Here is a 57,671-nt window from a genome sequence, read left to right as displayed (position 1 = left end):
CCCCGGTCTGCGACCCACTCGGCGTGTTCCTCACGGACCTCTCGACGGAACAGCTCCGGCAGCGGGCGTGGCAGCGGGAGCAGAGGCCGGCCGGCTAGCTCGAGCCCGTGGTGCTTCACCCAGCGCCCGTAGTCCTTCGAACCCGTGGGCAGGTTCGCTGGGAACCGCAGCACGTCTCGCAGGTCGGCGGCCCGAGACCAGTCTGGAAGTCGAGGCGGACCGCCGAACAGCTCATCGGCCAACTCGCCCCCGACCATCACGCGGATGGACGCTTGTTCCTGCAGACGCGCGACCTGAGCCCACCCGACGTGCGCAAAGTAGAACGGGACGGCGGGCGCGTTCGCCAGCAAGGCCGAGAAGACCTCCTGCGTCGCGTCGAAGAGCCAGGATTGCTCGATCCCGAGCTCGCGGACGAGCGGTGAGATGAACCCGAGCTCCCGCCGTCTTGCCGGGTGGTCCGCGGGTGGGACGAAGCTCAAGGTCATGAGCGGGCGCTGAACCCGACGGCGGATCACCGCTGCGAGCGCCGAAGAGTCGACCCCTCCGCTCAAGGTAAGCAGGTTACCTCCGCTGGGATCGATCTCCTCCGCGAGGTGCCTCTCGAGAAGCGCGGCGAACCGTTCCTGGTGTTGGCGCGCGGCCCGCTCGGAGGGTCGCGGGAGCGCTGAGCGACACGGGCTCCAGTAGCTCCTCACACGGCGCCGCCCCGGTCGGAGCTCCGCGACGCAACCATTCGGGATCACGTAGGTGTCGCGCAGAAACGCGCGGTCATGGGGAAGCGCTGGCTCGATCCAAGAGTAAGCGGCGTTCGCGAGGGGGTCGAGGCGGATCTCGGGCATGAGGCGCGCGAGCTCCACGAAGCGGGTCGAGACGATGACGCGGTCACGCTCCGCGAAGTAGTAGAGGGGAACCCGCCCCGAGACTCCCCGCACGGCAGTCACCCTCCCACCCGACTGCAGCCGAAAGAAGGTGAAGTCTCCCGGCAGCGTATCCAGGCGCTCGGGCGCGGCGAGCCGCGCGAGCAGTCCTGCAACCGCACCGGAGCTCTCCAGCGGAAGCAAGCGGCGGCGACCCTCGGCGAACGCGAGGCCGTTCTTGGTGAGCAGCTCGGAGTCCAACGACGAAGCGTAGTGCGCACGTTGAGCGAGCACCCACTGGTCCGAACTGAGGATGCGATGCCAGAAGCCGCTTCCACTCAGCCTGCGCTCGGCGTGCCGACGCAGCTCCGGATCCGGAGCATGGAAAGCCAGCAGGTCGGCGAGGGGTGCGAGCGGCATCTCAGCGGGACCCCGCGCGAGCGACGGCGCAGAGCTCCGCCGATAGCTGCTCGGCAAAAGGAGGCCCCCAGGGAAGCGCCACATCTAGGACCGGCACGCGGCGCACTAACGCCCCGAGCGCGTGAAACTGTCTGCGCAGCGCCGGGATGTCGCACAGCCCACGCAGCCGTGGGGAGAACGCTAGCGCGAGGAGTGCGTCTGGGGCGGACACGACACGCGACTCGAGCTGTGTAAGAGCGGTGTCAGGCCGGGGTAGGATGATCGCGTCCAGCTTTCCGCGCGTGGGCGCGCAGCGGGACGCAAGGTCCAGCCGAAGCCTCCCGTCACTCGTGGGGCTGCTTGGGTAGGGCAGGTTCGACGCGAGCGGCCAGGCCTGGCGGCGCAGCCTGAGCTCGTTGGTTCCACTGTACCAGTGGACATCGTTGCCTTTGACCTCGAAGCGCAGGACGTCGTCGGTCACGAGCTCAGCGCCGTCTGCGCAGAGCAGGGTCGCAAGCGTGCTTTTTCCCCTTCCTTCGTCTCCGACGAATGCTAGCGTCATGCCCTGGTGTCGAACCGCGCTCGCGTGCAGCACAGTCTCGTGACGTAGCGCAAGCACCAGCGACAACACCGTCCCGGCGAGCAGCAGCGACGCGAGCTCGCGGTCGCACCCGGGTGAGATACCTACGCGCACCTCAGCGTTGGCGGTGTTGATGGCGAATTCCGCGAGGTCAGAGAACCAACAGCGCAGAATGTCGCCGTTTCGGACGGCCGCGTACCCGTAAGCGGGCATCTCTGCGACGATCTCGCCCTCGCCGGGTGCCTCAGGTCCAGGCGGCGGCCCCCCAAGAACGACGCGCAGCTGGGGCGGCGCCCTCTCATCGGGAGATCGGGCCGGCAATCGGAGCTCGGACTCGATTACCAGGCCGTGCAGCAGGTACTGGGCGGTCATCGACAGCCGGCGTGTCGCAGCGGCAGGAACACCCGAGGCGCGTCCGCAGCCGACGGGCCATCCAGGGACCTACCATCCACATCGACCCACGCGTGCGCAGCCACCTCTTGGCTTGCGCCTCGCGCCACGCCGATGCGCAACACGGCTCCGTGTGCTCTCAGCGCGTGCGTGAGCACGAGCGCTCGCGGGAGGCAGCTGCTCATTCCCGGCCAGTTCCGGGCCCAGATGCCCACGGCAAAGGAAGCGTTCCGGATCGCCTGTGCCTGGTCGGCGGCGTTCGGTCTAGCCTGAAACTCGGCCCGGAGCCCGAGGAGCCGGAGCAAACTAGTGACCGGGATCCGCCCAAGCCCGGCGCTCACCACCAGCGCGGCGGGCGCCATGCGCACCACCGCCCGGCGCTCGCGGGGCGAGAGTCGGGCGAGTGTGCTGAGTTTGGAGCAGACGCTCATCCGGCCGCGCCCCCTAGTACCAGACCCCGCTCCTGAAGCTCGGAGAGCACCTTGTCGACGTCTGCCCGGAGCGTCTCCTCGGAGGTGTCGTATTCCGCAAGTAGGGTCTGCGTGGCCGTTTCGACGTCACCATCTCGCTCCAGGAGCTCCCAAAGCCTCGTCCCCGAGGCGTTCAGCGTGTGGTAGCAGCCCGTTCGCAGGTTCAGCACCACGGCCTGGCCATCGAGGATCTCGCTCACGACGTCTTCAGGGATGGTGACTCTGTTCAGGGTCGGCCCCATGAGCCTAGAGTATGGTCAACTCGGCTAGTAGGGTCCAGACGAGCGGCGCGTCCGGTTTTGGGTGCGGCGCTCGGGCGTCGGTTCAACGCCTCTTCTGCCCGAATTCCGCGTTGAATCTCCGCCCCGTCCCGCGCACCTGGACACGCTGGGCACTCCCTCTATACTGCCCGAAATCCTTGGGAGAGGGTGATGATGCAGCGCTTTTGGTACGTCCTCGCAGCAGTGGGTCTGACTTCTACGTTGGCATTCTCCGGTTGCGGTGACGGGGAAGAAGGTGGAGGAGGTTCCGGGACCGGCGGGACCGGCGGGATCGGAGGGACCGGAGGAACGGGCGGCACGGGAGGGGACGCATCCATGTGTACGACCGTAACGTTCAGCAAGCCGACGAGCGGGCAGACGTTGACGGAGGCGGACGACAACGACAAGAACTGTTCCAACGGCTTCTCCACCGACGTCACGGTCTCGACCGACGCGCCATCCGGGAGCGCCGCCGTGCTTCGGGCAGACGGAACCCAAGTCGCGACCGGAAGTGTATCCGGCGGAAAGATCACGTTTACGGGTGTCGCTCTCGACCCAAATGCGGACACCACGCTGGAGGTCAGCGTTGGCACGGATCCATCCTGCAACGGGTCGATCTCAGTGACGGTCACGTGCGGAGGCCTTCCCACTTGCGAGGTTGCCGTCCCGGACATCACCGCAACTCACCCCAAGCTCAATGGGGTGCCCCTTGCAAACGGTGGCGACCGGGCCAGCGCGGATGGCGCGCCGTACCAGACTCCGTTCAAGGTTACGACGAACGCCAACCAAGTCGAGCTCTACGTCGATGGCGCGACCATCGGCTTGGTCGCTCCCGCCGCGGGCGGAGTGGCGGACTTCCCGGCTGTGACACTGACGCCGGACGGTGATCACAAAGCCTTCGCCAGGTGCAAGACGACGTCCGGGGTCGTGACCCAGTCGGCAGACAAGACGTACACCGTCGACACCACCCCACCCAACTTGACGGTCAACTTGTCGGACGGCGCCCATTTTGGGCCGAATGACGACGCCGACGCAGTCAAAGCAGGGCTGCAGATCAAGGTCTGCGGCGCGACGACCTCGGCGGACGCTCTGGATCTCCCGGCGAGCCTCGGCCCGGGTCAGGCGAACTTCCGAGCTGCGGTGGGCACTTCGTCGCCGACGTCCGCGCCTGCGACGAAGGGCGGAGGCGCGAGCGGCGGCGACGGCGCATGCGTCGTCTTCGACTGCCCCGGTGGTGCGCCCTTCGACCTCAACGTCACGCTTCTCGATGACGCGGGAAACCCGACCAAGCAGACGGTGCAAGGCGTCACGTGCACATCGACCACGCCGTCCGTTCAGATCGTTGATCCGGTTGACGGTACTGGTAACGACGTCGACACACACATCTTGGCCGCCTCAGCCACGTCGAAGCGCAAAGATCTCGACGCCGCGGCTCCAGGTGCGCAGTACACCGTGACCGCGTGCACCGATCAGTCGAGCGGAACCGCCGCCCTCTTCGTGGGCATGAAGGGCGGCGCACTCCAGCAGAAGGCGACCACGACGACCTTCACTGCAGCGACCACTAGCGACGGCTGTCCCAATGGGCTCGGATTCGTTGCGAAGTTCACCAACGCCACACTCGACGAGAGTGCTTTCGACGCCGCCACTTTCGCGCTGAAGACCGCGACCGAGCTGCGGGTCGACGTGACCGCCAGCGGCGAGACCGGACAGAGCCCTCTCGTGGACGTCTGGGTCGATTCGATTCTGCCCACCTTGAGCGTGAAGACTCCAGTGGACTTGTGCGGCAAGAGCTACATCGGGAGCTCCGCGGTCATCGAGGATGTGTTCTTGAACACGCAGCTCGTGCCCGTGACTCTCACGGTGACCCCGCAAGGACAATCCGGGGTCAACTACCAGGGGACGACCCTCATCGCTGGCAACCTCACTCAGGTCAGCGCCGTGCAGTTTCCGTTGGGAGTGAGCGCCGTCACCGCGAGCGTCAAAGAACCGTCCGGCAATACGGGGGTGCTCCCAGGTGCCTGTCAGGTGACCGTGGGGAGTCCTCCGGTCATTTCGTGGACCACGCCCACGGCGACCTCCAAGCTGAACTCCGTCGCGGGCAATCCCACGGCTGACGCTGACGCTTCGACCCCAGGGTGGCAGGGAACGCTGAAGGTGCAGACGGATCTGGCTGGAAACCCGGCCTGTCCGTGCCAAGTCACGTTCTCGGTCAACGGCACGCCGCTGCCGAGCGGCACGGTGACAATCGACGGAACGGGCGCTGCGACCCTCTCGAACGTGACCATCGCTGACGCGACCGCCCCCGTGCAGCTCAAGGCCGAGACCAACAATGTCGCTGGCAAAGGAGTGGGCACCGCCATCATCACCGTTCCAGTCGACACGGTAGTCCCGGGTGCTCCGGCAGCACTGGTCGCCAGCGTGAAAAGTCGCCGCCAAACGACCTTCCACCTGGCCTGGACCGCGCCGTCGGACGGCGGTCAAGCGGCAGGCGGCTACAAGGTTCGCGTCTCGAAGAACCCAATCACCACGCAGGCGCAGTTCGACGCCGCCGTCGACGTTCCGTACACCGGCGCGCCCGCGGCGCCGGGCGCCGCTGACGGCATAGACATTGCGGATCAGCTGATCGAGACCACCTACTACTTCGCCGTAGCCGCCACGGACGCCGCCGGGAACCAGGGCGCTTTCCTGGCAACGTCTGCGGCGACCAAAGCGACCTTCAACTCGCTGGTCTTGGATAACCCGAATGGCATGGCGAACCAACACGGATTCGGCTTCGCGCTGGACGGGTTCGCCAGCGTCAACGGCGACCAGCTTTCGGACCTGGTGGTGGGCACCGTCGCTGGCGCGTCGGCGTACATCTACTTCGGAGCGGCGTCCGGTTATGCGAACACTCCCAGTGTTCGTTTGGCTGGTGGCACCGCCGACTTCGGCTCCTCGGTGGCGTTCATCGGTGACATCGATCACGACGGCAAAGAGGACATCGCGGTCGGCGCCCCGTTCGACGGAACTGGAAAGGTCTACATCTACAAGGGACGCGACACGTGGCCCGCGGTGGTTCCGCTTGCCGACTATGTCGTGACGCCGGTGGTGGCATCTAACGCGAAGTGGGCCGGTTCGCAGTTCGGCTGGTCGGTGGCGCGCCTGGGCGACTTCGATAACGACGGGAACGACGACTTCGCCATCGGTGCCCCGCGCTACGACGGCGGCTATGGCATGGTCGTCATCGTTCGCGGTGTGGCCAGTGGGCAGACTTTCCCGGCCACCGTCAGTCTCGGTGGAACAGTGACCAAGGAGGACTTCGGGACCCGGGCCATCGGAATCGAGGGCCCGAATCCCCTGCCAACGAAGTTCGCCTGGTTCGGAGAATCGGTCCTGGGAGCGGGTCAGCTCTACACGGGAGCGGGGAAGTCGCTGGTAGTGGCTTCCGCCGGCCCTGAGGCCAACAAGCTGTTCGCATTCAAAGGGCAGGCGGCTCCGAGCGGGTTCATCGCGGCGTCCGCCGCGGACTCCAGCTACGGAACGCCCGGGCAAGGGCGTCTCGGTACGTCCCTCAAGCTCCTCGGAGTCACTGCGAGCGGGCCCGCGATCACGGCGGGGGAGCCCTCGTACACCGGCTCGGCGCCGCAGCGCGCCCACATTTTCTTGGGTGGCGCCAACAACCCGTTTGGCTTGCCGACCCCGCCCGGCGCCGGCCACGCGACCTACTCGAACTCGGCTGCGACAAACATCCTCGACGCCTTTGGGTACATGACGCTGGGCAGCGGGTTCTCCGGCACGGCGGTCGTCGGCAACTTCATCAACGGACCGATGGGCGACGTCGTTATTGGGTCGCTGACCGAGAACGGTGCGAAGCCGAAGATCTACTTCGTCAGCGGGGAGTCCGCCCAGGCAGCGGCGGGCGGCACCGTTGACGTGGTCAGCGTCGCCGATATCGCGCTTCCGACTCCGGCCGCGCTGACGGCGGGCGGAGCGTCACCGCTCAGCAACGCCATCAAGGACATGGACGGGGATGGTTTTGCCGATATTGCCATCGGTGAGACCAATAAGTTCGCCACCAACCCCGGCAGAATTTGGATCCTCTGGTGATCGGCGCCGCCTCGCGCACTCGACGAACCTGAGCACTCGCCTCCCGCCGATGCGTTCGCGGGTGCGGGCCACCCGCGAAATGGATCACGACCGTCGGCACTCGGTGAGCCCATACGCCCCCGCAGCGCTGGCAGCGGTCGTGATGGGGTCGGTGCTGGCGGTGGGCACGGTGCACACTTCGGTGCTGGTGGTCGTGGCGCTCGCCACGGTCGCCGCCACGGCCTGGGTGCTCTGGAGCCATCGACGAGAGGGCCCGGAGCTGCCGTCGCCGGCGCTTGTCTTGCTCGGGCTAGCCGCGTGGAGCGCCGCCCAGGCGATCCCACTGCCCACGAAGCTCCTGGGCGCTATTGCGCCGCACAACGCAGACATCTGGGTGCGTGCCCTCAAGCCGCTCGAGGTGGCGGCGCCCAGGCTGGCATCGATCTCCCTCGACCCGGGTGCCTCCGCGGTCGAAGCGCTGAAATGGGTGACCTACGCCGCGGTGTTCACTCTGGCCTACACCGTTGGGCGGCGCAACGGGCGCAACTGGGGCCCTCTGTTGGTCTTCGCCGCCGCGGTGGTCGTGTCTCTCGTGACCGTGATCCACGGTGTAATCGGCGCCAAGGCCTACTTCGGAGTCTACGTCCCCAGGGCTGCGGTGCCTCGCTGGGGCATTGCGCCGCTCCTGAACCCCAACAACCTGTCCGGGTACCTGAACCTAGGCGCGCTATGCGGCATGGGGTTTCTGCTGACGCACCGCTCCTCTCGCGCCGAGCGACCGCTTCCACCCGACGGCTGGGTGTTCGCCGGGATTGCCGTCGTCGTTGCTGTGTCGCTCCTCGCTGCTTCGCGCGGTGGGGTGCTCGGCCTCGGCTTGGGCGCGATTGCGCTGGCGGTGGCGGTGCGGGTCTTCCGGGGCAATCAGGCCAAGGCCGTCGGCGGTCGTCGCCGCGCTGCTGGCATCGCGCTGGCAGTCGCCGGTGGCGCGCTCCTGGCCATCCTCGGCGCCAGTGAGGCAACCTGGCAGGAGCTTGGCGATACGAGCGCCGAGAAACTGCGCTTGCTCGGTTGGTCGAAGCCGTTGCTTTCGGACCACCTGTGGCTAGGCGTCGGGCGCGGCGCGTTCGAGACCGTATTCCCGGCGTACAACTCCCGAGGAGGCCGGGTGCTCTACAGCCATCCGGAGAATTTCGTCGTGCAGTGGGTGGCCGAATGGGGTTTGCTCGTCGCCGCGCTCGCCTTGGCGCTATTCGTTTGGCACTTCCGTCCCGCCCGCCTCAGGCTGCGTACGAACAGGGCCGCGGTGGCGGCGATCGTGGGCGTCCTCGTCGTGCTGCTCCAGAACCTCGCGGACTTGGCGCTCGAGGTCCCAGCAGTGATGATTGCGCTCTCGGCCGCGCTCGGCTCGCTGTGGACGCCAGCGCGCGCGGCTGCGCCGTCGAACGCGACGGACCCGAGCTCGCGCCTTCGGCGCCGGCTGCCCGCGGTGGCGGTTGCTGGGACAGGCGCGGTTGCGGTGCTGGCGGTGCTGCTCGGGCCCACCCACTCTGCAGCGTCGGAGCGCACCGAGCTCGGCGCGGCCCTGAACGCGAAGCCCATTTCAGACCCAGACTCGCTGCATGCGTTTCACCGCCGCCTAGCGCAGGCCATGCGGCGGCATCCCGCGGACCCTCATTTCCCTTTGCTCGGCGCGATCGCCGCAAGACGCGTGCGCGGAGCGGACGCGCTTCCCTGGATCGCCCGAGCTCTGGAGAGGGACCCGACCAACGCCCGAGCACACTTCGTGCTGGCCGAGATCCTCGCGGCGCGAGGGGCGAAGCTGCAGGCGTTCATGGAGATGCGAATTGCGCTCGAGGCTGACAAGGATCTGGTCGGCTACGCTGCGCAGCTCGCAGTGCGCTGGAGCCGGGAGCCCGAAGAGCTCGACCGCGCTGCGCCGGAGGGCAACATTGGCGCGCAGTTCTTCTACTGGTGCGGGAAGTTCGTCCCCGCGTCAGATTTCGAGTTGCGCAGCCAGCTATTCGACGCGGCGCTCGACAGGCAGCGCGATTTTGCGCCCGCGGTAGTGGCCAAGGGCTTCGACCGCCTCGACCGCGCCGAAGTCGGTGCGGCGCCATGCACTGAGTCCCAGCGAGCCGACTGCTTGACCCTCGTCGAGGGGCTCGCGGAGACCGCTGCGCGGGTCGATCCGCGGTCGTGTGACGCGCCCATCCTGAAAGGCCGCGCGCTCGTGCTGCGGGGCCGTGCGCAAGACGCGGAGCGTGGCCTCGCGGTGGCGTGTGCTACCTGCCGGGGGCCTCTGCCCTGCCTGGCGGCGCGGCTCCGCGCCGCGGCTGCGGCGGTTCCGGCGACGGAGCTCGGGGCGGCGATCCGCGCCTACACTGGCACGGCTTGTTCGCAAGCGGAGACCTGCGCTGATGCCCATTCTCTCGTCGGCGACGTGCTCAGCGGGCGCCAGGAATGGGCCGCAGCGGCGGACCACTACGCAACGGCTGCCCAGCGGGTCAGTACCGTGGGCCTGTGGCTGAAGCTGGCCGACGCTGCCAGCAGGGCTGGCCAGGCCACGCGGGCCATGACCGCGATTGAGAAGGCGCAGCGCGCAGGCGTTGGAGATCCGGGCCTCGCGCGGCGGGTCGAGGAGCAGCGCAAGCAGCTCTTCCTGCGTGCAATGGAGCTGCCAACGCCATGAGTCTCGGCCGCGCGGAGATCGCCGAGTGAGCCCGGGTGAACGCGACGACACGAGGCCGGCGCCAACGGCGTCCCCGGAACCGTCCCTGACCCAGCGGGCGAGCCATGGGTTTGCGGCGATGGGCGTCCAGGCCGTCGTGTCGAAGGTGCTGGGCACTGCGACGCACTTCGCGCTCGCGTGGCTGCTCAGCCCCGACGCATTCGGCGTGATCGGCCTCGCCTACACGGTCACGGCGCTCGTGACCGTGCTGCAAGACGCAGGCTTGAACGAGGTGCTCGTACGGCATCGAGCCGACTTCGACCGCTGGGCGGGACCGGCGTTTCGCCTGGCCTTGCTCATGAGCGGAGTTGCATGCGTCATCATGCTCGCCGCGGCGCCAATAGCGGCGCGCGTGTATCGGCGCCCCGATCTGGTCTGGCTCATCGTGCTCTTGGCGTCTGCGCTGCCGATTCAGGCGTTTTCCATCGTGCCCCGCGCGAGGCTGCAGATGGACATGTCCTTCCGCTTTCTCGCCAGGCTCCGCTTCATCGTGGCGGTGGCGACGGCAGTGCTGACCGTCGGCCTCGCCGCGCTCGGGTTCGGAGCCTACAGCATGGTGATTCCGCGGCCGGCCATCGCTCTGCTCGAGCTAGTCGCGCTCTGGACGGCTTGCCGCCCACCCGTTCGCGCGCGCGGCACGTGGGAAGCGTACCGGAGCCTCCTCGGCGACAGCGCCCTGCTCGTGGCGACAGGGCTCGTTGTGACCGTCGCCAGCCGGGCGGACTACGCCGTGCTCGGCCTCTTCCACAGCGCGCAGGTCGTCGGCGTGTACTACTTCGCCTACAATCTGTCTACGCAGGCGCTGATGTTGGCGGTGTCGAACCTGTCGTACGTCTTGCTCCCGGCCTTCGTCCACATCGGCGATCAGGGCGAGCGGGTCCTGCATTCCTACCTGCGCGCGTCGCGCTTGATCAACGCGATCGGCATTCCAGCGTGTGCCATCCAGGCGGCCGTCGCCGGACCGTTCATCAGGGCATTCTTCCGTTCCGAGTGGGAGCCAGCGGTGCCGGTGCTGCAGATCCTCAGCGTGGGCTGGGCGCTTCGCATCGCAGCCATCGCAGCCGACGCATTCCTGAGGTCCAAGGGGCGGTTCCGCGAGCTCCTGTTGTTCTATTCGGGGTACACCGCGTGCGTCCTCTTGGCGGTGGTGGTCGGCGCGAAATACTGGGGCGCCGTCGGCGCGGCCTGGGGCGTCGCGTTCGCCCTAGCCGTGTCCGCGCCCATACAAAAGTTGCTCAGCATCCGCCGACACGGTGGCACGTTACGGCACGTCTGGCAGGTCTACTGGCCCCCGCTGACGGCCACCGGTCTGGCGATGCTTCCTCCCTGGTGGGTCCTGGATCGGCCGGGCGTCGCGAACATCCCAGCCCTCCTCGGCATCTCAGCCTTCTCCGTGCCGGTCTATGCGCTTCTGCTCCGCTGGCTGGCGCCGGCGACCTGGGCCGATGTCAAGGAACGCGCCCTGGAGGTTGGGGCACGTCTCCGGCCCCGACACGTTGTATAGACCGGACTGCCGGAGAGCGGAATGGGACGAACGATGGAACGAACGCCGGTGGATTCGAAGCGCGCGCGGCTCTGGCACGACTACTACCGTTGCCTGGAGCGGGTGGGGCAGCCGCGCGCCTCGCTCTTGCGAAGCGCGCCCGAGCGAGAGTCGGCCTATGTCCTTGGGCGGATCGCCGCGCGCCGGCCAGGTCTCGCCCTACCGATGCGTGCACGGGTGTTCTATGGTCCTCGGCTTCGCGTTACCGCGCCCGAGTCCGTCTCCATGGCGCTGGTGCGATACGGCATCTTCGAAGAGGGGCTCACCGGGGTTTTGCTGGCCTACTTGGCGGAGGGTGCTTGCTTCTACGACGTGGGAGCGCACTACGGCTATTTCACCCTCCTGGCCAGCTTGCTGGTCGGCTCGACGGGAGAGATCCACTCGTTCGAGCCGACGCCGTCCACCTACCGCATTCTTGGCCAGAACCTCGGGTCCGTTCGCGCGCGGAACGTTCGCACGAATCCGCTCGCGGTCTGGAACGCGTCGGACGTGAGGCTCGAGCTGCAGGACATGGGAGGTGCGCACAGCTCGTTGAATTCGCTGTTCCAGCCGCGATCCGAGGCGGCGCGGGCCGCACAACACTCGCTGGTGCCCGTCAGGACGACGACGCTCGACGACTACGTCGCGCGTGGGAACAGGCCCCCCGACCTCTTGAAGGTCGACGCCGAGAGCGCCGAGTACCAGGTCATCGAGGGTGCCAGGGGCATATTGACCCGCGCCCGCCCTCTCGTGACTCTCGAGATCGGCGACATGGACGTCGCAGGAGCGCGGAGCACCCTGGAGATCATCGACGAGATGGCGCGGCTCGGATACACCCCGTTCGAGTGGCGGGAAAACGCCCTCGCGCCGCACCAGCGACGCGAAAAGTACGAGTACGACAACTTGGTGTTCGTGCCCGGGGAACGCGGGTCGGTCGTGGGCGCGGACCGAGCATGACGCGCCCCCGCTTCACCGTGGTGACGCCCGTGATGAACGGGGCGACGTTCGTCGGGCAGACGATCGCGTCCGTGCGCGCGCAGAGCTTCGAAGACTGGGAGTACTTCGTGATGGACGGCGGGTCCAAGGACGACACCGTCGATGTGGCGCTTGACGCGGCTCGGGGTGACCCGCGCATCCGCGTCGTCTCCGAGAGAGACCGCGGCATGTACGACGGCGTGTTTCGCGGGTTCGAGCGGGGCACCGGGGAGGTCTGCTACTGGATCAATGCTGACGACATGTTGATGCCCTGGGCGTTCGACGTCGTGTCGAGCTACATGCAGAAGACGGGCGCCGAGTGGGTCACCGGGACGCCCGCGTTCTGGGACGAGCGCGGGCGCCTGAAGAGCGTGGGGATCCCGCGTTGGTATCCCCGGGCGCTGCTCCGCGCTGGGCTGTTTCACGGCAAGGCGCTTGGCTTCCTCCAGCAAGAGAGCACGTTCTTCGGTCGCGGCGTGCTCGAGCGCGTGCCGCCGAGGCGGGTCGAGCGGATCCGTGCGCAGCGGCTCGCGGGAGACTTCATGCTCTGGGTGGAGCTCGCGAAGCTCACCGAGCTCCACACCATCCCAACGGTGCTGGCCGGATTTCGGCTCCACGAGTCCAACGCTTCCCACGACCAGAGCGGATATTTCGCGGAGATTGCTCGGGCGGGGTTTCATTTCCCGCCCCGGGCCGTGGGCAAGCTAATGAACACGGCGTTTCGGCCGGTGGGGTTCGCCATGGCACGCGCGCTGGCGCGTCGCAGGTATTGATGCTCGAAAGCTGAGAGTCAGAGCGGAGGAGAGATGCAAGGTCAGCTGAAGGTCATGTTGCGCAGTGCGATTCGGAAGGCGGGTTTCGATCTGGTCCGGGCGGCGCCGACGCCCTCGCATTTCCACTCGCCCCATTACTTGAGGCACAACGCGCGTCGCCTCGAACACCTCGCGAGCCTGCGAATCCCCGTCGCCGGTAGTACCGTGTTGGAGGTCGGTGCCGGCATCGGGGACCACACGCACTACTTCACGGACCGCGGCTGCAAGGTGACGATCACCGAGGCGCGCTGGGACAACTTGGACTACCTGCGCGAACGGTACCCGGGGCAACAGATTCGATTCCTCGACATGGAAGACCCCAAGCCCGTGGGGGAAGGGCGCTTCGATGTCGTGCACTGCTACGGGTTGCTCTACCATCTGGGCCATCCAGAGCGGGCGCTGGAATTCATGGGCGAGTCCTGCTCGAAGATGCTCTTTCTGGAAACCTGCGTCTCGTTCGGCGACGAGCATGCGATCAACATCGTCGGCGAGGACATCGCCAACCGGACGCAGGCGTTCTCGGGACAGGGCTGCCGTCCCACGCGCCCCTGGTTGTTCGACAAGCTGAAGAGCCTGTTCGCGCACGTCTACGTGCCGAAGACGCAGCCGAACCACGACGAGTTCCCGCTCGACTGGTCGGCACCGGACAAGCACCAGAACGAGCTGTCTCGCGCGGTGTTCATCGCTTCTCGCGCTCCAATCGACAACGACATGTTGGTGCCGTCACTGGTGCAGCAGCAGGTGCGACACCCGTGACGCATCCGCGCGCTCGTTCGACCAGGACGGCTACAGGAGACCGCGAATGCGAATAAAGCAGGCGCGACAATGGCTCGCAAACATCGGAAAGATCCTGGGCGGGCGTCAGGCGTGGTCAGCTGAGAGCGAGTTCGCCTACTACTCGGTGAACGAGCGAGTCGTTCAAGAGCACCGCCAGCGCCAGCGTGGCTATGCTGCCGAGTTCTGGTTCTCGGGCATGCACATGATGCGGGGGCTGGGCATCCTGGACGCGCACATCGTCGAGGACGCGAGGGTCCTGGACATCGGCGCGGGCGAGTGCGTGCTCGCGGGCGCCATGGCCCAGAGCGGCGCCGCCGAAGTCTGGGCGGTCGATGCCGTGCCGAAGCAGATCTGGGCGGCAGCCGAGGAGCTGGCGAAGCGTCCGAACATGAAGTTCGCGATCGCCAGCGCCACGGACTTGCCATTCGCTGACCAGACTTTCGACTTGGTCACGGCGAACCTCGTGCTCCACCACATCGAGCCGCTGCTGCGCGTTCGCGGACACGGTCCTCCGGCAAGAGGAGGAGTTGATCTCGACCATCGCCGCGGTCGCTGCGCGCTGACCGCCGCCGCCTGCGGAGCTTGGGCTAGGATTATGTAGGGGTAAGAGAGATGCGCATTCAGAACAGGATTCGACGAATCGCCAATGTCTTCGGGATCGACGTTCTTCGGCTTCATGAGTCACCGCAGGGGACGGTTTTGGGCCTTCGCTCGAGGAATGTTGGCAGCATTATAGATTGTGGCGCCAACGAGGGGCAGTTTGCTCGCGACATGTCGAGTGTCTTCCCCCAGGCGCAGATGTACTGCTTCGAGCCGCTGAAAGGGCCATTCCATGCGCTTTCTGCCTGGGCAGAGACCCAGCATGGGCGGGTGCACTGCATCAATGTTGCACTGGGTGACGAGGAAGGCGAGGTGGAGATCCATCGCCACGACGCACACACACCATCGTCATCCTTGCTTCCGTCCACCGCACGAACCCATGAGCTCTATCCTCAGACGGTCGCACAGAGCCTCGCCAAGGTGCGTTTGACCACCCTAGATCGTGCCCTGGAGAAACACATGGTGAACATGCCGCGAGACATCTTGCTCAAGCTCGATGTGCAAGGTTTCGAGGACCGTGTCCTGCGCGGAGCTGCTGCCGTGCTGAGAGAGTGCTCGGCGTGCATATTGGAAGTGAATCTCGAGCCACTGTACGAAGGGCAAGCGGATTTCTTCGAGTTGGCGCACCTGATGAGGGACGCCGGCTTTGGGTACTCTGGTAATCTTCACCAAACCTATTCGAAGGAGGGGCGAGTGGTCTTTGTGGACGCCGTCTTCTCGAGACCGCAATAGCGCACGATTCTTGTCCCGCGCATCGGCGGCTGCCGCTAGTATCCGGGCGCGATGCCCACCTGGCTTGGACGTTTGCTGCCGACAGGGCTGCGCTCCCTGCTGCGGGGCGCTGCTCGCACTGAGATCCCATCGATGCGGCATCTCGAGCCAGACCTGCGGCTCGGGAACCTCGCCCGCCTTGGGTTCGCCCCGGCGTTCATCCTCGATGTGGGCGCCGCATCGGGTGCATGGGCGCGCATGGCAGCAGGCGTATGGCCGCGAAGCCGTATCTTTGGTGTCGAGCCCAACGCCACCAACAGATTGTCGCTCGACGCGACGCGGGCCGACTTGCCCGCGTTCAATTACTGGATTGGCCTGCTCGGGCCAGGTGTCCGCGAGCAAGTCGCCTTCCGCGCTGAAGATGTCGGAACGAGCGTATTGTCCGACTCGACAACTGCCGAGATCGCGAGTGCCGACATGCTGACGGTAGACGAACTCGTCTTACGACACGCACTCGCTTCACCGGATTTCCTCAAGCTCGACGTCCAGGGCTACGAGCTAGAAGTCCTGCGGGGGGCGCCCAAGGTTCTTGCAAGGTGCGAGGGCATCCTCATCGAAGTCAGCTTCAGACGGTTCTGGAAGGGGGCGCCCGTCGCGCACGAGGTAATCATGTACCTGCTGGAGCGAGGATTCGTTTGGTACGACGTCGCTGGCATCCTGCGCCTGGAGCCCGACGACGAACTCGCCCAAATGGATCTGCTGTTCGTCCGGGCAGGGAATCCCGTGCTGCACCGTAGCCCATGGCCGTGGCCAGAACATGGCCTTGAGGAACCCAAGGGCTAATCCTAGCTGGTTCAGTGCCGCGTGACCGATCAGCGACGCCGGGATGCGCGGCGGGTGGAATCGTGCGTGGGGCTCAGCCGAGGGTCTTCTTGAACGCGGCGGGGGTCAGGGCCTCGAGCGGCAGCGCGAAGACATCGCGGTGGGTCCCGAGGCGCTCGAAGGCCCAGGTGAGATAGGCCTGCGCAGGGACACCTAGAGCTCGACAGGTGGCGATGATGCCGAGGAGCACGCAAGCACGGTGGGCGCCTTCCGTGCTGCCGGCGAAGAGCATGTTGAGGCGCAGCTTGGCGACGTTCTGAAACTCGCGCTCGGTGGGAGAGTTGTCGATGGGGACCAGCGGGTCGTCGACGAAACGGAAGAGCGCGTCCCGATGGTTCTTGTAGTACCGAATCGCCGCCGCCAGCGGCTCGGAGGGCAAGAGCGTCGGCTCGACGGCGTCGCGCCAGCGCTCGAAGTCCTGGACGATGGGGCGAATGCACCGCTGGCGATGTTCTCTGAGCGCCTCTCCGACCAGGCCGAGCTTCTGCGCCTCTCCCTCTTCGCCGTAGATCGCGCCCAGGAAGGCGCCGCCTTCGAGAGCGAGCACCGGCTGGGTGTCTTCTGCGTCACGGAACTTGCGACGGCCGTGGGCGTTGCACCCGGCCTCGAGCACGCGGCCTGAAGCGAAGACGTCGTTGAAGCGATGCTCGGCATCGGCGGTGAGGGTACCTCGGAAGGGTCTGAGCTTCGCGGCGACGACCTCGCCGCTCTTGTCGGGCTCGTACTGAAAGACCGCGACGTCGTGGTTGCGGTAGAGCTCCACGTAACCGTTGTGCGCAGCGGGAAGCTTCTTGATGATGACCTTCAACCCGGTGCCGTCGGTAGCCATCCAGGAGCCGGCGAGCAGCTGCTTCCAGTGCAAACCGTCGATGCCCGACAGCAGGTCGGCAGCGCGCTCGATGAAGGTCACCAGCGTGCTCATCGCGATCGGGACTCCGCGCTCGGCGAGGTCGCGCCGGATGCGGTCGAGCGGCGTGAGCAGCCAGAACTTCTGGTACACGAGCCACGCGAGCCACTCGCAGGTGACCTTGGAGCGCTCGTAAGGGGCAGGCAGAGAGCGCAGCGTCGTGCGCTCGCCACACTCGCGACAGCGACACGTGTAGCGACGAACGACGCGCCGGCGCTGGTGTTCCTTGACGACGTGGAGCTTCTCCTCGACGAGCTCGTCGACGACGTCCAGGGCAGCTCCGCCGCACTCGCCGCACGCATCGGGGCGGAGCTCGTGCTCTTCGGCTTCGAGGTGGCTGGGGATCGGCTTGCGCCCCGTTGGCCTCGCCTTCTTCTTCGGCGGAGGCTCGGCGGCAGGCTTGTCCGGGGCCTTGGGCCGCTCCTCGAAAGCACGCTGGGCTTCTCCCTCGACGACGGGCGGGGCAGCGGCTGGCGCTGCAGCGCCGGGAGCAGGAGCCTTTCGCTGCTTGCGCTGCGCTACCGCGAGCAGCTCCGAGACGCGATCGTTGAGCCGTGCCAGCTCGGTGAGGAGCTGCGCGACTTGCGCACGGAGCTCGGCGTTCTCCTTGCGCAGCGCTTCCAGCCCGTCCACAGACGAGTAGAGATCATACTTGGAGATCCGTGTCGATCCCCTTGCGTGCTTTTTCGAATCGAGGCCGCCGGTACCAGCCGCGCCGCGCCGCTGTGAAGTCGATCCCAGCCAGCAGCGAGGCGAACGCCGAGCCGTCGATCACCACCTGCGGCTTGTCGCCGTCCAGCAGCGGAAGCTGAAAGCTCCCAGCCTCGAGGCGCTTGGCGAGAACACACCAGCCCGACCCGTCGAACCACAGAGCCTTCGCGATCCGCCTGCGCTTGTTGAGGAAGAGATACAGGTGGCCATCGACTGGATCGAGCCCCAGGCCGCGCACAGCGCCGGCGAGGGCGTCGAAGGAGCCGCGCATGTCGAGTGGGGCCACCGCCACGAACACGCGCACCGTCGGAGGTAGGCTCAGCACGAGCGCAAAGCCTCGAGTACCCGGTGCAGCGTCTCGACCGAAACGTCGTCACCGAACTCCACCCGAGCCCTGGCAACCTCGAGAACGTACCGGCCCCTCCCGGCCACGGCGATGCTCGGCGAAGCGGGAACAAGCTCGACCAACGCGTGCGCCGTCGCTGCCGCCTTCGACTTTCGCCGTCGCGGCTGAGCGCTCGCTCCCCGCCGTTCGAGATTCACCCGCCACGCGTTCAGAGACCGCCCGTCGATGTCGTGCGCCCGCGCCCACTCCCCGGCGCTCAGGCCCTTCCGCTTCGCCGCGAGCAGGCACCGCCGCGCCTCCGCCTCGTCCTCGATCTTCCGTCCATTTGCCACTGATGACCTCCGCGTCGAAGCCGAGCCTGGCGGCCACGTCCGCGGAAATCATCCCGGTGTCGCTGATGGGTCACAGTGCCGCGCACTTCGCAGCACTGGGCGCCTTCGGACGCTCGCTCTCAGTCGGCCGTGCGGGCCGGTTCGCCAGGGAGCCAGCGCCGCACGTGGCATAACAGAGTAACATTGGACTGAAAGACAACGACGGGCGCTGGTTGCCCAGCGCCCGTCTCACCGCTCAGCCGTGCGTCACTGCACGTAGAAGATCAGCGGAGAGCTCCAAGCGCTGGTGGTGGTGGCACTCTTGGCAGCCGCCCACCAGTAGTACTGATGACCGGAGACCAGAGTGGCAGGGCCTGCCGGCGGCGTCGTTGAGCAAGTCCCGCCGCTACAAGACGCTGCCGCGGTGACTTCCGTATCGACGTGCGTGGTCGCGGTGCCGTAGTCGTAGACGTAGACCAGATAGCTGGTTGCCCCAGAGACCTCGTTCCACGTGTACGTCGGCTGGGTGCTCTGGCCGCTGCCCGTCGGGGAGACGAGCGTCGGCGCGTCCAGAGCCGCGGCCACCGAGAACGGATAGCCGATGCTCCAGTTGGCAACGCCGCTGGTGTTCTTGGGCCGGATCCACCAGTAGTAGCCCGTGCCCGTCGCCAGCGCCGTCGAGGCCGTCCAGCTGCAGGTCCCCGTTCCGGCCGAGCAACCCGCGGCCGCCGGCGTGATGTCCTGGTTCAGCGCCGTCGTCGCGGTGTCGTAGTTGTAGATGTAGATCTCGTAGTTGTCGACGTCCCAGGTCGCGTTCCACATGAACGTCGGCGTCGGGTAGACCTGCGAGTTGTACGGCGAGACCAGCATGATGTCTGCCGGCGCCACGGGCAGCACGGTGAACGAGTTGTTGGGGCTCCACGCCTGCCACCCGCCCGCGGTCTCCGCGCGGACCCACCAGTACTCCTCACCCTGGGGCAGCGCCGGCGTCTGGGTGGTCGTGCACGTTCCGCCACCGCCGCAGCCTGCTTGAGCCGCAGTGAGCGTCGAGTTGAAGTGAGTCGTGGAAGTGCCGTAGTTGTACGTGTAGACTTGGTAGTTGATCGCGCCAGCCACCGAGGCCCAGGTGTAAGTGGGCGTGCGGGTGCTGATGTTCCCAGTGGGCGTACCGACGCCGCCGGTCGCGGATACTGTGAACCACATGTCCGCGCTCCAAGCGCCCGCGCCGTCCCCGTTGATGCCGCGCACCCACCAGGTGTAAGTGCCGTTCGGCAGGGTCACCGCGGGGGTCACATCGCACTGGCCAGTTCCGCTACCGCAGTTTGCCGCCGCGGCGGACAGGGTGCTGTTGTGGTGAGTCGTCGCCGTGGCGTACTCGTAGACGTAGATCTCGTAGCTCGTCGCGGTACTCTCGGCGTTCCATACGTACTGCGGACTGGCGCTCGAGATCACTCCGCTGGGCGACACGAGCGTGGGCGCCGATGGAACCAGGGCGAAGGACGCACTCCGAGTGTGTTCCTTCTCGCCGGAGTCAGCTCCTCCACAGCCAACCAGCGGAAGGACCAACGAGACCAGTAGCAACGACCTGTGAATGTTCGCGTTCATGTTTGTCCGCCTCCAAGTGTCGTCCCTGCGGCACGAGCAGTCCCAGGACGAGAGCCTGAGAATTGGCTCACTCTCTGCCCGCCGTCAATGGGTCGCGGATACCATCACGGCAGTTTCCACTTGGTCTTAAGGGCGGCCGAAAGGTCGGACCGGTGTGTGGGGCTCAACTGCGCGGAGTAGGCGACAATTTCGCCTACGTCGCCTTTGAACGGGTTCTTCCCACCTGTGAACGCCGCAACACCGCTCGATTGCGGCGCAAATTGCGGTAAGCCCGTCGAGGTGACTTGCAGGAGTGTTCCATCCTGCATCGCGGCATAGGAGGAGGGCTGCGCGGGGTCGCCGCCACTCCACTCGATGACCAAGAGGTGCGGTTGGGCGTCGAGGGCCAGGAGCTTTGCCTTGTGCACCCAACCCTTGGCACCAAAGTAGAGATCGCCCAGGCTCGGATCTCCCGAGAAGCCCACGCGGAATTCCGATCCGGGAACGCCGTTCACCAGGAGCTCGAGGTAGTCCGTAGGGGCCGGCGGGGTGCGTGCGGCCACGACCAGGATGGTTGTCGAAGTCGCTGCAATGAAGCCATCACCAAGTAGGTACTTGGGTGTTGCACCCGTGCCAGCGAATTGGACGAACGGGGGACCGCCGTCGGTGAACGACAGAATCGGTCGCTTGGTTGGGTCGGTCTGCGAATAAAGGAGCTTGGCGGGTGACTGATCGAGCCAGCCCTGGACGGCGCCGCTGGAAACGAAGACATTGCTCGAAGCGTCCAGCCAGAGGGCGAGCCCTGCGAAGTCCGTCGGTGAAACTGGCACCTTGGCATCGGACGTATCACTTGCGTCGAGAGCAGAGTCGTCGTCCGCGCCGGCGTCGTGGACGCCTCCCGAACCGGCCAATCCTCCAGAGCCAGCCGCACCGCCCCCTCCGCTGCTGGCGCCACCCGCGCCGCCGGTGCCCGGGAATCCGCTGGCGCCGGCGAACCCGCCGAGGCTTCCCCCCGTGTTGGCCACGCCCCCGACCCCGGCAGCACCGCCGGTCTCCTCGATGGAACAGGCCTGCGCGACCAGCGCGCCCAGCACCACCAGGCGGGCACCCAGGTTCAGGCGGTCCGAGCGTCGGTACACAGTGGCCGGAGCCTAGCGCCCCGACGCCCTGGCGTCGACGGGCCAAGGCCAACGGCTCGTTTGGAGCAGGGGATTGCCCACCCGAACGAACACCAGATCCATCTGCGCGAGCTCGTCCTCGGGAGCCAGACGCAGGATCCCAGCTACGTCGTACCAAACGAAGCCGCGCTCGACCAAGTACGCAATCACTTCGTGGGCGACGGGCGCGCCCCGCCAGAACCGTCTGAAGCTCACCTCCAGCAGGATTGCCTGGCATTGCTCGAGGGCTCGTGATGCTCCGCGCAGGACTTCGAGCTCGTAGCCCTGTACGTCGAGCTTGACGAAATCGGGCGCCGGCAGCCGTTGCTGTTCGAGGAGCTCGTCGACGGTGAGCATCTTCGCTACTGCCGTATCTTCGCCTTCCGTCTCGGAGAGCACGCTGGTGTCGACGTCCTGGGGGCGAAACTCCACGCGCTGCTTGGCCTCGGGCCCCACCAAGCCGAGCCAGTAGTCGAACGATGGCAGCTCTGCTCTGGTCCGCTCGAGAGCGGCTCTGTTGGCCTCGTTCGGCTCGACGCCGAAGACGCGCGCGTGCGGCCAGACACCGGCGGCGAGGCGCGCCCACGAGCCGGAAGCTGCGCCGATGTCGAGCACGAGAGCTGGCGAAAACCCCCGCTGCGCCATGTTCTTCAGCCGGAGATCCGGCTCAAGGTGCCTGAGGGACGGGATCACGGCGCGCGCCGCGTGTCGCAACGCTTGGCGCAGCTGGCCCGGAACGAACCGACTCATTCGAATGGCCATGCGAACCGCTGCGCTATGTCGCGTGCTTTCTCACCGCGGGAGCAGGGGCAACGACGTTCGCACTATCCGCGTCTTGGGCCGGAGCCGGAGCCAGTGGGCTCGCGAGGCGCGAGAGATTGGACGCGACGATGTCGGTCACGAGCTGCAGCAGCACGTCGTCCTGCGGAGACACCTCCTCGGTCTCCGGGCGCCATCCGAACTTCAGGATGGCACGCGCGTTGTCGTCTCTCCCGATGGGGAAGCGCGCCGACACGAGGCCGCGGAGATCCGTATCGTGCTCGCTTCGACTCCACTTGAATGCGCACTCTTCGCCGGCAGCGCCGTTTCGAAGGACCTCTACGTATCCCAGCTCGGCCGACTCGGCGAGCGCAGCGAGCTCGCCGAGCACGTCGTCTTCGCTTCGGGTCGCGGCCAGGGCCGCCGGCAGCTCCGGTATGGCGCGACGCAGGCGCTCGGTGTGGCGCTCGTACAGCCGAGACTTCTGCCGCTTCCGTAGCACCAGGTATTCGAAGTACCCCACCGAGCGGATCAGACCGGTCATCACAACGGTCACTGCCAAGAGGGCAACGCCCACCTCCCAGCTTCGCCCGAGCGAGATGCCGACCGCAGAGACCGTGAGCACGATGCTCACGCCGTAGAGGATGAGCACCGCGCGCCGATGGGTGAGACCCATGTCGATCAGCCTGTGGTGAATGTGGCCGCGATCCGGCGAGAAAAGCGGCCGGCGCTCGAGCCAGCGGCGCACGACCGAAAAGAGCGTGTCGAAGATGGGCACGCCGAGCGCCACGACGGGCACCAACAGCGACACCGTCGTCGATGCTTTCTGGGCGGCGCCCGCCAGAGATGCCGTCGCCAACACGTAGCCCAGGAAGTAGCTGCCCGAGTCGCCCATGAAGATTCGGGCGGGGTTGAAATTGTAGAACAAGAAGCCGATCAGCGCGCCCATCATCGCGGCCATCAGCACTGCGACGAACACGGAGCTCGAGATGTACGCGACCGTGAAGTTGGTCACCGCCGCGAAGAACACCACCCCAGCGGCAAGGCCATCCAACCCGTCGATGAGGTTCACCGCGTTCGTAATGCCTACGATCCAGGCCACAGTGATGGGGAGCGCGAAGATACCCATCGAGAGCGAGCCCACGAAAGGCAATGAGATGGCTTCGATGCGGAAGCCGGCAGCGAAGGCAATCAACGCGCACGCCACCTGCGCGATGAGCTTGTGCATCGCCCGGAGCCCGCGGGTGTCATCGACGGCTCCCACGACGCACATGATCGCGGCACCTGCGAGCAGCCCGTAGGCGAGCTTGGCCGAGCCCTGAATAGTTGTCGCGACCCCGGAGTCCGAGAACAAGAGCGCGGCAACCGGTGCAGAGACCGCCAGCGCGATGGAGATGCCGCCGAGGCGTGGGACCGAGCGCCGGTTCACGTGGCGGCCCCCGGGTCGCGACATCGCCCCCAGTCGAATCGCCAGGAGGCGCACGATTGGCGTGAGCGCGGCGGCGATCAAGAGCGCAATGAAGAACGCGGCTACGTAGCTACGCATCGACGTGACCCTCGGCGATCGTACGAGGTTTCGGTGCGAACGCCGCGCGGAACATTCGCACAGCCGAGCCGACCCGTGTTGGCTGACTTTGTGCCGCCTCCGAGAGCACTTGCCGGAACTGCGCGACGGCGACTGGTCGGTCAAATCGCTCTAAGAAAATACTCCGTGCTTTCAAACACATAGCCGCCCAAAGCCCACGGTCGTTAGCCAGGCGCGAGAGTGCCGACGCCAGCCCTTCGGAGTCGCCATTCCGCACCGCCAAGCCGACCCCGTGGCTCTCCACCACCCGAGCAACCTCGCAGCTGGCGGGGCCCACGTAGCAGATCGGCCTACCGCTAGCCAGTGCACCGTAGACCTTGCTCGGCACCAGGAGCCCTTGGAGCCCTTCGTTCAGTGAAACCAGATGTACGTCGGCAGCGGCGAGGCTAAAGCGGAGATCCGACTTGCGCTGGTAGGGCAAGAAACGCACGTTGCCGAGTCCTTGGGCGCGGCGTTCGGCCTCCGCTTTGCGTGCTCCTTCGCCGACGAACACCAGTTGGACGCGGGGGTCGCGCTCGCGCAGCAAGCGCGCCGCGTCGATCAGGGTGGCCATGTCGTGTCCGACACCCAAGTTCCCGCTGTACATGGCGAGGAAGGAGTCGCCGGACAGGTGGGCCTGCCGGAATGGGTTCTCGCCGTGCTCGACCGGGAAGATCAGGTTCCCGTCGGCCCAGTTCTGAATCACGCGAATGCGCGAGCGTGGCGCGCCCTGCGCGACGAGGCGTTCTGCCATGCCATCCGAGAGCGCAACCACCCGACAGGTCGCCCCGTGGGTCGCCGCCGCGGTGCGCAGCAGCGCGCGATATGGAGCTCCGCGTTCGTCCAGGACGCCGAAAGCGGCCGCGACCTCGGGATACACGTCCTGCACCCAGGTCGTGACGGGAATCCGTCGAGCGACCCCCAAGGCGACCACTCCCGCAGCGATCATGGGCGGAGTCGTGAGCGCGAGAATGACATCGGGCCTCGCCACCCGCGCGGCCCTCCCCAGCGCCGTCGCCCAGAAGCTCAAGTAGTCGGAGAGGCGACCGCGCCGCGATGCCTTGCCGAAGCTGGTTGCCCAGGGCCGAATGACGTGCACGCCGTCGAGCAGGTCGCGGCCGGGTAGCTTCTGGCCGCCCAGGTACGTCCCGCTGCTCGCCACCACGGTGACCTCGTCGCCGCCGGCGGCCAAGTCGGCGCAAAGCTCGCCCAAAAGCTGTCCAGTCGCCGCATGGTCGGGCGGATAGAACTGATTAACCGCGAGGACGCGCATGTAGCGCGACTCTAGCGCAGCTCGCCCGGACACCCGAGTTCTCCCACAAGACCGGCGGTTTGGGCTATAGCGGTGGCCCCGGCGGCGAATGACCGCGGCCGGCCTGCAACTCAGTCAGAGCTCGATGTCTCGCTTGGTTCTTGGGATCAACTCCGCCCACGCCGACTCGTCCGCGGTACTGGCAGGCGATGAGGGCATCATCGCCGCCATCGCCGAAGAGCGAATCAACCGCAAGAAGCACTGTGCAGGGTTTCCGAGCCTTGCGGTGCGGGAGGTGCTGCGGATCGCAGGAGCGAGCCTCCGAGACGTGACAGACGTCGCCGTCGCCCGCGACCCCAAGGCAAACTTGGCGGCGAAGCTCGGCTTCGTACTGCGGCACCCAGCGTCGGGCGTGCCTCGAGCGGCCAAGCGGCTGCGCGTACACCGCGAAGTGTCGATGACTCCAGCGGCGTTGGCTGACGCAGTCGGAGCCTCAGCCAGCGAGGTACAGGCACGCTTTCACAACGTGGAGCACCACCTCGCCCACATCGCCAGTGCCTTCTATTGTTCGCCGTTCGAGCGCGCGACGGGCATCAGCGTGGATGGGGCTGGTGATTTTGCCACCAACATGGTGGCGAGCTGTCAGGGCACCGAGATCCGGATCGCCAGGCGTACGCTGTGGCCGCATTCGCTGGGCGTGTACTACACGGGGTTGTGCCAGTTCATCGGCTTCGATCGGTTCGGCGAGGAGTACAAGGTCATGGGCCTGTCGGCCTACGGGGTGAATCGCTACGCCCGTGAGCTCCGTCAGGTCGTGCGCTTCGATCGGAAGGCCGGCCTCCGGCTGAACCTGCGGTACTTCCAGCACCAGCACGCGACCACGGGTCTCGAGATCCTCGGTGACGACGAGGTCCGGGTGCCCCAGCTCTGGGGCGAGCGCATGCGAGACTTGTTCGGCGAGCCGCGCCAGCGAGGCACGGAATACTCCGACCGCGATCGCGACATGGCCGCCTCGATGCAGCTCAGATTCGAAGACGTCTATCTGGCGCTGATCGAGGACGCTGTCCGCCGCTCGGGCTGCCGCGACGCCGTGTTCGCCGGCGGCTCAGCGCTCAATTCGGTCGGGAACGGACGCGCGCTCACCGAGCGCGTAATCGACCGGGCCTACTACCACCCGGCCGCGTCCGACGACGGAACGGCCGCGGGCGCCGCGCTCTACGTCTTGCACGCCAAGCTCGGCGCGCGCCGAGCACCTCCTCTCGACCATGCGTACCTGGGACGCGCGTGGGACGACACGGAGGTGGAAGCCGCCGTCGCCGCGTCGGGTATGGCCTTCAGGAAGCTCACGCGAGAAGCGCTCGTGGAGACCGCCGCCGACGCACTCGCCAAGGGCAAGATCGTCGGGTGGTTCCAGGGTCGCGAAGAGTGGGGGCCTCGCGCGCTCGGCAACCGCAGCATCTTGTGTCACCCGGGCTGGCCGAACATGAAAGCCACGCTGAACGCGCGCATCAAGAACAGGGAGCCGTTCCGACCGTTCGCGCCGGCGGTGCTGGCCGAGAAGGTATCGCTTTGCTTTCAAGGCGAGCACGAGGTCCCGTTCATGATCGCCGTCTACAAAGTGCGACCGGAGTGGAAAGAAAGGCTGTCCGCCGTCACGCACGAAGACGGCACGGGTAGGGTCCAAACCGTCGCACGGAGCCAGAACGAGATCTACTACGACTTGATTGCGGCATTCGAACGCCGGACGGGTGTGCCGGTGTTGCTGAACACCTCGTTCAACGAGAACGAGCCCATCGTGCACACGCCGACCCAGGCCCTGGACTGCTTCGCGCGCACCCGGATGGACGCGCTCGGGGTCGGCCCCTTCTGGCTGGAGAAGGCGGGTTGAGCATGAAGGCGGTGATTCTCTGCGGGGGGCGCGGCACCCGTCTGCGTGAAGAGACGGAGCACAAGCCGAAGCCAATGATCGAGCTCGGTGGCAAGCCGATCATCTGGCACATCATGAAGATGTTCGCGGCCCACGGCATCACGGATTTCGTACTGTGCCTCGGATACAAAGGCGACGTGATCAAGGAGTACTTCCTTCGCTACGAGGCGATGAGCTCGGACTTCACGATCACGCTCGGTCGTGCGGACCAGATCGAGTTCCACACCCCGCACTCCGAGTCCGGCTGGCGGATCACGCTGGCCGACACGGGGCCGGACGCGATGACGGGGGCGCGTGTGAAGCGTGTTCAGCGCTACGTCGGTAACGAACGCTTCTTCCTCACCTACGGCGACGGCGTCTCCGACGTGGACCTCGACGCGGTGGTGCGCTTTCACGAGTCGCATGGCCAGCTCGGGACGGTGACCGGCGTCCGACCGCCAGGACGCTTCGGAGAGCTGGCGGTGGAGGGAGACCGCGTGACCTCGTTCTCGGAGAAGCCGCCCACCGCGGGTGGCCTGATCAACGGTGGGTTCTTCGTGTTCGAGCCCGCGTTCTTCGACTACCTGTCGTCGGCAGACGACTGCATCCTCGAGCGAGCTCCCCTCGAGCAGCTCTCTCGGGACGGGCGCCTCCAAGTCTACCGCCACGAGGGCTTCTGGCAGTGCGTGGACACGTTCCGCGACTACGAGCTCCTCAACAGTCTCTGGAATTCGGGGTCTCCGCCATGGCGCGTCTGGCACTCGGCTTGACCCACGCCTACCAAGGCAAACGCGTCCTCGTCACTGGGCACACGGGGTTCAAGGGCTCCTGGCTCGGCTTGTGGCTTTGCGAGCTGGGAGCGGAGGTCTGCGGGTTCGCATTGGCCGCTCCCACGCCCAGCCACTTCGCGTCCGTGGCGCTGGGGCGACGCATCCACCACGTCGAAGGCGACATTCGCGATCGCGCGGCCGTTGACGCTGCGTTCCGCGCGTTCGGGCCGGAGATCGTGTTTCACCTGGCCGCCCAGCCGCTGGTGCGTGAGTCGTACCGGGCGCCGGCGGCAACATTCGACGTCAACGTCGGTGGGACGGTGTCGGTGCTCGAGGCGGTTCGAGAGTGCGCGAGCGTACGATCCGTCGTCGTCGTCACGAGCGACAAGTGCTACGAGAACAGGGAGTGGGACTTCGCCTACCGTGAGAACGATCCGTTGGGCGGACACGACCCGTACAGCGCCAGCAAAGCCGCCGCGGAGGTCGTGGCTCACTCGTATCGGCGGTCGTTCTTCTCGCAGGGCTCGGACGTCGCGCTAGCGACGGCCCGGGCAGGCAACGTGATTGGCGGCGGTGATTGGGCAGCGGATCGCCTGGTCCCCGATTGCGTTCGGGCGCTCGTCGCGGGGGCGCCGTTGCTCGTTCGAAACCCCAGCTCCGTGCGGCCCTGGCAGCACGTGCTCGAGCCCTTGCGCGGCTATCTACTACTGGGGGGCGCGCTCGGAGAGTTGCGCCACCGCGTGCCGGAAGCCTTCAATTTCGGCCCCAAGCTCGGACCCAGCGTCACGGCCCATCAAGTGGCCACGGAGTTCCTGTCGGCGTGGCCCGAAGCCAGCATCGAGGTGCCGCCTCCCGAACGGGCGGAGCCCCACGAAGCGCGCATGTTGAGGCTGGCCTCGGAGCGCGCCGCCGACTACCTGGGGTGGGTCGCCGAGCTTTCCGCGCAAGAGTCCGTCGAGTGGACCGTGGACTGGTATCGTCGCTGGTTCACGGAGGGGCGCGCCGAGGGCGCGATGCTGGAGCACTCGATCGCCCAGATCCACGCGTATCTGGCGCGACTTTCCTCCCACTGAGAGACCCGCCATGCGTGTGCTCATAACAGGTGCGTTTGGCTATCTCGGTGGGCGGATCGCGGAAGCCATGAAGCAGCATGGCGCCAGCGTTGTGCTCTCGGGCCGGCGGCTCCCGCCTGCTGCGGAGTGGGTCAGGAAGTTCGAGCTGAGGCTGACCGAGCTGACCGACGAAGCCGCGTTGCAGAAGCTGCCCCTCGGTGTCGACGTCGTGCTGCATCTAGCGTCGCTCTCGCCCGCGGCCAGCGCGGCCGACCCGGCGGCGGCCGTGGCGGTCTCAGGTCTGGCCACCCGTTCGCTCTTGGCGGCGAGCCGGGCGGCGGGCGTCAGGCGCTTCCTGTTCGCGTCGACTGCGTCCGTCTACGGTCCTGAGGCTGCTGGCGTGGTCGACGAGCAGTCGCGCATCTGGCCCGTCGACACCTATTCCGCGGCGCACGTGGTGGGCGAGGCGTTCTGCCAGGAGCTGAACCGCGCCGTCGGACGCCCGTTTGCGATCTGCATGCGCCTGGCCAACGTGTACGGCGCTGCCTTGGAAGACCCGCGCCGCACCGCTCCCGTCCACAACGACCTCTGCCGCCAAGCGGCCACGGGAACGCAGATCGAGCTCGCCACCCCAGGCACGCAGCATCGCGACTTCGTCTGGGTCGAGGACGTGGCTCAAGCGGCACGGATCCTGGGGGGCTTGGACGACGGCGACGTCGGCGAGCCTCTCTACAACGTCGGGGGCGGCATGACGCTGACCGTCGCCGCCCTGGCGGCGCGAGTGGCCGAGCGCGCCGGCCGTCGCCTGGGTCGGAGCGTACCGGTCGTGAAGCCGAGCGGTCCGGAGCGGCCGCGATTTGAGTACTCGATCGCGCGGCTGGCGCGCCACGGCTACACGCCGTCCGATCATCTCGACCAGGAAACGGACAGACTCATCGATGCCTTGGTAGGTGGAGCGTGACTCGCGTCCTCGTGCTCTCGGAAGCCAGCGTCAATCTCCCTCATCGTCGCGCCTACGATCGACTGGGTCAGAGACCCGGCTGGGAGGTGCACATTGCCTGCGTGGAGCGCATCCCGCTGGCGGACGGCCGAACGAAGGAGTGTTCTCCAGCGCCCCCGGACGCAAGCTACACGTTGCACACGTTGCCTTGGAGAATCGCCGGCTCGCAGCGCTTCTCCTGGTTCGGAGGTCTCGGTCGGCTGGCCCGGCACGTTCGGCCCGACGTCATTTTCGTCGAGCATGATCCAGGATGCGTGCTGGTCGTCCAGGCAGCGATAGTGGGGAGGCGCCTCGGAGCGCGCGTTGTGCCGTTTACCCCAGAGAACATCGAGCGGAATCGTTGGCGCGAGGCTGTACGCTCGGCGCGGAACCGCGACCCCCGAGGCGTGGCTCGCGACCTCGCGATCGGCACGTTGAACGCCGCGGGGCGTCTGGCGTCGGACGGCATCGCGGTGATGAGCCACGAGGGCCAGTCCATCTTCGAACGAGGTTGGGGACTGGATACCCCGCTTGCCATCATCCCGCTGGGTACGGACCTGGATCTGTTCCGCCCGATGGACGTGGGGGAGCTCCGCGCGAGACTGGGGCTCCGAGGACGATTCGTGGTGGGCTACTTCGGCCGACTGGTCCCCGAGAAGGGTGTCGATCTGGTCATCGACGCGGTGGCCTCGATGCCCCCAGAGGTGTGCCTGATGCTCGACATGTTCAAGAACTTCGCGCCCGGCAGCTTTGCGGCGGAGCTGATGGGAAAGGTTGACCGCTTCGGGATGCGAGACCGCGTCGTCGTCATCGACGTGCCCCACGACGAGGTGCCCATGTACATGAACTGCTGCGACGTGCTCGCGCTCCCCTCGCGAACCACGGAGCGCTGGAAGGAGCAGTTCGGTCGAGTGTTGCCAGAGGCGATGGCCTGCGAGGTCGCGGTTGTGGGCTCGACTTCCGGGAACATCCCGGACGTGATCGGCGACGCAGGCTTGGTGGTCAGCGAAGGGTCGTCACAGGCTCTCGCAGAAGCGTTCGAAAGGCTCCGCGCGGAGCCGGAGCTGCGCAGGGAAATGGGGCGGCGCGGCAGGGCGAGGGTGCGCGAGCTCTTCAGTGTCGAGCGCCAAGTCGACATGCTGGCGGACTTGTGTACTCGCGTCGCAGCCCGAGGTTGACGGCGTCCGGCCTGCGGGGCGCTCGCGGGCTTCACGTCGGCGCGCCGCCCTTTTGCGCTACGACGAACGTGCTCGTGGGCTCCCGCTCATAGTCGAGACTCTCGTCCTCGCGCTTCAGTGTTTGCAGAGCCGCCTCCGCCCGCTCCATGCTCGGTGCGGCGTCCCAGGGCCAGCGGAACTCATATATGTCTCGTGTACCGGCGATGCGACCGCCGACGAGGCTTTGAAGGCGGACCCAAACGTAGCGGCGCGTGAGTGCCTGATGCCAGCGAGGGTAGTTCGGCAAGTGCTCGACCGTGCGGAGTCCGACGGAGCCGAGCAGAGCGCCGAAGCTGTCGCGATTGTAGTGTCGGTAGTGCCCCATCAAGCGTAGATACTGCGGCCAGTAATGGGTGTACGGAACCGCCGCGATGAGGACGCCGCCGGGGCGCAGCACACGGTGAATCTCGGCCAGTGCGCCGGCGTCGTCTTCGAGGTGCTCCAGGACCTCGAGGCAAAGGCAGGCGTCCATCGACTCGTCATCGAAAGGATTCGATGTCGCTGAGCCTCTCCGGATGTCGGCCCCGCCACCCAGACGGCGCGCGACGTACTCCACGTTCGCAGCGGCATAGTCGACGCCGTAGCGGCGATAGGAGGCCGGCAGCGCCGCCAAGACGTCCCCCAACCCGCAGCCGACGTCCAAGATCGCCGCGCCAGGCACCACGTGGCGCGAGAGCGCGTCGAGGACCACAGCCTGCCGCGCGCGCACGCGGGGGTCGCGATCGTACAGAGCGTGATCGTGGGCTTGGAAGAACTCTTCGTAGAACTCGTTCGGGCGCTCCCCGCGGAGCATGCGTTTGAGGCGTTGAGGCGCCTTGGCCGCTTCGAGCGTCAAGAGCGCCAAGTAGTCGTCCACCGAGGGCATGTCCTTCCCGATACTAGTCGCGGTAGACCCGCTCGGCGAGGTCGAGCGCTACCTGGTAGAACCCAGCCAGGTCGACGAGGTCGATTCCTAGGCGCAGCGGTGAGTCCTTGGTTAGGGCTGCTGAATAGACCCAAGCGTGGGAGAGGTCGGAGTCGCGCCCCGTCAGCTTGTCGTGAACCTTCCCGGCGGTCGCTCGCCCGGAGTGAACTGCTTCCAGAAGACAGTCGATCGGGTTTTCGTTGGCCGTCCTCGCCACGAAGAAGTCGGGGAAGAAGCCAAGCTTCAGCTCGTAGTTCTGGAAGGAATAGACGAGCGAGCACACCTTGCGACCGAACCCTTGGCGCAGGATGAAGCTGACGGGATACGCGGGTGACCGCAGCGTTCCCTCGATCACGCTAGTCTCCCCGGCTCCGTTCAGCTGATACCTCATGTCCGCCACGGACCAACCCGACTTCTGGAACATGCAGGCCAAGTCCAAGAAGTGCAGTCCGTAGTCGAGCAGCAGCGTCCTCGAAGCGCGCTCCCGTCGAAGCCAGGCCGCCGAGTCGAACGCCACCGGTGGGCTCTCGAAGTCGAGGCTGACCTTGACCAGGCTCCCCGAGTTGATCTGCTTCATGAACCGGAGCATTTCGAGGGTGTTCGCCTTGTAGCGGTAGTTGTGGCAGACGAGCACGCGGCCGCGCTGTCCGGCAGTCGCTCGCATCCATTGCTCGAGGCCCGCGGCCGTGGTGCAGAGCGGCTTCTCGACCAGTAGTGTGTGTGCCGCGTCCGCCAGGGGTGCGAGCTCGTGGTGCGCGGCGCCGGGAGTCGCTACGACGACCAGCGACGCGCCTGCGCCGGCGTCCTCGGGGTTTTCGAGCATCTCGACGTCGATCTCGGTGTCTGGATCCTTGCCGCGCCACAGGTCGAAGGCGCGCACTCTGCCCGAGAACCCACAGGCGCGCAGCGCGGGGAGATGCTTCTGCTTCACGATACGCCCGAAGCCGATGATGGACACCGAAGCCGCGTCGCCGCGTGGGGGTGCCACGGGCGGCTCGAACGGAAGCGCCGGTGCGACCCTTTGATTGTCCATCGAATCCGTCAGCAGCGAGCGCCAGTCGAAGTCGAGGGTCATGCCCAGTCGCCGCTCGGTCTCCGACGGGTCGAAGCGCTGCTCGAACGACACCCCGCGGAGCTTGGTGGAGATCTTGCGCCCGAGCGCGGGGAGTGCGGACTCCGCGAGCCAACCAGCGACGTAGCCCGCCAGCCATACGCCCTTAGGGAGCGACACGAGGCGCGTTCCGACGCCGAGGAGCTCGTCACACGCTTCGAGATACTCCAGCTTGGTCGGGGAGCGACCGGAGACGAGCAAGAAGATCACGGGCGAAGCGTCTGACGACTCGGCCAGGATTCGCACTAGCGCGTCATGCAGGTGATCACGCGCGACCAGCGGCATGACTGAGCGCGGATTTCCCAGCAGGAAGGTGCGAGTGCCCGGAAGCTTGAAGGCGTTGCCAATGATCGGGTTCGCGAGCCCCGGAGCCAGGATGAAGCCTGGTCGAACCAGCGAAAGTCGGACACCCGGGGGCGCACAGCCAAGCAAGCGGGTCTCCGTGGCGACCTTCCACGCGCCGTAGATGCCTTTGCGGCCCGGGTGTCGCTCGACGGGTGACGACTCGGTGACTAGGCCCCCCGCGTCCGGGTAGACGCTGACTGAGGAGATGTGGATCAGGTGGCGGACCTGATGGTTCTCGCAGAAGCGCAGCAGGGCGTCGATGTAACCTTCGTTGTGGGCGACGGTGTCGTTCTTGAGAACGATGAAGTTGACGACGGCATCGAATGAACCGTCCAGGTGAGGGCTCTCGGCGATGGCACTCACGGGGCCAACCACATGTCGGCCGTCACGACCAGGCGCCCCGCGACCAAACGTCCAAACCTCGAAGCCCGCGCTCTCGAGTCGTTCCACAAGCCCGGTCGCGGCGAAGCTCTTGTGCCCGCAGACAAGTATCCGTCGCATCAGTCCGTCTCCATACCACTCTGATTCACGGGAACCCAGGCGGTGAGCACCTTCAGTGCTGACCAGATGAGGTGGGAGCGCGGTTTGGGTTCGAGCCCGCGGATCTCCCTCGCGAGGGCGGACAAAAGCGAGCTCTGAGCCGGCCTCCGGACCAACGGACGCCGCGCACGGGCCTCTGCGATGGCGGATTCCAAGCGAGTCACGTCATGCACCGGGATGATGCGCTCTTCGAGAGCCAATGCTTCGGTGATTTCCAGCTGATGATCGTTCACGTGCTCGCGGAGATGCTGGCGTCGCGGAACCACTACTGGCAGGTGGCCCAGCGACAGCACGTCGAAGAGCGTCCCGGAACCTGCGTGGCAGACGACGACTTCGGCCTCGGCGATTCGCTCGAGGAGCGCGCTCCTCGGCGTGAAAGACTCGCCTTGGAGCCCGGGCGGGCGGCCGGCATGCCCGTGCTGGACCCACACCGGTTGATCCGGATGCCTCGCGGCGAAAGCCGCGAGGGCGCGCACGAGCCGCTCGAACGGCATCGAGGTTCCGGTCAGGCCGACGATCACAGGAGACCGCCTTCGTAGCGTGCCCACGGCGCCGCCCTTGTGAGGGAGCGCCACTGAACGAAGAATCGCTGAGCGAGCGGGCGCATCAATCGGCCGGTCAGCGTCAACGCGGTGACTGCCGAGGTCGGTTCCACGTAGACGACCGGGATTCCCGCCAGCCGCGCGACTACGGCGGCCGGCACCGCCGGCCCAGCACCCGTAGAGAGCATCAGGTCGGGTCTCTCACGAGCAAACACTGCCGCAACCTCGAAGAGGTTCCAGAGGACGAGCGGGTCGCGTTCCGCGTGCGCAATTCGGTATGCCCGCTCGTCCGGAGGAAGCACGGGGGACTCGTCGTTGATGACCCAAAAGCGCTCGCAGTCCGGTAGCGCCTTGACCAGCTCCAAGAGCTCCGTGAGGTGTCCGCCTACGGAGGAGACGAGCGCGACTTTCACGAGACCCTAATAGCAGAACGTCGCGAGTCGAGGCGTACACAAGCCGCGGGGATGCTATCTTGGCCGCCTTCGCGGTTGGTCGATGCCTGCGGCGGAGCCTGTCATGCACGTCTTACATGTCGCGCCAGCGTTCTTCCCGGCTACGGCCTACGGGGGGCCCACGTTTTCGTTGATGGGCCTGTGCGACGCGCTGGCGCGTGCCGGGGTCTCGCTCGAGGTCATCTGCACCGACGCCGCTGGCCCCCGTAGGAACGTGTCCGACCGCCGGCGGCACTTTCCAGCTGGCTACGAGGTCAGGTACTGCGGGTCGCGGCTCTCCGGCAATCTGTCCCCGATCTTGCCGGTGGAGGTCGCCCGCGCCGTCCCACGCGCGGATCTGATCCACATGACTGGTGTCTACACGGCACACGTCTGGTCAGCGCTCGTGGCCACTCGAATCACGGGAAAGCCGATGGTCTGGTCTCCGCGAGGCGCACTCCAGCGCTGGGACGGCACGAGCAGGCGCTCGATCAAGGATGTTTGGGACCGACTGGCCAGAGGCCTGGCCACTCCCTCCCGCACCATCCTGCACGCAACTTCGGCGGACGAGGCCCGCCAAAGCGAGCTTCGCTTCCCGGAGCTCCCGACCGTGGTGATTCCCAATGGGGTCGAGCTTCCGCCGCTCGTCGCTCGCCGGGACTTCATGCCCGCCGGTACGCTCCGCGTCATGTACCTGGGACGACTGCATCCGATCAAAGCGCTCCCCAATCTGGTTCGGGCCATCGCCCTCTCTTCGCCAGGTGTGTTGCTCGACGTGTATGGTGACGGGGATTCGACCTACCGCGACGAGCTCCTCGGCCTGGTGCGTGAGCTCGGGCTGGAGCGAAGTGTGACCTTTCACGGTGCAGTGGGCGGCGCGGACAAGAGCCGAGCGTTCCTTGCAGCCGATGTATGCGTGCTGCCTTCGCACTCGGAGAACTTCGGCATGGCAATCGCCGAGGCTCTTGCGCACGGGATCCCGGTCGTCGCCTCGACGGGCACGCCGTGGTCCGAGCTGGACGCTCGTGGCGTGGGGCGCTGGGTCGAGAATGCGCCCGAACAAATCGCCGCGGCGCTTTCGGACCTGCGTCACGAGGATCTTGGCGCGATGGGGCGCAGGGCCAGGGCATGGATGGAGGCCGAGTTTTCGTGGGACGCCTTGGCCACGCGGATGCTCGCCGTTTACGCGTCGCTGCTGCGGAAAAAGGCCGCGGTCAGCCACGCGAAACACTGATGCGTGCTAGGCTCGTCCCCGCTTGGTTTCACCGGCCTCAGACCACCACGCCCTCGGCCCGACCGCGATCGGCGGGAGGGAGTCGCGACGAAACTTCCTTGCGGAGTGGCTCCGCGCTCCGATCGCGGTTCCAGTGGTCGGCGTGCTCTTGCTGGGGATCCACGCATTTTTCGCGGCCCCGCAATACCCGATGGCCGCCCGCGCTGGCGCGGCAGCACTCGGGACGCTGGCTTTCGCCGTGATCCAGCGCACGACGACGAAGCATCTGCCGTTCTTGGCCGTGGTCGCGGTGACGCAATACGTCTTCTTCGGCTTTCCGGTATTCAAGGCCCGCCGACTCGTGGGCGTGGGCGGGCCGATCCCGATCTCGGAGACGAGCCTCACCTACGCTGTCTGGGCCGTCGTGCTGTTCTTGGTTGTGGTCTTGATCACCGCACGGATGGCGAAGCGAATCGGTGAGTGGCTGTCGCCGGTCGTTCGACGGCTCTTCCCGGACCCACGGTCTCTGACCGGATCATTCATGGTGCGGGCGTTCTCAGTCTTCAGCATCGGGTTGCTGGTCGTCGCTTGGTTTGTCGGCGTGAAAGGGCGGGAGTCAACCTCGCTCGCGACCGTGGCGTCGTTGGTCGCGGCGGAGCAGTTGATTCAGACGATCTTGTACAGAGACTGGCATGCCACGAAGAGCCCGATCTCGCGCGCGTGGTTCTTCGGCTACACGGCTGCTGCGAGCATCGCCGGTCTCTTGACCGGAATGCTGGGATTGGCGCTCTTTCCCTGGCTGGCAGCGTTGGTCTTGGGTTGGCAGCTTTCGGGCAGATTGAGCACTCGCGCCATCGCGCTGATGTTCTTGGCATTCGTCGTCTTGACACCGGCTAAGCACTTGTACCGGCAGCAGGTCTGGCGAGGAGGCGACGTGGCCATCTCGCAGCGCTTCGATGTCTGGACCGCGGCGGTGGAGCAGAGTTGGTCAAGCGATCGCAAGACTTCGGGGCACGTCGATGCCGCCGCCGATCGGTTGAGTGCGCTCTTGTTCGTCGCTCAGGCCATCGAGTGGGTTCCGCGCAACGTGGGGCACTCCGGGAGCTCCCGCTGGAAGTTGATTCCAATGAGCTACATCCCGCGGTTCCTCTGGCCCGAGAAGCCCGACCTGACCCGCGCGTACAACGGAGAATATGCGCTGTCGTTTGGTCTTCAGACCGAGATGGGTATTCGCTCGACCGCGCTGAACCTGCCGCACGTGCTTGACGGGTACTGGGCGTACGGCTGGTGGGGCGTCATCGCGGTTGGCGTGATCATCGGGGGCCTCGTCGGGTTCTACGAGGGGCTGTTCGATCCAGCGAACCCGGTCCTCCATGCGCTCGGGATGACTTATCTGTTCAAGATGCATGCGGAAGGGCACGTGGGGCTGTTCTTCACCGGTGTTCCGCAGATATTCTTGGTATCCCTTGCCATCATGTGGTTCCTGTGGGCAGCCCGTATGTTTGTCCCCGTTCGCTAGGGCGTCGTCGATGGATCATCGTTGCCGCGGCGGCCGTTGCGGTACCCGCTGGCACGGAACTAGTTCTCCGAGCAGGGTTCGGCTATGCAGCGCCACCGGAGCTGCTGCCGGATGCGGAGATCGAGTACGTGCTGGCCCCATCGACCAGCACAACGCGTTTTGGCCGGAAGATCAACGTCAACGAGTGGTCGCTTCGGGGTCCGAGCCTGGCGCGCGTGCGCCAGCACGCCGCGGAGGTCCGCGTTCTGGTGATTGGAGACAGCGTGGTCTACGGCGGCGACCTCGTGGATCAAGGCGAGCTCGGCACCGAGCTCGCTGCACGTGCACTCGGCGGCACGGCCATCGTCGTTCCAGTTGCGGCTCCGAGCTGGGGCCCGGCGAACCAGCTGGCATACTTGAAGAGGTTCGGCACGTTCGACGCTCAAGTGGCCGTGGTCGTGGCGTCAGCGCACGATGCGTTCGACGTGCCGACCGGCGACAGGGTCGAGCGACGTTGGCCATATCTCGCGGTCGCCGAGGTCGCCGGACGGGTCGCGGCATCTTCCGCGGGCGTGCCTATCGACCGAGAAGCTGAGCGTAGCGCGCTCCAGGCTTTCGGCGAGATGCTCAAGCTCTTGGCTGCAAGCGGCGCGCGTCTCGTGGTACTCCTTCACGCGGGCAGGGACGAGTTGAGCGGTTCGGAGCCCCGCGGCCTCGCCAGCCTGCGTGAGGTTGCCTTGGGGCTCGGTGTGAAGACAGTGGACCTGGCTCCCCGCTGGCGTGCAGCTCTCGAGAACGGAGACAATCCGTTCGCCGATCCGATTCACCTGACGGTGCAGGGGCAACGGATTCTGAGCGAAGTGCTCAGGGACGAAGTGCGACTCGCTCTGCGCAAGTGACTACTCGACCAATCTGAGCTCACGGAGGTCTCCGGCCATGCGCTCGCTCAGCACGGGGAACGCGGCGTCCTCCATGTGTCCGTAGTCTAGGAAATAGTCCGGCCGATCCACGAAGAGCTCCGTGTAGTCTAGGACCGCAACGCCGCAGCTCCCGAAAGATGCCGTCACCTCGGCGCGCCAAGCGGAGAACCGCGCCAGGAAGGACGTTTCGCCTCCGCCGAGGTCGCGCAGGTATCCGAGCGCCAGCGGCGGGAAGTAGACGATCAGCGAGGACCCAGCGCGGTCCTTGCAGGCTCGCGTAGCAGTTGCACGAAGCACTTGCGTGTCGATGCCTGCGTCGAAAGATTTCCGCGTGATGTTCTGCCGGGTAAGGTTGTCTCGCTCTGTCTGAGACGGGCGATTGGGAGGCGTGCCACGACCGAGCAGAGCGAAGCGTAGGCGCTCTCGCACGCCGCCTTGGATCGCCTGACCGAAGAAATAAGAGCTCGCGACGCGGCGCAGACCCGCGCCGGCGAAGCCGTCGAATCCACCCTGCTCGAACCCGGCCCAATGAACTCCGGGGTCGGGAAGCTGCAGCACGTCCAAGAGGTGCGCTGGGCGTGCGACCACCGAGTACTTCCTCCAGTCCGCGAAGAGGTACCGGCGCTCGTTGAAAGGAAACACGTTGAGCTCGGCGACAGTGACAAGACCTCGCTCATGGTTCTCAATCGAGCGCGCCACGATGTCGGCGACCAACCCCGGATGAGAGTCATCGACGAGGTGAGTGTCAATGGGTAGTCTCGCCCGGAGCTCTCGGGAAATGGAGGTCTCCTTGCCGGCGGCGAGGCTGGTGGCCGCCAGCGCGATCCCACGGCGTCGTTGCGCTCCGCCGAAGTACCAACTCGCGTCCCGCCGCTCTTGATCGTCGAGCACTCGCCGAAACGGAGTCTCATGAGCCACGAGCGCACGCATCACTGCCTCGCCGACGCCAAAGACGGCAAGCGCGGACAGGACTGTGAGAAGCAGGCGCCGATGAGGATTGGTCATGGTCAGAACTGGAAGTAGATGAATTCGGCGCCCGGCGCGGCCGCCAAGGCGAGCGCCAGCCCGAGCACGCCCCAAAGCCCGCCGTATGCAAGCTGAGCACGCGGACCAGTCGGCATCCAGGCTTGGAGGCGGCCCCGAAGCCACGACGCTAGGGCATAGGTACCGAGCGCGAGTGGGCTCGCGCCGAGGAGCAGCGCCCAACCCCAGAGCGACGCGGTCAGGCTGCCGATCCCGGTGAGGACTGCCCAAGCTTGGTCGAAGTGCTGCGCGCGAAAGAAGATCCAGGCGAAGCACACGAGGTTGAAGGTCAACCAGGTGCGCCACGCGTTGGTGAAGCTCAGTCCCTCGAGATCGCGCGCCGGTCGAGTGCCGCCAAACGCGCGGTGCACCGCCAAGTACAGGCCGTGCAAGCCGCCCCAAATGACGAAATTCCACGACGCCCCGTGCCAGAGCCCGCCGAGCAGCATGGTGAGTGCGAGGTTTCGATAGGTCTTCCAGGCGCCGCCGCGGTTCCCGCCGAGGGAGATGTAAAGATAGTCGCGGAGCCAGCTGGACAGCGTCATGTGCCAGCGCCTCCAGAACTCAGTGATGCTCCTCGAGAAGTACGGGCTTCGGAAGTTCTCTGGAAGCTCGTATCCGAGCAACAGGGCGCTCCCGATGGCAATGTCACAGTACCCGGCGAAGTCGAACAGGATCTGGAACGCGTAGGCATACAGCGCGATCAGGTGCGAGCGTCCGTCGAACAGGTGCGGGTTCGAGAAGACTGGCTCGACGACCGCTGCGAGCCAGTCCGCGATCAAGACCTTCTTGATCAGCCCGATGCCGATGCGCGACGCTCCCGCATAGATCCGATTCTGATCTACCCAGCGGGGAGTCTGGAGCTGCGGACTGAACTCCGCGGCCCTAAGGATGGGCCCCGCGATCAAGTGCGGGAAGAACATCAAGAAGACCGAGAAGACCAGGAACGACTCTATCGGCTTGGCGTTCCGCCGATAGACGTCGATGATGTAGCCCAAGCTCAGGAACGTGTAGAATGAGATGCCGAGGGGCAGCACGATGCCCAAGGGCTTGGGCACCCAATCGGTGAGCCCGGAGAGCCGCGCGACCCAGGACACGTTCTGCAGGAAGAAGTCGGAGTACTTGAAGACGGCCAGGATCCCGAGGTTTCCGCAAAGACTCAGGACGAGGTAGAGTCGCTTGCGTCGCTTGTCGTCGCCCAAAGCGTACAGGCGCTTCGCAACCCAGAAATCGATCCCGATGGTTACGAAGAGCAGGCACAGAAATATGGGGCTCCAGCTGCCGTAGAACACGAGGCTCGCGATGAGGAGCACCCAGAGTCGAGTGCGTTGCCCTCGCACGGCCCAGTAGACGGCCAGCGTCAACGCAAAGAACACGAAGTACGAGAAGGAGTTGAAGAGCATGCCGAGGAAGTGCGCACCGCCAGCCGAGCGCCTTTCCCTGCGCGGAAGCTACCTCAAGTTTGGTCGGTCGGTGGAGGGAAGTCCGTGGCCCGGCGGACGGTCGGGAGCAGCGCTTCAGCGCGTCTGGCGGGTGGGGCCGTGCTACGTGCGATGATTTTCGAGCCCGACCTTTCGGGCCACCACGCGAATTTCGTGCGCCTCTTGTCCAGCGCTCTGTGCGCGCTGCCGGTGTCCGTGACCATCGCCACGACTCCTGAAGCAGCCGCTAGCACGGCCAACCGGCGGGTGCTCTTACCCGAGCTCGGCCGAGCTGTCTTAGACCCTTGCCTGGATTGGGTGCCCGGTGGGCGCCTAGCGCTCGCGCGCCTCTCGCTCGAGTTGGGGCGGGCCGCGCGACGACTCGCTGCGGAGCACGTCTACGTGCCGTACGCGGATGGCATCGCACAGCTGACGTCTTTGACACGCCTCGGGCCCCGGCGGCTCTTCCCGCGCGACGTCCAGAGTGAAGCGCTGCTGTTTCGTGCGGGGGCGGTGTATCCGAGCCTCAGGTGGCGGAGCGCGTTCGCTCGCAGGATGTCGTTCCGAGCCGCCCTGCTGGCACCGTTCGACCGAGTCCACCACCTCGACCCGTACGTCTTCGAGGCCATGCGCCGTGAGCACCCGCGGTCGAGTCGCCGCTGGTCACTCGTTCCCGACCCGGTCGTGCCGCCGCCGGCCGTATCCAAGCCGGAAGCTCGTCGCGCGCTGGCCCTGCCGAACGGCGGCCGAGTCATCGCCTGCGTCGGCGTGATGGATGTCCGCAAGGGAGTGGATCGGCTGCTCCGCGCTTTTGCGCAGGCACGACTCGGCGAGGACGACCGGCTGCTGCTCGCGGGTCCTCACGACCGAGCGGTCCGTTCGGTTCGGGACGAGCTGTTCGGGCGCGGCGGGGGTCGTCGAGTCGTCAGCCTTGACGAGTTCGTTGAGGAAGCCGTTCTCGAGCATTCAGTGCAAGCCGCGGATCTGGTGTGCGCTCCTTATCCGCGGCACATGGGCTCGGCCAGCGTTGTCTTGCGGGCCGCTGCGGCGGAGCGGCCCGTGCTTGGCTCCGAGTTCGGATGGATCGGCCGCACCATCTCTGACTTCGACCTCGGCTGGACCTCTGACGTCGAGCGCCCCGCGGAGCTCGCCCGCGCGCTCGAGCTTGCGCTCACGCAGGCGCCCGATTGGCGGCTCGGCCCGAGCGGCCGGCGCTTCGTCGAGTTCCACAGCGAAGTGAGCTACCAGAAGCGCTGGACGTCGCTGGTCAGGGAGCGGCTCGGCATGCCGCCCGAGGAAGAGCTCACCTGGGACTGGGTTCGACGCGGCTGACGGTCAGGCCGCTTCGTCCGCCGGGGGCGCGCCGTAGCCTTCCTTTTTGTAATAGTAGTACTGGTAGTAGCCGTATTCGCGCCGGCCGAGGTCGACCGCGTTCAGGACGACCCCGACCATTTTGCCGCCGACGTCCGTCAGCGACCGGACGGCTTGACGAGCGAGCTCGCGGGTCGTGCGGAACGCCCTCACCACGACCACGGTCCCGTCGACCTTGGTGGAGAGGATGGTCGCGTCCGTGACGGGCGCGATCGGCGGGCTGTCAATGACGATGCGCTCGTATTGCGACTGAAGGTGGTCGAGCAGGCGCGAGAACGAGTCGCTGTGGAGCAGCTCCGCGGGGCTCGGGACGTGGGGCCCGCACGGCAACAGGCTTAGGTTGGGGACGGACGTTGAAAGGTCCGCGGTGCTGAGCACCCCGCGGTCCAAGACCGCAGTCGACACTCCGACGTCGTTCGACACGCCGAAGATCTTGTGCATGCGCGGCCTGCGGAGGTCGCAGTCGATCAGCAACACCCGTTGCCCCGCCTGCGCCAGGGCAATCGCCAGACTGCATGCCACCGTCGTCTTGCCCTCCGACGGGCTTGCGCTGGTGACCAGGAGCCGGCGATAGGGATTGTCCGGCGACATGAAAAAGATGTTGGTGCGAATCGCGCGGGCGGCCTCTGCGACCCCGCTCGTGGGAGCGTTGTGGACGATCAACGCCGCCGACCCTTCGACCGCCGCCTTCTGGCGTCTCTTGCGCCTCCCGTAGTAGCCCGGACTGTCACCGCCCCACACCGGCAAGAGTCCCAAGAACGGCACGCCGAGCTCATGCTCGACGTCGTCGGGGGTCTTGACGCTACGGTCCACCAGCTCACGACCCAGCGCGAGACCAACGCCCATAGCGACACCGAGCGCGAAACCGAACGCGACGCTGAGCGGGACGTTGGGGCGTATCGGACTTGCGGGCACCAGGGGACTATCGACCACCGAGATGTTGTTGAAGCGCATCAGGCGTGTCAGGTCGCTCTCCTTCGTGCGCTCGACCACTAGTGAATAGAGCTTCTCGGTCGTGCTCTTGGTTCGCAACAGGCGATTGTACTCGATTTCCAACAGGTTCAAGTCCATCGCCCGGCGCTTGGCTCCGTCGAACAACCGCGAGATGCCCTTCTGCTCCCTCTGAGTCCCGCTCAGGTCCTTGGCGACCGCGCCCTTGACATTCTTGATCTCGGCTAGCAAGGCCGCTCGAATCGTCGCCGTTCGAGCCGCGGCAGCCGCAGTCTCTGGGTGGTTGGACCCCTTACCCGAGGCTTGGAGCGCGTCGACGTCGCGTTTCGCCATCACGTATTCGTGGCGGAGCTGCTGCAAGAGAGGGCTGGACAGGAGCTCCGTTGCGGGGAGATTGACCGGGTCTTCCGCGTTGATCTTCTCCAGCTCGTCGTGCCTGGATTGAATGGCCTGAGACTTGGACTTCAGGCGCGTGAGGTCTTCGTTGAGCTGCTGCATCTCGGCGCGCAGCATGTTCGACTGGTCGTCAATGGACACGGAGAGGATCTCTTTGTCCTTCTTGTAGTTGTGTAAGCTCATCTCGCTGGTTTCGAGCTCGAGCTTCAGTTTTTCCGTCTGACCACGTAGCCAGTCGCTCGCGCTGTTCGTCGATACGAGCGCGTCCTCGATGTTACGCTGCACATACGTGTCCACCAGCGCAGTGAGCACTCGTTGAGCTCGCTGAGGGTCGGCGTCCTCGAGGCTGACCACCACGAGTCTGCTGTCCTTCACCGGGTCGACGGCCACTCGCGACCGCAGGAGCTGTGCGGTGTCGTCGACGGACCACTCCATCGGCGGAGCTGTCTTGCCCGGAGGCAGGTTCAGCAGGAAGCCGGCGTCCCGGTTCAGACCAAGCGTGCGCACCGTCTCAGCAGCGATCCTTCGGCTCTGGAAGATCTTGTACTGTGTCTCGTAGTACTCTTGGTTCGCCCAGTAGAGACCGGGGCCCATGTCCACCACCCCCTGAAAGTCCTTGCCCAGCGGTTTGGGTGGGTTCGGATCGATCTGGAGCGTCGCCGTGGCCGAGTAGATCTTGGTCTTGCCCAGGGTGTAGAAGGCGGTCGCTAGCGTCAGGGCGACCACCGTCCCAATGACCAGCGGCCAATGCTTGCGCAGCGCCCGCCAAGCAAACAAAGGCGTGAGCATGGCTGCCGCTTCGGCGGATTCGAGGGGCTTGGGCGGTGCGACGAGCATTGGAGGCCGAGTTGAGAATCCGGTTCGGGCGAATGGATGCGCCGGAGCGGTCGCGGATTCAATGTGTGGGGGCGCCAGCCCCCGACAGCGTGCGAGTCTGCCGCAGATCCCGGCGGGGCGCTACTGAACGGGGAGCGAGAGGGCTTGCACGAGGGCTTCGCACACCCTGTCGACGTCGGCCTCGCTCAGCGAGCAGCCGCTTGGCAGGTTGAGCCCGCGGCTGCCGAGACGCGCGGCAACAGGACAGCCTGGGCCCTCGACTCCGACGGCCCTGTAGCGAGAAAGGTGAGGGAGCTCGGTCATGGGCACGAAGAACGGCCTCGTGTCGATGCCCGCTGCTTTTAGCATGGACGCAACCGCGTCCCGAGCCAGCGGGACCTTCGCCCCAAGCACGACACTGGCCATCCAGTAGGCGTTCTCGTAGCCGTCCAGCGACGGGTTCAGCTGCACGTCCGTCCGTGAGCTCAGGCGTTGTCGGTACCATTGAATGATGCGGCGCTTCTGCTCGAGGAACCGTTCGACCTGTTCGAGCTGTGCAACGCCGAGCGCAGCCTGGACGTTGGTCATCCGATAATTGAAAGCGAGCTCGGTGTGGAAGTAGCGGCGCTCCTTGCTCATGCCGTGGTCCTTCAGAAAGCGGATCCTCTCGGCGAGCGCGTCGTCGTTCGTCACCAGCATCCCGCCCTCGCCCGTCGTCATCAGCTTGTTGCCGTAGAACGAGAAGGCTCCGACGGTACCGAGCGCTCCGACGCGCGAAACCCCCACCCGGGCGCCGTGAGCTTCGGCCGCGTCTTCCACGAGGTGAAGTCCGTGCTCGGTCGCCAATCCTGCCAGTGCGGTCATGTCGGCGGGGTGGCCGTACAGGTGAACCGGGATGATTGCGCGCGTTTTTGGACTCAGCGCGCGCGCGGTGGCAACCGGGTCGAGGCACCACGACTCTGGGGAGGCATCCACGAACACCGGCTCGGCTCCCGTTTCCAGGACGGCGTGTGCAGTCGCCGCAAAGGTCAGGTTCGGCACGATGACCTCGTCTCCGGGGCCGACGCCGAGCGCCCGCAGAGCCAGGTGGATGGCGACGGTGCCGTTGCAGACTGCAATCCCGTGACGCGCACCGCAGAACGCCGCGAACCCGCGCTCGAATCGTTCGAGGTAGGGGCCGATGCTGGAAACCCATCCCGATCGGACCGCGTCCGTCACGTACTTGAGCTCGAGGTCGCCAATGACTGGCGCGGCAACGGGAATGAACGACTTGGGGGGCAACACTGCACTGCCGAACTTAGCGTGGTTTTTGGATTGGTTGCGCAATTCCGGTAGGCATTCGTCACGGCGGCCCCTGACCTGCTGCGATGCGTCTTGACGCCGCTGGGGCATTCCGCCTACGGCTGTGCCAGGCGGCGTGGTGTTCCCGACCACCGACGATCTCTTTCGGCGCTTCTATCCCGACAAACGCTGGGATGGCACCAAGGCGTTCTACGGGTGGCTCCGGCAGCACGCCGGCCCGGACAGCATCGTCCTGAACCTGGGAGCGGGTCCGGCGACGCGGAATCCAGTCCGCGTCTTGCGTGGCGAGGTCCGGCGAGTGGCCGGTGCCGATGTCGATCCGATCGTCCTCGAGAACGATGAGATCGATGACGGGCATCTCATCGACGGCGACCGCCTTCCGTTCGACGAAGAGACGTTCGACCTCGTGTTCGCGGACTTCGTGCTGGAGCACGTCGAGCGTCCACGGCCCTTCCTCTCCGAGGTGCAAAGAGTCATGAAGCCTGGGGCGCGATTCTTCTTCCGCACTCCGAACATCGCGCACTACGTCGCCATCGTGTCGTGGGCCACGCCGCAGTGGTTTCATCGCGCCGTGGCCAATCGCGCTCGGCGCATGGAATCCACCGCGCACGAGCCGTGGCCGACGCACTATCGCTTGAACTTTCCGGCTACGTTGAAGCGCGAAGCTCGACGCGCCGGCTTCAAGGATGTCGAGCTGCGCATGGTCGAGGCAGAGCCGTCATATCTGGTGTTCCACCAAGTTCCGTTCCTGGTCGGTGTGGCTTACGAGAGAATGGTCAACCGCTTCGAGCGCTTGGCGCCGTTTCGAGCGTGCATCTTCGGGTGTCTGACAAAGTAGGTCCCTGGCTGCTGGCGGCGCCCGCTGCGTCTGGTACGTTTGCGTGTCGGAGGACCACATGGTTCGGGTGAGGCTTCTGGCAGCTGCCGGTTTGGGTGTTGCTCTGACCGGCACACTGGCGCACGCGGACACCTGGTCGGTCGTGCGACACGACGCCGGCCGGACCGCGTCGTCTCAGGGACAGCTCTTCACCGGCTCTCCGGTGAGGGTGTGGCGCGCGTACCTGGGAGGACGGCCGGAGTTCGGCGCAGCCGCGTTCCGCGCGGGGTCCACTGACGTCGTCGTCGCGACCGCAGGACGCGTGGCTCTCCGGAATTTGATGACCCAGGCCACTCTCTGGGAGAGTGAGCCGCTCGGCGATCCCAGCGTCATCGACGTCGTCGACCTGAATGGCGACCTGAAGCTCGAGGTCGTGGTTCGGACCTCCCCGTTCGTCGTGGTGCTGGACTACTCGACCGGCAAGGCGTTGTGGAAGTCTTCCCAGAAGAGCTTCCAATACGTGGCCACGCCCCGCGTCCGTGATCTCGACGGGGACGGGCTCCTCGACTTGTACGTCGACGAGTGCACGGGGTGCGCCAAGGCAGGGCCGATGTCTGCTGGGGCGTACTCTTTCAAGAACGGGTTTGTAGCGCCCCTGACTCTCTGGGAGCGCGCGATGTCAGCCGGGCTTTCGCCCACCAACTCCGGGACTGACAGCCTGGTCGATCTGGATTCCGACGGCGTGCCGGAAGTAGCGCTCGGCTCGCCGTCGCAGATGCTGATGCTGAGTGGGGCCACCGGGAATGCCATCGCAACGCTCACGCATCCCACGAGCAAGACGTTCTTCACGGAGGCCAGCGCCGTGGCTGCGGAACTCGACGCTCTGCCCGGCAAAGAGCTGGTCGCGGTTCAGACCCAGGGCCTCGCGGGGGTGTCCGGGCCCCCGGGTCTCGCTGCGTTCCGGCTCGACCCCAAGACCGGGGCCTGGAGCTCTCTCTGGGCACAGGCACCCGGCAGCATCGACGCGGAGGTCGTCGATGGCGGGGACATAGTGGTCGACCTCGACGGCGATGCGCGGGCCGAAGTAGTGTTGAGCTTCCGCCCCAATGCCGCGAGCACATCGTGGACGACTCGCGTGCTCGACGGCGCGACAGGCGCGACACGCGCCGAGTTGGTCGGGGCGCGCTTCGAGGGTGCGGCGGACCTCGATGGGATGCCCGGCGCAGAGCTGGTCATTGCGGAAGCGGGGGGCCTACGCGCCCATGCGCTCGGGGCCAGCGGCCTCGCGCCGAAGTCCGGTCTCTTCCCGGGCGTGCGCGCGGTTCGCTGGGTCGACGGCTCGCTCTACCAAAACGGGCCCCAGGCCAGAACGATCGCGGTGCTGCGTCGGCCCGGCCAGGCGGCGCAGCTGCTCGTCGGGGTGCCGACGGGTGCGTCCGCGGCCCCCGGGTTGCCGCGCGCTACGACCTTCTCTTCGGTCACGCCGCTCGCGCTCGCTGGTGGGGCGTGGAACGCGGGGACCACGTTCAAGCCCATCGTCGGTGAGGTGACGGGAGCGTTTCCCAGTGGCTTCACCACCCGGCCGTACGAGCAGGTCACGCTCGGGACCAGCGCGGGGACGCTGGAGGTGCTCGACGCCGCGATGAAGACCACCAATGGCTGGGTCTCGGTCTTCGGCCAAGCAGTCGGGACGGTCATCGGCGGGAACGACCTCGGCAAGCTGGGACACAACCTGATCGGGGAGGACAACGGCGGAGCGTTCGTGGTGGTCCCGTACACACCGTTCGGCGCGCTCGTGGGCGATGCCGCCCTCGCGGCATGGATACTGCCGCCATGGCCGCGCTGGCTCGCCCCGGGGTTCACTTCGCCGGGCGTCGTGCAGCTAGGCAGCCTGGGTACTGCGGTAGTGGGCGTGGAAGGCACCTCGCTGGTGGCTCGGGCAGCCGGCACCGGGGCGACGCTCGGCACAGTGAACCTGGGTCCTGGAACGCCCATCGGCGCTCCGCTCCCGCTTCGGGTCGGCGGTGCCGAGCCCCTCGTCGGGCTCGACTGGCGCATCGCCGGAAACCAAGCAGTCCAGCACGCGATCAACTTCGCCACGCAATCGGAACCTTGGGCTGCGGCGCCGGTGACCTACGGCGGCTTCTGGGGCTCCACGGTCGCGGACTTGAACGGAGATGGCGTCGACGAGTGGTACTCGATGTACGGATCGTTGTTCCGTCGCGACACCACCAGCGGGGCGGTGTCCACGTTCCCCGTATCGACCACGTACTCGCTGCCGATCGCCGGAAGCTTCTCGCAGTCGGCCCCGGAGCTGCTGCTCCAGTCCGGCTTCGGCGGCCCGATCCTCGCGAAGAAGGACCTCAGCCCCGCATGGGTCGGTGCCTCCGTGGAGCCCATGAACGCCATGCACGGCACGCGCACCGAGTGCCCCACTGGACCGCTGTTCGTGACGCCCGCGGTCAGCTCGGCCGCGCTTCGAGCATACTCCGGCAAGACTGGAGCCATCGTCGCCCAGCGGGTGTTGGCTGGCGGCGAGACCTTCTCGACGCTGGCCCTCGCCGAAGCGGCTGGGAAGCGACCGGGGTACCTGAGTCATGCGAGCTCCGTAGCGAGTGCCGGGAGCGGTCCCGCCGTGCTGGTCGGTTCGTCCGACGGCTACCTGTACGCGGTCGACGGCTGTTCGCTCGGCCTCCTGTGGGCAATCGACATGGGCGCGCCTGTGGGCGAGCCCACGATTGGAGACTACGACAGTGACGGCTCCGAGGAGATCATCGTGGGTACCTCTCGCGGGTACGTCTACGGCATCGACCACCCGGCGCTTCCGGCTCCGCTGCTCGTGTTGTTGGATGGAGCCACCGGGCAGGGTGGCATCGTGGTAGCCCCCAGCCAGGCGGTGAAGGCCAGCTGGCCCGCCGTTCCCGGCGCGACTGCGTACGAAGTCGGCTTGATGTCGCCGGACGAGCAGGCCATGTGGTCCCCGCCTTACCGGAAAGTGGATTCGCCCTCGCTGACCTGGGACCTCACCGAAGCGTTGGCGGGCCGTCCCTATCGACTGACCGTGCGCGCGCTGGGTAGCCAAGGCCCCAGCGCCGAGGTCAGCTCCGGCACCATCGTCGTGGCGGACGAAACCGCGCCCCTCGCAGCGCTCGCGGGCCAGGGTCACGCGAAGGGGAAGGTGAGTCTCACGCTGACCTTGGCTGACGACTTGGCTCTCGACCACTACGTGACTTGGTGGAGGGACTCGACCAACAGCAAGCGAGCGCTCTTGACCGATGGCTCGCTTGGCTCGAAGAGTGCGTCGCCGTCCATCGAGTGGACGGTTCCGAGCGAGGCCTGGGGTGGCAACATCGAGGTCTCCGTCGAAGCCGTAGACAGCGCAGCCAACGTCGGCGTGGCGAAGCTGACGTTGGACGTGTCGGCGGACGGAGTGGTCACGGTCCAGAACACCGCGGGATCGGCCGGCGGCCTGGGTTCGCCCGCGGGCTCGACGGACGAGCCCGGATCGGCGGGGGTCGTGGCCGGCGGCGACTGCAGCATTCGAGTCGTGCGCGCACCCAACGCCTTGCCGTGGCTTGCTTGGGCCGCCGGGCTCTTCGCGCTCGCGGCTCGCCGACGCCGACGCTGACAGGTGGCCCACCAACCTGTTGCGCGCCGCGCAAGGACGGGCAACGCTGTTCGGCCCAGGCGATGCGCGTGCTCTACCTGACTCCTGGTTGCTTCGACAAGGGCGGCATCAGTCGCTATTCACGCTACCAGATTCGAGCGTTGCGGGAACTGTTCGGCGAACACTCGGTGACGGTGCTTTCGCTCTTGGGCCCCACTGGCGAGTCGTTCGAAGATCCGTTCGCCGTCGATTGGCACGGAAGCGGCGCCAATCAAGCGTCGAAGGTGGGCCTCGTGACCCGGACCCTGGCCTTCGCGGCCGCGCGGAAGCCGCAGCTGGTGCACTCAGCCCACGTGAATTTCTCGGCGCTGGCCTATTCGGCCGCGCGCATGGTGGAGGCGACGGCGTGCGTCAACGTGTACGGGCTCGAGGTCTGGAGCGGCCTGAGCGGGGACGCCGAGTGGGGTCTTCGGCATTCGGACCTGGTCGTCGCGGACTGCCACTTCACGGCGAACTATCTGCTCGAAGCTCGCCTGCGTTGCGTCGCTCCGACCGTGGTGTGGGACTGCGTCGACCTCGGCCGATTCAGCCCGGGCCCGCCGTCGCCGGCGGTTCTGCAGCGCTACGGGATCCCCGATCCGCGGAGCGGCTGGAACCTCCTGACTCTGGGGCGAATGAGCTCCGACGCGGACCACAAAGGCTACACGCGGCTGTACGAAGCCTTCCGGCGCATTGCTCCGGACAATCCGCGGATTCGCGTTGTGTTCGCCGGACGCGGACAGCTCGCGGAGACGCTTCGAGAGCGTGCTCGCCGAGACGGGCTCGGCTCCCAGGTCTGCTTCACTGGAATGGTCCACGACGATGACCTGGCCGACGTGTACCGCGCGGCGCACGCCTTTTCGCTCGTGAGCGACCGCGGCATCGACCGCGGCGAAGGCATTCCGCTGACCCCACTCGAGGCGGCGGCGTGCGGCCTCCCTCTGATTGTGGGCGACCACGACGGTTCCCAAGAGGCCGTCGTGCACGGCATCAACGGATTCGTGATCGATCCCTTCGATCTGGATGCGCACAGCCAGCGCATCCTGGAGCTCGCGAACGCGCCCGACCTGCGCGCACGCATGGCTCGCGAGGCGCGAAAGCGCATCGAAGACGAGTTCGACTACGTCACTTTTCGAGAGAAGCACCGGCGCTTGCTCGAACGCTGGTTTCCAGAGCCCGTTTGAAGCGGGGCCTGCGGGCGAAGTTGTTCAGCGTCTCGAGCGCCATCAGCCGCGCGAAGCTCCTGCCGCTCCGCGCCAAGAGCTCGCGCTCGGCAGCGTAGACCTCCTCGCGAAGCAGGCCGCCTGCAGTCGAATCGCGCGCTGTCGTCCCGCGCGTCAACAGGTCGACCCAGTCGAGCGTGAAGCCGTGCTTCGGGTGGCGCAGTACCTCTTGCGGGAGATACTCGAGGGCGATGTCCCTCAAGAGCTGCTTCGGCTGCGACCCCGACAGCGCGCTCGCTCTGCACCCCGCCGTGGCCGCGACCACCTCGCGGCCGATGAGAGGTACCCGCACTTCCAGTGCGTGGGCCATGCTCATGCAGTCCGTATCCCTGAGGAGCTGATCGTGCATGTACACGCTGAGCTCGTAGAAACTGACCTGCCGCATGGGAGCCAGCCCAGTCGGGCACGCGAGCTGCTCGAGGCGCTCGAACGGGTCCACCGCTCGGGCAGCCGCCGCGACACTGTCGTCGAGCAGTTCGAGCAGCTCGTGCTCGCTGAACAGGCCGCGCTTGGCGAACCATAGCGCGGCAAGACTGCCTCCGGCGAGGGCCGCGTCGACTGCGCGGCCCAGCCGCGGTCCGCTACGCAACTGCGACATGACCCTCCGAGCGGGGGTGCGGCCGAGCCGAAGCGGAGCGAGCGGATGTGTCCAGCGGGCCGCCCGCGGGACGACCTGGAAGCTGGGATAGCCGAAGAACAGCTCGTCTCCGCCGAGCCCAGAGCAGGCCACCTTGAGCCCGGCTTGTCTGACTGCGCGAGAGACGAGCCAGGTGTTGGGCCCATCCACGCTGGGCACATCCATGGCGGCGAGCGCCTCGTCGAGCCAGTCGTGGTTCGCGTCCAGCTCGAGGGGGACTTCGGTGTGGCGCACGCGAAGGTGTCGTGCAACCAACCGCGCTACCTCACTTTCGTCAGCTCTCCTGCCGGGAAGCGTCACAGTGAACGTCTGAAGGTCGGTTGCGCCCGCCTTCTGCATCAAAGCGGCGACCAGGGACGAGTCAAGGCCTCCGGAGAGAAATGCACCGACCGGCACGTCTGCCCGCAGCCTCCGCCTGACCGACCGAACGAGCGCGGCGTGCACGCGCTCGCGGGCCTCGCTGCGGTCGCCGAGGGCCTCGTCCTCGCGGACGAACGGGATGCGATAGTATCGAGTCGGGACACTCACTCCGTGCTGCGGCCCAAACTCGATCCAGGTCCCAGGGGGCATGAACTCCACGCCCTCCAGGTGCGTGAACGGTGGGGGGATCGAGCCTTGGCGCAAGAAGAGGCCGAGCCCGGCGAGGTCGGGAGCGCCACTCACCACCTGCGCTGCCACCAGCGCTCGCGTTTCGCTGGAGAAGGCGAAGAGCCGTGGTGTCCGTAACAGATAGAGCGGCTTTTCACCCAGCGGATCGCGCGCGCAGAAGATGGCGTGCCGCTCGGAGTCGTAGATCGCGAAGGCATACATTCCGTCCAAGAGGTCCAGACACCGGGCTCCGTGCTCTGCGTAGAGCCGGAGCAGGACCTCGGTGTCCGAACGGCCTCGAAAGGCATGACCACGGCTCTCGAGACCAGCGCGGAGCTCCTCGTGATTGTAGATCTCGCCGTTGAACGTGACGGTGTACCTGCCGTCCGGGGTGCTCATTGGCTGTGCTCCGGTGGGCGACAAATCAACGATGGCGAGGCGAGTGTGGACGAGCCCGCACTTTCGATCAGAGGACAGCCAGGTGTCGTTCGCGTCGGGTCCGCGGTGCAGCAGCGCGCTGCGCAGGGCGTCGAGCTGGGCCTGCTCGATGGCCCCAACTACTGCGCGCGGAACGAAGAGCCCCGCAATTCCGCACATGGCGGCTAGCATACGCGGGTCCTTCGCCGGGTAAACCCCGACGATGGCCCTTCTCGGCCGGCATCTAACGGGGATAGGCTCGGTGCGTGATCCTTCGCGAGGCCATTCTCCGCAGTTGGCTCCTCGGCGTGGCGTGCACGCTGGCGAGGCGAGAGCGCAGCGGTGTCGAGTCCCGTCTACGGGGCGCGGCGTCGTTTGCCTGGCGACACGGCACGGGGCTTCGGGTGGGCCGCGGCGTCGAGGTGATAGCTCCGGAGCATGTCGTCTTCGGCGACCATGTGACGCTATTTGGCCACACGATCATCAACGCCTTCGGTGCAAGCGGGTCGGTCGTGATTGGTGACGACACCCACATCGACCACTACGGCGTGCTGTACGGTCAGGGCGGGTTGAGCATCGGCCGCCAGTGCGCCATTGCAGCCCGTGTCACCATCTACTCTCAGACTAATCGCTTCGACGCGGCACGGGATCTTCCAGTGATCGAGCAGCCCGTGAAGTACGACCCGGTTCGCATCGGGGACGACGTGTGGATCGGTGCCGGTGCGGTGATTCTTCCAGGCTCGCGGATCTCCGACCACGCGGTGATTGCTGCCGGCGCAGTGGTGACCGGTGCGTCGGTCGCGCCTTGGGCGATCGTTGCCGGCGTGCCGGCACGCAAGATCGGCGATCGACGCGCGCAGGAAGGTCGCGCAGTTGGGGAAAAGTGAATTGTCGAGGCTTGTCGCGCCGCTCCTCCAAGCGCGTTGACTTGACCCCCGTCATCTCGGCGCTGGCCCGAAGAGTGGCATAGTCAAGACTTGGCCCCTCCGTTGGCTCGCCTGACTCTCTGCCCGCAGGGGTTGCCGGCCGCCCCCGCGGCCCGGGAGGCGTGCATGGCGGTGCTGCTCCGGGCGGGGGCGGACGCGCAGCGGGTGATCGACGGCGAGGGCTGGAGCATCGAGCGGTTCGCGGCGCACGTCGCGCGCTTGAAGGTACTCCGCGGGCAGTACTCGAGCCCGCTCGTGGTGCTCACGCGCACGAACCCGCTCGCCCTCGCGGTGCTTCAGACGCGGCGCGTGCTGGAGGACGCGGTGCCGGAGCTCGAGCGCGCGCCGTGGCTCGTGTACCACGACCCGGCCGTGGATCCGTTCTTCGAGAGCGCGGTCGCCGGGCTCGGCTCGGTGGAGGACGTGGACTGGCCCTTGGCGCCGATCTGGTACGCGCCGCACGCGCAGCGCTTCCTGATCTTGGGCCCGCACGACAAGCAGCTCGACATCGCGGCGGCGCGGGTGGCGGCGCTGGAGCTGGCGGAGGTGCCGGAGTCGGGCGCGCAGCAGATCCGGCGCGGGCCGATGCTCGCGGTGTCGCGAGGGCGGTAGGCGGGGTCGCTGGGATCGGCCGCCGTGGCGTTCGAATCTGTCAGATCCCGGGTGGCTCGCCCTCTTCGAGCCACCAGCGCGACAGGTCGAGCTCGATGGCGTCGAAGGGCTCGGCTCGGGCAAGGTCGCGGTCGCTGTGAGTCGAGAGCAGGAGCCAGCGCTCGTGCTCCTGCCGGTACACTTCGAGCGTGTGTTGCACGGGATTGATCAGCCAGCAGTGCCGAACGCCCTCTCGCGCGTAGATGCGGAGCTTCTGCGTCCGATCGTGGCGTTCCGTCGAGGCCGAGAGCACCTCGCAGATCCAGTCAGGCGCGAGGTCGAACGCCGCGACGTCGGGGATCACCGGCATCCGTTCGCGGCGCCAGCCCGCGAGATCGGGGACGAGCACGTCCGGCCCCAGGTGCAGCTCGGGCTCATACAGGATCCACCAGCCTCCGGGTCCGCTGGGCCCGCCCGGCCTGCGATGGAACGAAGCGAATAGCTCGCTTCCGGCCGCGGAGGCGGAGAGAGAATGTCGAGCGGCCGGGCGGGGGCTCGTGACCAGCTCGCCGTCGAGGATCTCCGCGACCAGGTGCTCTGGCACCGCGAGGAGATCGTCATACGTGGCACGCCTTCTCGCGGGCTCGGTCATGGCGCAGATGAGCGTAGCATGGGCTCGAGAGGGCTCGAGAGGGCTCGAGAGGCCTCGCGGCTGCGCCGAGCCCAGGCCTGCGGTAGGCTGAGCGGGTCGCGTCATGAGCCAGTCCGAGCGGCGTGGAGCAACCCTCGATGACTTCTGGGTGATCCCGGAGGGCGAGCGGCGCCATGAGCTGATGGCCGGCGAGCTGTTCGAGAAGGCCGCGCCGAGCGGCGAGCACGGCGCCGCTCAGGCCGGCATCGTCGGCGCCGTCCTCGGGCCGTTTCAGCGCAGGTCCGGTGGGGGTGGGGGAGGGGGTGGACCCGGCGGCTGGTGGATCGCCACCGAGGTCGAGATCCTGCTCGAGACCGGCGACGTGGTGCGCCCGGATGTAGTCGGTTGGCGGCGCGAGCAACGTCCGGAGCGGCCCACGGGCATTCCCGTCGATCAGCTCCCGGACTGGGTGTGCGAGGTCGTGTCACCGAGCAGCGCCACCCACGACACGGTCAGGAAGCTCCGCCTCTACCACCGCGTCGGGATCCCTCACTACTGGGTCGCAGATCCGCGAGACGCGACCCTGACGGTGATGCGCTGGAGCTCGGACGGCTACATCACCGTCTTGCGGGCGGAGCGGCACGAGGTCGTGCGCGCAGAGCCCTTCGAGGCGATCATGATCGCCGTCGGCGTGCTGTTCGGGGATGACCCGCGAGACGAGCCGCGAGACGAGCCGCGAGACGACCCGCGAGACGAGCCGCGAGACGACCCGCGAGACGACCCGCGAGACGAGCCGCGAGACGACTCGCCGAGCGACGGCTCGGAGTGACCTCGCGGAGAAGATCGCTGTTCGCGGGCTCGGTCCGGAGCCAGAGCAGGGCGTGGGCGACGTGCTCCGGCACCTCGCGGAGGAGCTCGCTCACGCCCGCGACAAATAGTTCTCGGGCACGAACACGTTTCGAATCCTGAACGGCGCGGGTGACTCCGCCATCAGACGCACGCGCATCTCGTACGACCGCGCGGGGAACGCGAAGAAGGGCTCGGGGCTGCCGACGTGGGCGACCCACTCGGGCGTGGGCGTTCCTGTCTCCCGGCAGAGCGCGCTGACCACGGCGGCGACCAGCGCCTCCAGGCCTCCGGACGAGCGGATAGGGTCGGCGACGAGCTCGGCGCGCTCCACGGGGGAGGCCCGCCGGAATTCATCGACGAACGCATTGATGAAGCGCTGGTAAGCGTCGCCCGCGGCTTTCGCCCGTTCGAGGCACTCAGTCGCTGTCATCGAGCACTTCCTCCAGCAGAAGGCGGGTACGAACCGGGAGACGCTCCGGCGGATAGTAAGCTAGCACGACCGCCAGAGCGTCGGCCGACGTGTGCAGTCCGAGCGCCTGCGCGAGCGTGCGGATGTCGCCCGCGCGCGGCTTCGATCTGCTCGCGAGTGAGGAGCGGCATCGCCCGATTGTCGTGGACCGAGGGAGCGAAGGCTAGCTCACTCGAGGAGCCGGTTCGAGCAGCCGGTTCGAGCAGCCGGTTCGAGCAGCCGGTTCGAGCAGCCGCTTGCCTGCCCGCGCCTCCCCGCGTAGATTTCAGCCATGGCCGCAGCAGATCTGGACGCGCTCGTTGAGAAGCTGCGGCGTCTGGCGCCGACCGAGCTGGCGCGTGTAAAGGCCCTGGTAGACGGGATGCCCGAGGCCGGTAAGCGCCCGAGTCGGTTTCGAGCGCTCTCCGGCGTATTGTCTCCGGAAGACGCCGAGTCGATGACCAGGGCGGCCGAAGAGTGCGAGCGGATCGACCACGGTGCCTGGTAGCCTGCTACCAGACACGAACGCGTTCATCGCCCTGCTGCGAGGCGACCCGATCGTTGTCGATATGCTGGACTCGGCGTCGGAGGTGGTGTTGTCCGCCGTCGTGCTCGGCGAGCTCACTTACGGGGCGATGAACTCGCGCGCGACCGACGCGAACCTGAAGCGGCTCCAGGACCTTCGCGCGGAGTGCCGGTTCGCGCCCGTGGACGAGGCCGTTGTCACGTCCTACGGGCAAGTCCGGCTGGCACTGAAGCAGAAGGGACGCCCAATCCCCGAAAACGACATCTGGATCGCCGCAACTGCGATCGCGAACGGCGCCGTGGTACCTACCGAGGATCTGCACTTCCGCGAGATCGAAGGCCTCGTGCTGGCGCAGTTTCGCTAGCTCGTCGGGAGCGCGTGGCGCGAGCGAATGGACGCGCAGCGGCGCGTGCGCCGCCCGAAAGCAGCCACGGCCCGATTCTGCTCACCCCGGGATCTTCGGCGTGCAGTAGCCGCCCAGGCACGTCGCGCCGGCGCCCGCGCAGCAGTCGGCGGACGTGGTGCACTTGTCGCCGACCTGCGAGCAGCCGCTCTTGTCGCCGCAGACCTTGCCCGCGCTCGGATCGCTGGCGTTCTGCGGGATGCAGAAGCCCTCGCAGCACTCGTCGCCGGTGTCGCAACTGCTGCCCTTGGGCTTGCAGGGATCGAGGGCCCAGAAGCCGCGCTCGTTCTTGCTCTCCGTTTGGTTGGGCAAGTAGAAGGGCGGGTGGCTCGGATCGCCGCTGGCGCCCGGGGAGACCGCGAAGACCCAGAGCTGCTTCCGCACCTGGCCGCCCTGGTACACGTTGCCGTACTCGCGGATGCTGGTGAACACGACCCAGTAGTAGCCGCCGGCGGGGATGGGCAGCGCGAAGGGCTCGTAGTTGTGATCCTCGTCGCTCGGCACGTTGCCCTTGTTGGCCAGAGTGAGCTCGAGGTGCGCCTTGGTCGCGACGTCGATGAGGTTGAGGCGACCGTCGGCGGCGCCGTAGGTGCCGCTGGCGTCAGCCGTGGCGAGCATACCGCCGTGCCCCGCGTAGAACTT

The 57,671-nt window shown here is 66.7% G+C and carries 49 protein-coding genes (2 of these 49 running past the window's edge); 26 read left to right on the top strand and 23 right to left on the bottom strand.

The features are described 5' to 3' along the window. The 4 genes in view from HS104_13655 to HS104_13640 are tightly spaced (at most 1 nt apart) and all read right to left on the bottom strand, a layout consistent with a single transcriptional unit that may run on beyond the window. Nucleotides 1-1,277: the 5' portion of a hypothetical protein gene (locus tag HS104_13655; protein MBE7481014.1), read on the bottom strand. Its footprint begins 451 nt before the window's first position; 1,277 of the gene's 1,728 nt are visible here — the first part of the coding sequence; it begins with the start codon at nt 1,275-1,277; its stop codon lies beyond the left edge, outside the window. 1 nt (nt 1,278) lies between these two features. Next, on the bottom strand, nt 1,279-2,208 hold the full coding sequence (locus tag HS104_13650; protein MBE7481013.1) for a hypothetical protein: 930 nt from the start codon (nt 2,206-2,208) through the stop codon (nt 1,279-1,281). Beyond that, nucleotides 2,205-2,657 (bottom strand): lasso peptide biosynthesis B2 protein, encoded by a 453-nt coding sequence (locus HS104_13645; protein ID MBE7481012.1) that lies wholly within the window; start codon nt 2,655-2,657, stop codon nt 2,205-2,207. The genes HS104_13650 and HS104_13645 overlap by 4 nt, the downstream gene beginning before the upstream one ends. After that, complete coding sequence (locus tag HS104_13640) at nt 2,654-2,938, bottom strand: HPr-rel-A system PqqD family peptide chaperone (protein ID MBE7481011.1); 285 nt, start codon at nt 2,936-2,938, stop codon at nt 2,654-2,656. Before HS104_13640 ends, HS104_13645 begins: the two co-directional genes overlap by 4 nt. Before the next feature lie 1,314 nt (nt 2,939-4,252). Between HS104_13640 and HS104_13635 the strand changes: the two genes are divergently transcribed. The 9 genes from HS104_13635 (at nt 4,253) to HS104_13595 (ending at nt 15,989) form a co-directional block, all read left to right on the top strand. Next, entirely contained in the window at nt 4,253-7,042 is a 2,790-nt protein-coding gene (locus HS104_13635) for an FG-GAP repeat protein (protein ID MBE7481010.1), read from the top strand. Beyond that, complete coding sequence (locus HS104_13630) at nt 6,966-9,710, top strand: lipid A core--O-antigen ligase (GenBank protein MBE7481009.1); 2,745 nt, start codon at nt 6,966-6,968, stop codon at nt 9,708-9,710. Before HS104_13635 ends, HS104_13630 begins: the two co-directional genes overlap by 77 nt. A gap of 118 nt (nt 9,711-9,828) precedes the next feature. After that, a complete protein-coding gene (locus HS104_13625; protein ID MBE7481008.1) occupies nt 9,829-11,253 on the top strand; it encodes a lipopolysaccharide biosynthesis protein in 1,425 nt (474 codons plus the stop codon). Between the two features lie 264 nt (nt 11,254-11,517). Next, complete coding sequence (locus tag HS104_13620; protein MBE7481007.1) at nt 11,518-12,228, top strand: FkbM family methyltransferase; 711 nt, start codon at nt 11,518-11,520, stop codon at nt 12,226-12,228. Continuing rightward, on the top strand, nt 12,225-13,019 hold the full coding sequence (locus tag HS104_13615; protein MBE7481006.1) for a glycosyltransferase: 795 nt from the start codon (nt 12,225-12,227) through the stop codon (nt 13,017-13,019). The genes HS104_13620 and HS104_13615 overlap by 4 nt, the downstream gene beginning before the upstream one ends. A gap of 54 nt (nt 13,020-13,073) precedes the next feature. Next, entirely contained in the window at nt 13,074-13,814 is a 741-nt protein-coding gene (locus HS104_13610) for a class I SAM-dependent methyltransferase (protein MBE7481005.1), read from the top strand. 46 nt (nt 13,815-13,860) lie between these two features. Beyond that, nucleotides 13,861-14,436 (top strand): methyltransferase domain-containing protein, encoded by a 576-nt coding sequence (locus tag HS104_13605; protein ID MBE7481004.1) that lies wholly within the window; start codon nt 13,861-13,863, stop codon nt 14,434-14,436. Between the two features lie 11 nt (nt 14,437-14,447). After that, nucleotides 14,448-15,167, top strand: coding sequence for an FkbM family methyltransferase (locus HS104_13600; protein ID MBE7481003.1), 720 nt, complete (start codon nt 14,448-14,450; stop codon nt 15,165-15,167). Nucleotides 15,168-15,218: 51 nt separating this feature from the next. Continuing rightward, the gene (locus HS104_13595; GenBank protein ID MBE7481002.1) at nt 15,219-15,989 is read left to right on the top strand and encodes an FkbM family methyltransferase; all 771 of its coding nucleotides are present in this window, start codon (nt 15,219-15,221) and stop codon (nt 15,987-15,989) included. Nucleotides 15,990-16,062: 73 nt separating this feature from the next. Here HS104_13595 and HS104_13590 read toward each other — a convergent pair whose 3' ends face one another. From HS104_13590 to HS104_13560, 7 genes are all read right to left on the bottom strand, one after another. Then, on the bottom strand, nt 16,063-17,568 hold the full coding sequence (locus HS104_13590; protein ID MBE7481001.1) for an IS66 family transposase: 1,506 nt from the start codon (nt 17,566-17,568) through the stop codon (nt 16,063-16,065). A gap of 13 nt (nt 17,569-17,581) precedes the next feature. After that, the gene (gene tnpB, locus HS104_13585; GenBank protein MBE7481000.1) at nt 17,582-17,950 is read right to left on the bottom strand and encodes an IS66 family insertion sequence element accessory protein TnpB; all 369 of its coding nucleotides are present in this window, start codon (nt 17,948-17,950) and stop codon (nt 17,582-17,584) included. Nucleotides 17,951-18,570: 620 nt separating this feature from the next. Then, nucleotides 18,571-19,770: a hypothetical protein gene (locus HS104_13580; protein ID MBE7480999.1), complete on the bottom strand. Its 1,200-nt coding sequence runs from the start codon at nt 19,768-19,770 to the stop codon at nt 18,571-18,573. A 242-nt stretch (nt 19,771-20,012) separates the two neighbouring features. Further along, on the bottom strand, nt 20,013-21,026 hold the full coding sequence (locus HS104_13575; protein ID MBE7480998.1) for a hypothetical protein: 1,014 nt from the start codon (nt 21,024-21,026) through the stop codon (nt 20,013-20,015). Between the two features lie 12 nt (nt 21,027-21,038). Continuing rightward, the gene (locus tag HS104_13570; GenBank protein ID MBE7480997.1) at nt 21,039-21,794 is read right to left on the bottom strand and encodes an FkbM family methyltransferase; all 756 of its coding nucleotides are present in this window, start codon (nt 21,792-21,794) and stop codon (nt 21,039-21,041) included. 25 nt (nt 21,795-21,819) lie between these two features. Then, complete coding sequence (locus tag HS104_13565; GenBank protein ID MBE7480996.1) at nt 21,820-23,349, bottom strand: undecaprenyl/decaprenyl-phosphate alpha-N-acetylglucosaminyl 1-phosphate transferase; 1,530 nt, start codon at nt 23,347-23,349, stop codon at nt 21,820-21,822. After that, nucleotides 23,342-24,640: a glycosyltransferase family 4 protein gene (locus tag HS104_13560; GenBank protein MBE7480995.1), complete on the bottom strand. Its 1,299-nt coding sequence runs from the start codon at nt 24,638-24,640 to the stop codon at nt 23,342-23,344. Before HS104_13560 ends, HS104_13565 begins: the two co-directional genes overlap by 8 nt. 124 nt (nt 24,641-24,764) lie before the next feature. On the opposite strand from HS104_13560, the gene HS104_13555 reads away from it, so the two are divergent. The 5 genes from HS104_13555 to HS104_13535 all read left to right on the top strand — a co-directional run bounded on the left by HS104_13555 (nt 24,765) and on the right by HS104_13535 (nt 30,504). Further along, on the top strand, nt 24,765-26,507 hold the full coding sequence (locus HS104_13555; protein MBE7480994.1) for a carbamoyltransferase: 1,743 nt from the start codon (nt 24,765-24,767) through the stop codon (nt 26,505-26,507). A 2-nt stretch (nt 26,508-26,509) separates the two neighbouring features. Continuing rightward, nucleotides 26,510-27,295, top strand: a complete 786-nt coding sequence (gene rfbF / locus HS104_13550) for a glucose-1-phosphate cytidylyltransferase (protein ID MBE7480993.1) — start codon at nt 26,510-26,512, stop codon at nt 27,293-27,295. Continuing rightward, a complete protein-coding gene (rfbG, locus tag HS104_13545) occupies nt 27,271-28,368 on the top strand; it encodes a CDP-glucose 4,6-dehydratase (protein ID MBE7480992.1) in 1,098 nt (365 codons plus the stop codon). The genes rfbF and rfbG overlap by 25 nt, the downstream gene beginning before the upstream one ends. 10 nt (nt 28,369-28,378) lie before the next feature. Then, nucleotides 28,379-29,308, top strand: a complete 930-nt coding sequence (locus tag HS104_13540) for an NAD(P)-dependent oxidoreductase (protein MBE7480991.1) — start codon at nt 28,379-28,381, stop codon at nt 29,306-29,308. A gap of 425 nt (nt 29,309-29,733) precedes the next feature. Beyond that, a complete protein-coding gene (locus tag HS104_13535; protein ID MBE7480990.1) occupies nt 29,734-30,504 on the top strand; it encodes a glycosyltransferase family 4 protein in 771 nt (256 codons plus the stop codon). A gap of 31 nt (nt 30,505-30,535) precedes the next feature. Here HS104_13535 and HS104_13530 read toward each other — a convergent pair whose 3' ends face one another. The 4 genes from HS104_13530 to HS104_13515 are packed head-to-tail and all read right to left on the bottom strand — an operon-like array spanning nt 30,536 to nt 34,398. Then, entirely contained in the window at nt 30,536-31,378 is an 843-nt protein-coding gene (locus HS104_13530; protein MBE7480989.1) for a class I SAM-dependent methyltransferase, read from the bottom strand. A gap of 43 nt (nt 31,379-31,421) precedes the next feature. Continuing rightward, nucleotides 31,422-33,404, bottom strand: coding sequence for an NAD-dependent epimerase/dehydratase family protein (locus HS104_13525; GenBank protein ID MBE7480988.1), 1,983 nt, complete (start codon nt 33,402-33,404; stop codon nt 31,422-31,424). Further along, complete coding sequence (locus tag HS104_13520; GenBank protein ID MBE7480987.1) at nt 33,404-33,964, bottom strand: hypothetical protein; 561 nt, start codon at nt 33,962-33,964, stop codon at nt 33,404-33,406. The genes HS104_13525 and HS104_13520 overlap by 1 nt, the downstream gene beginning before the upstream one ends. Further along, on the bottom strand, nt 33,961-34,398 hold the full coding sequence (locus tag HS104_13515) for a hypothetical protein (GenBank protein ID MBE7480986.1): 438 nt from the start codon (nt 34,396-34,398) through the stop codon (nt 33,961-33,963). The genes HS104_13520 and HS104_13515 overlap by 4 nt, the downstream gene beginning before the upstream one ends. Nucleotides 34,399-34,501: 103 nt before the next feature. Here HS104_13515 and HS104_13510 point away from each other — a divergent pair, with 103 nt between their 5' ends. From HS104_13510 to HS104_13500, 3 genes are all read left to right on the top strand, one after another. After that, nucleotides 34,502-35,650 (top strand): glycosyltransferase, encoded by a 1,149-nt coding sequence (locus tag HS104_13510; GenBank protein MBE7480985.1) that lies wholly within the window; start codon nt 34,502-34,504, stop codon nt 35,648-35,650. Between the two features lie 133 nt (nt 35,651-35,783). After that, nucleotides 35,784-37,148, top strand: a complete 1,365-nt coding sequence (locus HS104_13505; GenBank protein ID MBE7480984.1) for a hypothetical protein — start codon at nt 35,784-35,786, stop codon at nt 37,146-37,148. 215 nt (nt 37,149-37,363) lie between these two features. Beyond that, on the top strand, nt 37,364-38,026 hold the full coding sequence (locus tag HS104_13500; GenBank protein MBE7480983.1) for a hypothetical protein: 663 nt from the start codon (nt 37,364-37,366) through the stop codon (nt 38,024-38,026). On the opposite strand, the gene HS104_13495 is transcribed toward HS104_13500, so the two are convergent. Both HS104_13495 and HS104_13490 read right to left on the bottom strand, forming a co-directional pair. After that, the gene (locus tag HS104_13495) at nt 38,027-38,938 is read right to left on the bottom strand and encodes a hypothetical protein (GenBank protein MBE7480982.1); all 912 of its coding nucleotides are present in this window, start codon (nt 38,936-38,938) and stop codon (nt 38,027-38,029) included. It abuts the gene before it with no gap. A 116-nt stretch (nt 38,939-39,054) separates the two neighbouring features. Next, a complete protein-coding gene (locus tag HS104_13490; protein MBE7480981.1) occupies nt 39,055-40,473 on the bottom strand; it encodes an MBOAT family protein in 1,419 nt (472 codons plus the stop codon). A 573-nt stretch (nt 40,474-41,046) separates the two neighbouring features. Between HS104_13490 and HS104_13485 the strand changes: the two genes are divergently transcribed. After that, complete coding sequence (locus HS104_13485) at nt 41,047-41,823, top strand: glycosyltransferase family 4 protein (protein ID MBE7480980.1); 777 nt, start codon at nt 41,047-41,049, stop codon at nt 41,821-41,823. Between the two features lie 3 nt (nt 41,824-41,826). On the opposite strand, the gene HS104_13480 is transcribed toward HS104_13485, so the two are convergent. After that, entirely contained in the window at nt 41,827-44,046 is a 2,220-nt protein-coding gene (locus HS104_13480) for a polysaccharide biosynthesis tyrosine autokinase (protein MBE7480979.1), read from the bottom strand. Nucleotides 44,047-44,166: 120 nt separating this feature from the next. Next, complete coding sequence (locus tag HS104_13475) at nt 44,167-45,417, bottom strand: DegT/DnrJ/EryC1/StrS family aminotransferase (GenBank protein MBE7480978.1); 1,251 nt, start codon at nt 45,415-45,417, stop codon at nt 44,167-44,169. A 28-nt stretch (nt 45,418-45,445) separates the two neighbouring features. Between HS104_13475 and HS104_13470 the strand changes: the two genes are divergently transcribed. The 3 genes from HS104_13470 to HS104_13460 all read left to right on the top strand — a co-directional run bounded on the left by HS104_13470 (nt 45,446) and on the right by HS104_13460 (nt 50,974). Next, nucleotides 45,446-46,165 carry a methyltransferase domain-containing protein gene (locus tag HS104_13470; GenBank protein ID MBE7480977.1) on the top strand — a complete coding sequence of 240 codons (720 nt, stop codon included), beginning with the start codon at nt 45,446-45,448 and terminating at the stop codon, nt 46,163-46,165. 319 nt (nt 46,166-46,484) lie between these two features. Beyond that, nucleotides 46,485-49,772: a hypothetical protein gene (locus HS104_13465; GenBank protein MBE7480976.1), complete on the top strand. Its 3,288-nt coding sequence runs from the start codon at nt 46,485-46,487 to the stop codon at nt 49,770-49,772. A gap of 62 nt (nt 49,773-49,834) precedes the next feature. Next, nucleotides 49,835-50,974 (top strand): glycosyltransferase family 4 protein, encoded by a 1,140-nt coding sequence (locus tag HS104_13460; GenBank protein ID MBE7480975.1) that lies wholly within the window; start codon nt 49,835-49,837, stop codon nt 50,972-50,974. On the opposite strand, the gene asnB is transcribed toward HS104_13460, so the two are convergent. Further along, nucleotides 50,916-52,835 (bottom strand): asparagine synthase (glutamine-hydrolyzing), encoded by a 1,920-nt coding sequence (asnB, locus tag HS104_13455; protein ID MBE7480974.1) that lies wholly within the window; start codon nt 52,833-52,835, stop codon nt 50,916-50,918. The two genes, HS104_13460 and asnB, sit on opposite strands and share 59 nt — an antisense overlap. 128 nt (nt 52,836-52,963) lie before the next feature. Here asnB and HS104_13450 point away from each other — a divergent pair, with 128 nt between their 5' ends. Further along, on the top strand, nt 52,964-53,542 hold the full coding sequence (locus HS104_13450; protein ID MBE7480973.1) for an acyltransferase: 579 nt from the start codon (nt 52,964-52,966) through the stop codon (nt 53,540-53,542). Nucleotides 53,543-53,644: 102 nt separating this feature from the next. Further along, a complete protein-coding gene (locus tag HS104_13445; GenBank protein MBE7480972.1) occupies nt 53,645-54,193 on the top strand; it encodes a hypothetical protein in 549 nt (182 codons plus the stop codon). 40 nt (nt 54,194-54,233) lie between these two features. On the opposite strand, the gene HS104_13440 is transcribed toward HS104_13445, so the two are convergent. Next, nucleotides 54,234-54,824, bottom strand: a complete 591-nt coding sequence (locus HS104_13440; protein MBE7480971.1) for a Uma2 family endonuclease — start codon at nt 54,822-54,824, stop codon at nt 54,234-54,236. Nucleotides 54,825-54,927: 103 nt separating this feature from the next. Here HS104_13440 and HS104_13435 point away from each other — a divergent pair, with 103 nt between their 5' ends. Beyond that, nucleotides 54,928-55,632: a Uma2 family endonuclease gene (locus HS104_13435; protein ID MBE7480970.1), complete on the top strand. Its 705-nt coding sequence runs from the start codon at nt 54,928-54,930 to the stop codon at nt 55,630-55,632. Between the two features lie 90 nt (nt 55,633-55,722). On the opposite strand, the gene HS104_13430 is transcribed toward HS104_13435, so the two are convergent. Then, nucleotides 55,723-56,082, bottom strand: coding sequence for a hypothetical protein (locus HS104_13430; GenBank protein ID MBE7480969.1), 360 nt, complete (start codon nt 56,080-56,082; stop codon nt 55,723-55,725). 310 nt (nt 56,083-56,392) lie between these two features. On the opposite strand from HS104_13430, the gene HS104_13425 reads away from it, so the two are divergent. Next, complete coding sequence (locus tag HS104_13425; GenBank protein ID MBE7480968.1) at nt 56,393-56,608, top strand: hypothetical protein; 216 nt, start codon at nt 56,393-56,395, stop codon at nt 56,606-56,608. Continuing rightward, entirely contained in the window at nt 56,598-56,990 is a 393-nt protein-coding gene (locus tag HS104_13420; GenBank protein ID MBE7480967.1) for a type II toxin-antitoxin system VapC family toxin, read from the top strand. Before HS104_13425 ends, HS104_13420 begins: the two co-directional genes overlap by 11 nt. A gap of 81 nt (nt 56,991-57,071) precedes the next feature. Here the strand turns inward: HS104_13420 and HS104_13415 are convergent, their stop codons facing one another. Beyond that, nucleotides 57,072-57,671: the 3' portion of a hypothetical protein gene (locus HS104_13415; protein MBE7480966.1), read on the bottom strand. The gene runs 1,503 nt beyond the window's last position; 600 of the gene's 2,103 nt are visible here — the last part of the coding sequence; its start codon lies beyond the right edge, outside the window; the stop codon is at nt 57,072-57,074.

Source organism: Polyangiaceae bacterium, assembly GCA_015075635.1.
GTDB lineage: Bacteria > Myxococcota_A > Polyangia > Polyangiales > Polyangiaceae > JADJKB01.
This window is presented reverse-complemented; position numbering and strand designations above follow the sequence as displayed.

What these genes read in the sequence shown, in the direction of transcription:
- HS104_13475 (MBE7480978.1), bottom strand. Translation starts at nt 45,417, where the DNA reads ATGCCCCAGCGGCGTCAAGACGCATCGCAGCAGGTCAGGGGCCGCCGT.
- HS104_13510 (MBE7480985.1), top strand. Translation starts at nt 34,502, where the DNA reads ATGCACGTCTTACATGTCGCGCCAGCGTTCTTCCCGGCTACGGCCTAC.
- HS104_13640 (MBE7481011.1), bottom strand. Translation starts at nt 2,938, where the DNA reads ATGGGGCCGACCCTGAACAGAGTCACCATCCCTGAAGACGTCGTGAGC.
- HS104_13605 (MBE7481004.1), top strand. Translation starts at nt 13,861, where the DNA reads ATGCGAATAAAGCAGGCGCGACAATGGCTCGCAAACATCGGAAAGATC.
- HS104_13615 (MBE7481006.1), top strand. Translation starts at nt 12,225, where the DNA reads ATGACGCGCCCCCGCTTCACCGTGGTGACGCCCGTGATGAACGGGGCG.
- HS104_13440 (MBE7480971.1), bottom strand. Translation starts at nt 54,824, where the DNA reads ATGACCGAGCCCGCGAGAAGGCGTGCCACGTATGACGATCTCCTCGCG.
- HS104_13570 (MBE7480997.1), bottom strand. Translation starts at nt 21,794, where the DNA reads ATGAGTCGGTTCGTTCCGGGCCAGCTGCGCCAAGCGTTGCGACACGCG.
- HS104_13560 (MBE7480995.1), bottom strand. Translation starts at nt 24,640, where the DNA reads ATGCGCGTCCTCGCGGTTAATCAGTTCTATCCGCCCGACCATGCGGCG.
- HS104_13565 (MBE7480996.1), bottom strand. Translation starts at nt 23,349, where the DNA reads ATGCGTAGCTACGTAGCCGCGTTCTTCATTGCGCTCTTGATCGCCGCC.
- HS104_13595 (MBE7481002.1), top strand. Translation starts at nt 15,219, where the DNA reads ATGCCCACCTGGCTTGGACGTTTGCTGCCGACAGGGCTGCGCTCCCTG.
- HS104_13480 (MBE7480979.1), bottom strand. Translation starts at nt 44,046, where the DNA reads ATGCTCGTCGCACCGCCCAAGCCCCTCGAATCCGCCGAAGCGGCAGCC.
- HS104_13610 (MBE7481005.1), top strand. Translation starts at nt 13,074, where the DNA reads ATGTTGCGCAGTGCGATTCGGAAGGCGGGTTTCGATCTGGTCCGGGCG.
- HS104_13625 (MBE7481008.1), top strand. Translation starts at nt 9,829, where the DNA reads ATGGGCGTCCAGGCCGTCGTGTCGAAGGTGCTGGGCACTGCGACGCAC.
- HS104_13600 (MBE7481003.1), top strand. Translation starts at nt 14,448, where the DNA reads ATGCGCATTCAGAACAGGATTCGACGAATCGCCAATGTCTTCGGGATC.
- rfbG (MBE7480992.1), top strand. Translation starts at nt 27,271, where the DNA reads ATGGCGCGTCTGGCACTCGGCTTGACCCACGCCTACCAAGGCAAACGC.
- asnB (MBE7480974.1), bottom strand. Translation starts at nt 52,835, where the DNA reads ATGTGCGGAATTGCGGGGCTCTTCGTTCCGCGCGCAGTAGTTGGGGCC.
- HS104_13465 (MBE7480976.1), top strand. Translation starts at nt 46,485, where the DNA reads ATGACCCAGGCCACTCTCTGGGAGAGTGAGCCGCTCGGCGATCCCAGC.
- HS104_13525 (MBE7480988.1), bottom strand. Translation starts at nt 33,404, where the DNA reads ATGCGACGGATACTTGTCTGCGGGCACAAGAGCTTCGCCGCGACCGGG.
- HS104_13490 (MBE7480981.1), bottom strand. Translation starts at nt 40,473, where the DNA reads ATGCTCTTCAACTCCTTCTCGTACTTCGTGTTCTTTGCGTTGACGCTG.
- HS104_13650 (MBE7481013.1), bottom strand. Translation starts at nt 2,208, where the DNA reads ATGACCGCCCAGTACCTGCTGCACGGCCTGGTAATCGAGTCCGAGCTC.
- HS104_13425 (MBE7480968.1), top strand. Translation starts at nt 56,393, where the DNA reads ATGGCCGCAGCAGATCTGGACGCGCTCGTTGAGAAGCTGCGGCGTCTG.
- HS104_13555 (MBE7480994.1), top strand. Translation starts at nt 24,765, where the DNA reads ATGTCTCGCTTGGTTCTTGGGATCAACTCCGCCCACGCCGACTCGTCC.
- HS104_13430 (MBE7480969.1), bottom strand. Translation starts at nt 56,082, where the DNA reads ATGACAGCGACTGAGTGCCTCGAACGGGCGAAAGCCGCGGGCGACGCT.
- HS104_13620 (MBE7481007.1), top strand. Translation starts at nt 11,518, where the DNA reads ATGGCGCTGGTGCGATACGGCATCTTCGAAGAGGGGCTCACCGGGGTT.
- HS104_13540 (MBE7480991.1), top strand. Translation starts at nt 28,379, where the DNA reads ATGCGTGTGCTCATAACAGGTGCGTTTGGCTATCTCGGTGGGCGGATC.
- rfbF (MBE7480993.1), top strand. Translation starts at nt 26,510, where the DNA reads ATGAAGGCGGTGATTCTCTGCGGGGGGCGCGGCACCCGTCTGCGTGAA.
- HS104_13645 (MBE7481012.1), bottom strand. Translation starts at nt 2,657, where the DNA reads ATGAGCGTCTGCTCCAAACTCAGCACACTCGCCCGACTCTCGCCCCGC.
- HS104_13460 (MBE7480975.1), top strand. Translation starts at nt 49,835, where the DNA reads ATGCGCGTGCTCTACCTGACTCCTGGTTGCTTCGACAAGGGCGGCATC.
- HS104_13630 (MBE7481009.1), top strand. Translation starts at nt 6,966, where the DNA reads ATGGTTTTGCCGATATTGCCATCGGTGAGACCAATAAGTTCGCCACCA.
- HS104_13485 (MBE7480980.1), top strand. Translation starts at nt 41,047, where the DNA reads ATGTCGTTCCGAGCCGCCCTGCTGGCACCGTTCGACCGAGTCCACCAC.
- HS104_13435 (MBE7480970.1), top strand. Translation starts at nt 54,928, where the DNA reads ATGAGCCAGTCCGAGCGGCGTGGAGCAACCCTCGATGACTTCTGGGTG.